Annotated in this window: 48 protein-coding genes and 2 pseudogenes; 20 read left to right on the forward strand and 30 right to left on the reverse strand. The window is 60.9% G+C overall.

Annotated features, from left to right (window positions below; all coding sequences use genetic code 11):
* Positions 1 to 50: 50 nt before the first annotated feature.
* Both ACM6IK_RS06900 and ACM6IK_RS06905 read right to left on the reverse strand, forming a co-directional pair.
* Positions 51 to 527, reverse strand: coding sequence for a DUF1348 family protein (locus ACM6IK_RS06900; RefSeq protein ID WP_414873695.1), 477 nt, complete (start codon positions 525 to 527; stop codon positions 51 to 53).
* Between the two features lie 56 nt (positions 528 to 583).
* Positions 584 to 1,147, reverse strand: coding sequence for a TetR/AcrR family transcriptional regulator (locus ACM6IK_RS06905; protein WP_414873799.1), 564 nt, complete (start codon positions 1,145 to 1,147; stop codon positions 584 to 586).
* 216 nt (positions 1,148 to 1,363) lie between these two features.
* Here ACM6IK_RS06905 and pssA point away from each other — a divergent pair, with 216 nt between their 5' ends.
* Positions 1,364 to 2,707, forward strand: coding sequence for a CDP-diacylglycerol--serine O-phosphatidyltransferase (pssA, locus tag ACM6IK_RS06910; RefSeq protein WP_414873696.1), 1,344 nt, complete (start codon positions 1,364 to 1,366; stop codon positions 2,705 to 2,707).
* Positions 2,708 to 2,990: 283 nt separating this feature from the next.
* Positions 2,991 to 4,007 carry an AraC family transcriptional regulator gene (locus tag ACM6IK_RS06915; RefSeq protein WP_414873800.1) on the forward strand — a complete coding sequence of 339 codons (1,017 nt, stop codon included), beginning with the start codon at positions 2,991 to 2,993 and terminating at the stop codon, positions 4,005 to 4,007.
* A gap of 17 nt (positions 4,008 to 4,024) precedes the next feature.
* On the opposite strand, the gene ACM6IK_RS06920 is transcribed toward ACM6IK_RS06915, so the two are convergent.
* The 13 genes and pseudogenes from ACM6IK_RS06920 to arnB all read right to left on the reverse strand — a co-directional run bounded on the left by ACM6IK_RS06920 (position 4,025) and on the right by arnB (position 17,420).
* The gene (locus tag ACM6IK_RS06920) at positions 4,025 to 4,513 is read right to left on the reverse strand and encodes an LEA type 2 family protein (protein WP_414873697.1); all 489 of its coding nucleotides are present in this window, start codon (positions 4,511 to 4,513) and stop codon (positions 4,025 to 4,027) included.
* A gap of 25 nt (positions 4,514 to 4,538) precedes the next feature.
* Positions 4,539 to 4,883, reverse strand: a pseudogene (locus ACM6IK_RS06925) (xanthine permease XanP); the annotation flags it as partial.
* Positions 4,884 to 4,897: 14 nt separating this feature from the next.
* Complete coding sequence (locus ACM6IK_RS06930) at positions 4,898 to 5,605, reverse strand: HPP family protein (protein WP_414873698.1); 708 nt, start codon at positions 5,603 to 5,605, stop codon at positions 4,898 to 4,900.
* Between the two features lie 160 nt (positions 5,606 to 5,765).
* Positions 5,766 to 6,944 (reverse strand): MFS transporter, encoded by a 1,179-nt coding sequence (locus ACM6IK_RS06935; protein ID WP_414873801.1) that lies wholly within the window; start codon positions 6,942 to 6,944, stop codon positions 5,766 to 5,768.
* Positions 6,945 to 7,033: 89 nt separating this feature from the next.
* Positions 7,034 to 8,617, reverse strand: coding sequence for an ArnT family glycosyltransferase (locus tag ACM6IK_RS06940; RefSeq protein WP_414873699.1), 1,584 nt, complete (start codon positions 8,615 to 8,617; stop codon positions 7,034 to 7,036).
* Positions 8,618 to 8,622: 5 nt separating this feature from the next.
* On the reverse strand, positions 8,623 to 10,002 hold the full coding sequence (locus ACM6IK_RS06945; protein ID WP_414873700.1) for a UDP-glucose dehydrogenase family protein: 1,380 nt from the start codon (positions 10,000 to 10,002) through the stop codon (positions 8,623 to 8,625).
* Positions 9,999 to 10,400: a 4-amino-4-deoxy-L-arabinose-phosphoundecaprenol flippase subunit ArnF gene (gene arnF, locus ACM6IK_RS06950; RefSeq protein ID WP_414873701.1), complete on the reverse strand. Its 402-nt coding sequence runs from the start codon at positions 10,398 to 10,400 to the stop codon at positions 9,999 to 10,001. Before arnF ends, ACM6IK_RS06945 begins: the two co-directional genes overlap by 4 nt.
* Positions 10,397 to 10,741 carry a 4-amino-4-deoxy-L-arabinose-phosphoundecaprenol flippase subunit ArnE gene (gene arnE / locus ACM6IK_RS06955; protein ID WP_414873702.1) on the reverse strand — a complete coding sequence of 115 codons (345 nt, stop codon included), beginning with the start codon at positions 10,739 to 10,741 and terminating at the stop codon, positions 10,397 to 10,399. Before arnE ends, arnF begins: the two co-directional genes overlap by 4 nt.
* Complete coding sequence (arnT, locus tag ACM6IK_RS06960; RefSeq protein WP_414873703.1) at positions 10,738 to 12,387, reverse strand: lipid IV(A) 4-amino-4-deoxy-L-arabinosyltransferase; 1,650 nt, start codon at positions 12,385 to 12,387, stop codon at positions 10,738 to 10,740. Before arnT (ACM6IK_RS06960) ends, arnE begins: the two co-directional genes overlap by 4 nt.
* Entirely contained in the window at positions 12,384 to 13,268 is an 885-nt protein-coding gene (arnD, locus tag ACM6IK_RS06965) for a 4-deoxy-4-formamido-L-arabinose-phosphoundecaprenol deformylase (protein WP_414873704.1), read from the reverse strand. The genes arnT (ACM6IK_RS06960) and arnD overlap by 4 nt, the downstream gene beginning before the upstream one ends.
* Positions 13,268 to 15,259 (reverse strand): bifunctional UDP-4-amino-4-deoxy-L-arabinose formyltransferase/UDP-glucuronic acid oxidase ArnA, encoded by a 1,992-nt coding sequence (gene arnA, locus ACM6IK_RS06970; protein ID WP_414873705.1) that lies wholly within the window; start codon positions 15,257 to 15,259, stop codon positions 13,268 to 13,270. Before arnA ends, arnD begins: the two co-directional genes overlap by 1 nt.
* Positions 15,256 to 16,275: an undecaprenyl-phosphate 4-deoxy-4-formamido-L-arabinose transferase gene (gene arnC / locus ACM6IK_RS06975; RefSeq protein ID WP_414873706.1), complete on the reverse strand. Its 1,020-nt coding sequence runs from the start codon at positions 16,273 to 16,275 to the stop codon at positions 15,256 to 15,258. The genes arnA and arnC overlap by 4 nt, the downstream gene beginning before the upstream one ends.
* A complete protein-coding gene (gene arnB / locus ACM6IK_RS06980) occupies positions 16,272 to 17,420 on the reverse strand; it encodes a UDP-4-amino-4-deoxy-L-arabinose aminotransferase (protein WP_414873707.1) in 1,149 nt (382 codons plus the stop codon). The genes arnC and arnB overlap by 4 nt, the downstream gene beginning before the upstream one ends.
* Positions 17,421 to 17,811: 391 nt before the next feature.
* On the opposite strand from arnB, the gene xerC reads away from it, so the two are divergent.
* Positions 17,812 to 18,750 carry a tyrosine recombinase XerC gene (gene xerC, locus ACM6IK_RS06985; protein ID WP_108215794.1) on the forward strand — a complete coding sequence of 313 codons (939 nt, stop codon included), beginning with the start codon at positions 17,812 to 17,814 and terminating at the stop codon, positions 18,748 to 18,750.
* A gap of 4 nt (positions 18,751 to 18,754) precedes the next feature.
* Here xerC and ACM6IK_RS06990 read toward each other — a convergent pair whose 3' ends face one another.
* The 9 genes from ACM6IK_RS06990 to ACM6IK_RS07030 form a co-directional block, all read right to left on the reverse strand.
* Positions 18,755 to 19,825: an ABC transporter ATP-binding protein gene (locus ACM6IK_RS06990; RefSeq protein WP_414873708.1), complete on the reverse strand. Its 1,071-nt coding sequence runs from the start codon at positions 19,823 to 19,825 to the stop codon at positions 18,755 to 18,757.
* Positions 19,822 to 21,372 carry an ABC transporter permease gene (locus tag ACM6IK_RS06995; protein ID WP_414873709.1) on the reverse strand — a complete coding sequence of 517 codons (1,551 nt, stop codon included), beginning with the start codon at positions 21,370 to 21,372 and terminating at the stop codon, positions 19,822 to 19,824. The genes ACM6IK_RS06990 and ACM6IK_RS06995 overlap by 4 nt, the downstream gene beginning before the upstream one ends.
* Before the next feature lie 51 nt (positions 21,373 to 21,423).
* Positions 21,424 to 22,437: an iron ABC transporter substrate-binding protein gene (locus tag ACM6IK_RS07000; RefSeq protein WP_414873710.1), complete on the reverse strand. Its 1,014-nt coding sequence runs from the start codon at positions 22,435 to 22,437 to the stop codon at positions 21,424 to 21,426.
* Between the two features lie 321 nt (positions 22,438 to 22,758).
* A complete protein-coding gene (gene arnT / locus ACM6IK_RS07005; protein WP_414873711.1) occupies positions 22,759 to 24,489 on the reverse strand; it encodes a lipid IV(A) 4-amino-4-deoxy-L-arabinosyltransferase in 1,731 nt (576 codons plus the stop codon).
* A 164-nt stretch (positions 24,490 to 24,653) separates the two neighbouring features.
* Positions 24,654 to 25,310 carry a histidine phosphatase family protein gene (locus ACM6IK_RS07010; RefSeq protein WP_414873712.1) on the reverse strand — a complete coding sequence of 219 codons (657 nt, stop codon included), beginning with the start codon at positions 25,308 to 25,310 and terminating at the stop codon, positions 24,654 to 24,656.
* A gap of 299 nt (positions 25,311 to 25,609) precedes the next feature.
* Positions 25,610 to 26,167 (reverse strand): membrane integrity-associated transporter subunit PqiC, encoded by a 558-nt coding sequence (locus ACM6IK_RS07015; protein WP_414873713.1) that lies wholly within the window; start codon positions 26,165 to 26,167, stop codon positions 25,610 to 25,612.
* 17 nt (positions 26,168 to 26,184) lie between these two features.
* A complete protein-coding gene (locus ACM6IK_RS07020) occupies positions 26,185 to 27,861 on the reverse strand; it encodes an intermembrane transport protein PqiB (RefSeq protein ID WP_414873714.1) in 1,677 nt (558 codons plus the stop codon).
* On the reverse strand, positions 27,842 to 28,498 hold the full coding sequence (locus ACM6IK_RS07025) for a paraquat-inducible protein A (RefSeq protein ID WP_414873715.1): 657 nt from the start codon (positions 28,496 to 28,498) through the stop codon (positions 27,842 to 27,844). The genes ACM6IK_RS07020 and ACM6IK_RS07025 overlap by 20 nt, the downstream gene beginning before the upstream one ends.
* Positions 28,495 to 29,091, reverse strand: coding sequence for a paraquat-inducible protein A (locus ACM6IK_RS07030; protein ID WP_108215786.1), 597 nt, complete (start codon positions 29,089 to 29,091; stop codon positions 28,495 to 28,497). The genes ACM6IK_RS07025 and ACM6IK_RS07030 overlap by 4 nt, the downstream gene beginning before the upstream one ends.
* A 373-nt stretch (positions 29,092 to 29,464) precedes the next feature.
* Here ACM6IK_RS07030 and ACM6IK_RS07035 point away from each other — a divergent pair, with 373 nt between their 5' ends.
* Entirely contained in the window at positions 29,465 to 31,117 is a 1,653-nt protein-coding gene (locus tag ACM6IK_RS07035) for an arylsulfatase (protein WP_414873716.1), read from the forward strand.
* Positions 31,118 to 31,238: 121 nt separating this feature from the next.
* On the opposite strand, the gene ACM6IK_RS07040 is transcribed toward ACM6IK_RS07035, so the two are convergent.
* The 3 genes from ACM6IK_RS07040 to ACM6IK_RS07050 form a co-directional block, all read right to left on the reverse strand.
* Positions 31,239 to 32,540: an NAD(P)/FAD-dependent oxidoreductase gene (locus ACM6IK_RS07040; protein ID WP_414873717.1), complete on the reverse strand. Its 1,302-nt coding sequence runs from the start codon at positions 32,538 to 32,540 to the stop codon at positions 31,239 to 31,241.
* Entirely contained in the window at positions 32,537 to 33,625 is a 1,089-nt protein-coding gene (locus ACM6IK_RS07045) for a polyamine ABC transporter substrate-binding protein (RefSeq protein WP_414873718.1), read from the reverse strand. Before ACM6IK_RS07045 ends, ACM6IK_RS07040 begins: the two co-directional genes overlap by 4 nt.
* A 152-nt stretch (positions 33,626 to 33,777) precedes the next feature.
* Complete coding sequence (locus ACM6IK_RS07050; RefSeq protein WP_150813217.1) at positions 33,778 to 35,136, reverse strand: glutamine synthetase family protein; 1,359 nt, start codon at positions 35,134 to 35,136, stop codon at positions 33,778 to 33,780.
* Between the two features lie 162 nt (positions 35,137 to 35,298).
* Between ACM6IK_RS07050 and ACM6IK_RS07055 the strand changes: the two genes are divergently transcribed.
* The gene (locus ACM6IK_RS07055) at positions 35,299 to 36,231 is read left to right on the forward strand and encodes a helix-turn-helix domain-containing protein (RefSeq protein WP_414873719.1); all 933 of its coding nucleotides are present in this window, start codon (positions 35,299 to 35,301) and stop codon (positions 36,229 to 36,231) included.
* Here ACM6IK_RS07055 and ACM6IK_RS07060 read toward each other — a convergent pair.
* The 3 genes from ACM6IK_RS07060 to ACM6IK_RS07070 all read right to left on the reverse strand — a co-directional run bounded on the left by ACM6IK_RS07060 (position 36,228) and on the right by ACM6IK_RS07070 (position 39,941).
* The gene (locus ACM6IK_RS07060; RefSeq protein WP_414873720.1) at positions 36,228 to 36,824 is read right to left on the reverse strand and encodes a cupin domain-containing protein; all 597 of its coding nucleotides are present in this window, start codon (positions 36,822 to 36,824) and stop codon (positions 36,228 to 36,230) included. The two genes, ACM6IK_RS07055 and ACM6IK_RS07060, sit on opposite strands and share 4 nt — an antisense overlap.
* A 177-nt stretch (positions 36,825 to 37,001) precedes the next feature.
* On the reverse strand, positions 37,002 to 38,963 hold the full coding sequence (locus ACM6IK_RS07065) for an FAD-dependent oxidoreductase (RefSeq protein WP_414873721.1): 1,962 nt from the start codon (positions 38,961 to 38,963) through the stop codon (positions 37,002 to 37,004).
* Between the two features lie 312 nt (positions 38,964 to 39,275).
* The gene (locus ACM6IK_RS07070) at positions 39,276 to 39,941 is read right to left on the reverse strand and encodes a hypothetical protein (RefSeq protein WP_414873722.1); all 666 of its coding nucleotides are present in this window, start codon (positions 39,939 to 39,941) and stop codon (positions 39,276 to 39,278) included.
* 49 nt (positions 39,942 to 39,990) lie between these two features.
* On the opposite strand from ACM6IK_RS07070, the pseudogene ACM6IK_RS07075 reads away from it, so the two are divergent.
* The 15 genes and pseudogenes from ACM6IK_RS07075 to ACM6IK_RS07145 all read left to right on the forward strand — a co-directional run.
* Positions 39,991 to 40,083, forward strand: a pseudogene (locus ACM6IK_RS07075) (class II aldolase/adducin family protein); the annotation flags it as partial.
* 242 nt (positions 40,084 to 40,325) lie between these two features.
* On the forward strand, positions 40,326 to 40,973 hold the full coding sequence (locus ACM6IK_RS07080) for a TetR family transcriptional regulator C-terminal domain-containing protein (protein ID WP_414873723.1): 648 nt from the start codon (positions 40,326 to 40,328) through the stop codon (positions 40,971 to 40,973).
* 92 nt (positions 40,974 to 41,065) lie between these two features.
* On the forward strand, positions 41,066 to 41,782 hold the full coding sequence (locus ACM6IK_RS07085) for a response regulator (RefSeq protein ID WP_414873724.1): 717 nt from the start codon (positions 41,066 to 41,068) through the stop codon (positions 41,780 to 41,782).
* 5 nt (positions 41,783 to 41,787) lie between these two features.
* Positions 41,788 to 42,561, forward strand: coding sequence for a substrate-binding periplasmic protein (locus ACM6IK_RS07090; RefSeq protein WP_414873725.1), 774 nt, complete (start codon positions 41,788 to 41,790; stop codon positions 42,559 to 42,561).
* Positions 42,558 to 44,813: an ATP-binding protein gene (locus tag ACM6IK_RS07095; protein ID WP_414873726.1), complete on the forward strand. Its 2,256-nt coding sequence runs from the start codon at positions 42,558 to 42,560 to the stop codon at positions 44,811 to 44,813. Before ACM6IK_RS07090 ends, ACM6IK_RS07095 begins: the two co-directional genes overlap by 4 nt.
* A 208-nt stretch (positions 44,814 to 45,021) precedes the next feature.
* Positions 45,022 to 46,434: an amino acid permease gene (locus tag ACM6IK_RS07100; RefSeq protein WP_414873727.1), complete on the forward strand. Its 1,413-nt coding sequence runs from the start codon at positions 45,022 to 45,024 to the stop codon at positions 46,432 to 46,434.
* A gap of 354 nt (positions 46,435 to 46,788) precedes the next feature.
* Positions 46,789 to 47,580, forward strand: coding sequence for an enoyl-CoA hydratase/isomerase family protein (locus ACM6IK_RS07105; RefSeq protein ID WP_414873728.1), 792 nt, complete (start codon positions 46,789 to 46,791; stop codon positions 47,578 to 47,580).
* A 104-nt stretch (positions 47,581 to 47,684) separates the two neighbouring features.
* Positions 47,685 to 48,845, forward strand: a complete 1,161-nt coding sequence (locus ACM6IK_RS07110; RefSeq protein ID WP_108215771.1) for an acyl-CoA dehydrogenase family protein — start codon at positions 47,685 to 47,687, stop codon at positions 48,843 to 48,845.
* A gap of 18 nt (positions 48,846 to 48,863) precedes the next feature.
* On the forward strand, positions 48,864 to 50,963 hold the full coding sequence (locus tag ACM6IK_RS07115; RefSeq protein ID WP_414873729.1) for an acetate--CoA ligase family protein: 2,100 nt from the start codon (positions 48,864 to 48,866) through the stop codon (positions 50,961 to 50,963).
* Positions 50,964 to 50,973: 10 nt separating this feature from the next.
* Positions 50,974 to 52,581 carry a 5-guanidino-2-oxopentanoate decarboxylase gene (locus tag ACM6IK_RS07120; protein ID WP_414873802.1) on the forward strand — a complete coding sequence of 536 codons (1,608 nt, stop codon included), beginning with the start codon at positions 50,974 to 50,976 and terminating at the stop codon, positions 52,579 to 52,581.
* A gap of 24 nt (positions 52,582 to 52,605) precedes the next feature.
* Positions 52,606 to 53,796 (forward strand): pyridoxal phosphate-dependent aminotransferase, encoded by a 1,191-nt coding sequence (locus tag ACM6IK_RS07125; protein WP_414873730.1) that lies wholly within the window; start codon positions 52,606 to 52,608, stop codon positions 53,794 to 53,796.
* The gene (locus tag ACM6IK_RS07130; RefSeq protein WP_414873731.1) at positions 53,789 to 55,195 is read left to right on the forward strand and encodes an aldehyde dehydrogenase family protein; all 1,407 of its coding nucleotides are present in this window, start codon (positions 53,789 to 53,791) and stop codon (positions 55,193 to 55,195) included. Before ACM6IK_RS07125 ends, ACM6IK_RS07130 begins: the two co-directional genes overlap by 8 nt.
* Before the next feature lie 79 nt (positions 55,196 to 55,274).
* Entirely contained in the window at positions 55,275 to 55,985 is a 711-nt protein-coding gene (locus tag ACM6IK_RS07135) for an NAD(P)H-dependent oxidoreductase (RefSeq protein WP_414873732.1), read from the forward strand.
* A 493-nt stretch (positions 55,986 to 56,478) separates the two neighbouring features.
* The gene (locus ACM6IK_RS07140; RefSeq protein WP_414873733.1) at positions 56,479 to 56,841 is read left to right on the forward strand and encodes a DUF6124 family protein; all 363 of its coding nucleotides are present in this window, start codon (positions 56,479 to 56,481) and stop codon (positions 56,839 to 56,841) included.
* 289 nt (positions 56,842 to 57,130) lie between these two features.
* A complete protein-coding gene (locus ACM6IK_RS07145; protein ID WP_414873734.1) occupies positions 57,131 to 57,586 on the forward strand; it encodes a hypothetical protein in 456 nt (151 codons plus the stop codon).
* Positions 57,587 to 57,671 lie beyond the last annotated feature (85 nt).

The raw sequence follows: 57,671 nt of genomic DNA on the forward strand, positions 1-57,671 counted from the left end.
CTGGCTCGGCGCCCCCCCCACAAGCCAGCTCCTACAGGGATTGGTACGGTTTACAGGCCAAGATCCGACAGCCCCGGATGATCATCAGGACGACGCCCCAGCGGCCAGTGGTACTTGCGCTCGCTTTCCTTGATCGGCATGTCATTGATGCAGGCGAAGCGGCGGGCCATCAGGCCGTCCTCGTTGAACTCCCAATTCTCGTTGCCGTAGGAGCGGAACCAGTTGCCCGAGTCGTCATGCCATTCATAGGCATAACGCACGGCGATGCGGTTGTCGGTAAAGGCCCAGAGTTCCTTGATCAGTCGATAATCCAGCTCCTTGGCCCATTTGCGGGTCAGGAAAGCCTTGGCTTCTTCGCGGTTGTGGGCGAACTCGGCGCGATTGCGCCATTGAGTGTCCAGGGTGTAGGCCAGGGACACGCGCTCGGGGTCGCGGGAGTTCCAGCCGTCTTCAGCCAGGCGAATTTTTTCAATGGCCGATTCACGGGTGAAAGGGGGTAATGGCGGACGAACTTCGGCATTAGACATTTCAAGTCTCCGTATCAAGTTAAAGTTCAAACATCGGGTCGAGCTTGGTCAAGTTGCTACAGGTCCAACAACTTTCGCGCCATGCATTGCGCATTATCGGCGGCACTGTGATCACCCATTACAAGCGCCACGGTAATGGCACCATCGATCAGGATCAGCAGTTGTCTGGCCAGCATCTGCGGATCCTCGGCGCCATATTCGGTACACAGCTCGCACACGTAGTCGAGCAGCTTCTGTTTATGCTCTTTGGCGACCAGGCGCACCGGGTCTTGCGGGTCGCCGGTTTCGCCACTGGTGTTGATGAAGGCGCAGCCGCGGAAGCCGTCGGAAGCGAACCACGATTTGAGTACGGTAAACAGGTTGAGCAGTCGCTCGGCCGGGGTTTGTGCCTGGCCGACTTCGCCTCTGTACCAGCGCATCCAGCGCTGGTCGCGGCGTTGCAGGGCGGCCACAACCAGATCGTCCTTGTTGGCGAAGTAGCGGTAAATGCTCTTTCTGGAGACGCCGGCGGTTTTCACCAGAAGATCCATGCCAGTGGCGGCAATGCCACTTTTGTAGATCAGCTTTTCGGTGACATCCAGAATGATGTCGCGTGTGTCATTGGTAGTGATTTCGTTCATGCCGCTGACAGTAGAACGATCGTTCTCCATGGTCAATCATTATTTTGCTCGACCTTGAAATTGCCATCACTGGCAAGCCAGCTCCTACAGGGGAACGCGGTTGATCTGTAGGAGCTGGCTTGCCAGCGAAGAGGGCATTACAGACAGTAACAAGACCCAAAGCTATCGATGGTGTAAGCTCTGGGGCTCTTCGGATTCGACCCATTTGCGAGCCCTATGCCGTTGCTTTTCAAACGTTCCCTGCTGCCCAAACTGCGCAGTTTTCCGCTGACGGCCGACGCCGTCGGCATCCTCTCTGGTGCTGCCGAATTCCGTCGTTGCCTGCTGGAGAAAATCGCCAGCGCGACCCGGCGCATCTACATCGTTGCGCTGTACCTGCAACAGGATGAAGCCGGCCAGGAAATTCTCGATGCCTTGCACGCGGCCAAGCTGGCGCGTCCGGAACTGGACGTGGTGGTCGTCGTCGACTGGCTGCGCGCGCAGCGCGGCCTGATCGGTGCCGGCAAGCAACCGGGCAACTGCGCCTGGTATCAGGAAATGACCCGCACCCATGCCAGCGAAGTGCCGATCTACGGTGTCCCGGTGCAGACCCGCGAACTGTTCGGCGTGTTGCACCTCAAAGGTTTCGTGATCGATGACTGCGTGATCTACAGCGGCGCGAGCCTGAACAACGTCTATCTGCACAAGTTCGACAAGTACCGCTACGACCGCTATCACCTGCTGCACAATCGTGATCTGGCCGATTCGATGCAGCACCTGGTGCAGCATGGCCTGGTGGCCTCCAAGGCGGTGCACCGCCTTGACCTGCCGAACCTGCCAACCACCCGCAGCCTGCGCCATGACATCGGCGACCTGCGCAGCCGTCTCAAGCACGCGGCGTATGACACTTCGCGGGGCACCACCGACAGGAGCGGTTTGTCGGTCAGCCCGTTGCTTGGCGTCGGCAAGAACAATCCGCTGAACCGGGTGATCTGCGAACTGATCGCCAGCGCCCAGCAGCAACTGATCATTTGCACACCGTACTTCAACCTGCCGCTGGCGATCATCCGCGAGATCAACCGTGCGCTGGCCCGTGGGGTGAAGATCGACATTGTGGTCGGCGACAAGACGGCCAACGACTTCTACATTCCGCCGAGCGAACCGTTCCGGGTTATTTCGGCGCTGCCATACCTGTACGAAATCAGCTTGCGCCGGTTTGCCAAGCGCCATCAGCGCAACATCGACAGCGGCCAGTTGAACCTGCACCTGTGGCGTGATGCCGACAACACCTATCACCTCAAGGGCATGTGGATCGACCGGCGCTATACCTTGCTGACCGGCAACAACCTCAACCCGCGGGCGTTTCGACTCGATCTGGAAAACGCCTTGTTGATCGATGATCCCCATGGCGAACTGCTGGAGCCGCGTCGCCATGAGCTGACAGCGATCTTCCAGCACACCTCGCGTATCGAGCATTTCCAGAACCTGGAAACCCTCGCCGAGTACCCGACGGGCGTGGCCAAGTTCCTCAAACGCGTGAGTCGTGTGCGGATCGAGCGCTTGCTCTACCGCATCTTGTAGACCCGGTGAGCTTCTGAAAAGCAATCGTCGGATCGCCGCCCGGAGCAGGCTCGCTCCCACAAAAACAGCGTCGAAACACAGTGCTGTGATCGACGCCAAACCCTTGTAGGAGCTGGCTTGTCGGAACGCCGCATCGCAGCGAAGGCGGATGTGCAGGCGACATCGCTGTTGAATGTGCCGGCCACTTCGCTGGCAAGCCAGCTCCTACAAGGGACACTCGCCGGACGGGTGGTTTCGGCTAATATGCCCCCCACTCGAACAAGAACAGGGCTTGCCGCGATCCATGTCGGAAAAAGACACCATCTCCATCCAACTGGTGCGTGAAGCACTGTTGCAAAGCTGCGCGCCGGGAATCGCCACGGACGAGGTGTTGATCAAGGTTGGCATCGACCCGCTGCTATTGGGCAACACCGGCGCCCGCGTTCCGGCCACGGCTTATGCGCGCCTGTGGCGGCTGCTGGCACGGCGCGGGGACGATGAGTTTTTTGGCATGGACCCTCGCAAACTGAAATCCGGCAGCCTTGCCTTTCTGTGTCGCAGCGCCATGCTCCAGCCCAACGTGGCGGCGGGACTGTCCAGTGGCCTGGCGTTTCTGTCGTTGATTCTCGAACACCTGCCGGCGCAGTTGGTGCGCCAACAAAGCCTGGCGGAAATCGTCCTGCTGGAGGACGACAAGGAACCGCACCGGGCCTTCACCTATTTCACCTACTGGATGATCGTGCACGGCGTGGCCTGCTGGCTGGCAGGGCGGCGGATTCCAATCCTGGCCATCGAACTGCGCTGTGCGAAACCGGATTTCTGCGATGACTACCAGGTGATGTTCTCCGAGAACCTGCGTTTCGACCGTCCGCGCACGCGGATGATTTTCTCCGCCGATTGCCTGGATTTGCCGATCAAGCGCAGCCCCGAAGAACTCACGCGATTCCTGGCCCATGCGCCGGCGAACATTCTGGTCAAGTACCGCGATCCGCAGAGCCTGGCCAGTCGCATCAAACACGATCTACGCCATCTGCCGGCCGAACACTGGCCGGAAACCGAAGTCCTGGCGCAGCGTCTGTGCATGTCGGCATCCACCCTGCGCCGCCGATTGGCCGAAGAAGGGCAAACCTATCAACGCCTCAAGGACGGCGTGCGCAAGGAACTGGCGATTGTCTGGCTGGCCGAGCCCGCGATCAGCTTCAGCGAGATCGCCACGCGGCTGGGGTTCGCGGATGTCAGTTCGTTCTACAAGGCGTTTCGCAAGTGGTCGGGGTCCAATCCAGGGCATTACCGTAGCCTGATTCTCAATGACACCGAGTGAACTCAGCGGCGTAACGGTCAATTCTTCGCAGGCTTATAACGGCTGCCAGTAGTCGACCCCGGTAGATTGAGCGTGCCACTGTCCACGAAGCGCATGGTGTTGAACAGGCCACCCGAAAGCTTGCCGTGCAGGACGTAGGGCATATTGTTGAGCGTTTTCATCTGGCTGATGCCATAGGTCTGGCGGATCACCGAAAAGGCCGAAACGCTGACCGGTACGCTCACGACAGTGTCGGAAAAACGCTCGATCGAGCCCCTCTCATCGGTGACGCCAGAGGCGAAGGGCTGGCCGTTGATGTCCAGGTCCAGCGCAACGCCGTTGTAGACGAGGGTGGTGTCATTAGGGTTCTGCACGCGGATTTTCACGGCAAAGCGCACTTCCATGCCCTCGCCTTGCAGGGGCTCGATGCCCACGACGTTGACTTTCAACGGGTCTCGATTGGGCAGTGAGGAGCAGGCGCTCAGGCAGAGCATGAGGGAAATCAGGACCGCGTGAACGCTGCGCATGGTCGTGCTCTCATCTGAAAAAGGGCTAGCGGATTGACTGTGCGACCACCGTAGCCTTTGCAGGTTCATCCCTGGCGGTCACATCGGGGTTCTGCATCACTTGAAGCACTGAGGCCTGCGGATCGAATTCGTCCTCTTCCAGTTCGATGAATTCCCCGGGCAGGAAGATATTAAGAACGATAGCGCACAGCGCGCCGACGGTGATGGGCGATTCGAAAATGTTGTGCTGGGCCTCGGGCAGTTCACGCAAGACTTCCGGCACCGCGGCCACCCCCAGGCCCATGCCGAGGGAAATTGCCGCGATCGGCATGTTGCGCCGATGCAGGCCGGCCTCGGCGAGAATCTTGATTCCGGCCACGGCAGAAGAACCTCCAAACCAGTGGTTTACAGTCGTGGAGCGAACACCTCGGCCACACTGCGGCGTTTGGCGTGCAGCTCACTGGCCTGGATCAACTGTTCGAGGTCTTCGGGCGTGACGTCATAGAACGCTTCCATGTCGGCCAGCGCCAGTTTCAGGTCTTCGGCGGTGATGGCCTGACTGTCGACTGGCGGGTGATCGGCTGGAATCGCGGCTACCGGTTCGCTGGTCCCCTTGGGGTAACGTATGCGGGTCAGGTTGTTGTAGGCCAGGGCGCAGAGCAGCATCGTCGCTGCGCTGAGCATCACCGGTCCAATGGCTCGCCAGTCCATGGCAATGGTCGCCGGGTCGGCCAGCACCAGGATCAGGGCCAATCCACCGGCCGGTGGATGCAGGCAGCGCAGCCAGCACATCAGGACCAACGCCATGCCCGCGGCCAGGCAAGCGCTACCCAGGGTTCGGCCCAACACATGGGCGACCAGCAAGGCCGTCACTGCGGCGCTCAGGTAGCCGCCGAGAATCGACCAGGGTTGGGCGAGCGCGCCCGAAGACACGGCAAACAACAGCACCGCCGAGGCCCCCAGCGCGCCGATCAGGTGCTGGGCCACCTCAATGCCGAACACCTGGCTACAGAGCCACACGCTCATCAGTGTCCCCAAGGCCATGCCGATGGCGGCGCGGCTCCATTCGGTGGGGCGGGTGTTGATGGCGGCGGGAAACCAGCGAGCAAGCATTTCGGGAAAAACTCCGGCAGAAAAATCGAGGCAAAAAAAAGGGCTTGGCTGGGAAGCCCAGAAAGCCCTTGAAGGTGTTCCAACTGTTGGGGGAGGAACGCGCACAGTGTGCCGTTCAATCCAGCTACTGACAAATTCATATTAATGAGCTTTCAGTGCATTAATTTTGCTGCAAAGGCGCTCGACGGCCGCTCATGAAACACAGTAGCCCGCCCAATGCTGCGAGAGCGCTCAAGGCATAGAACATCGTTGGTGCGGGCGTGTGCATCAGCAGAATGCCGCTGATCACCGGACTCAGGGCACCACCGAGAGCGGCCAGGTTTTGCGCGCCGTAATAACTGCCGCGCAGTTCTTCCGGGGCCAGGGTGTCGACGAACAGGAACTCGGCCGGGTAAATGATCATTTCGCCGAGGGTGAAAATGAACATCGCCACGCACCAGCTCACCAGGCTATCGGCCAGGCTGAAACCGATCAGGCCGAGGATGAACAGGCCCGTGCCGGCAACAATCCACTGACGCAGTTGCTCGCGCTTGAGAAAGCGCCCGATCTGATATTGCAGGAGGATCACGCTGAGGGCATTGCAGGCCAGCAGGGCGGCCATGACGTCCATGGTGTTTTTCGAATCGCTGGTCGCCAGCAAGTACTGCGACAGATAAAACGTGAAGCGCCCGTGCACCACGGTGCTGAGCAGGCAACCGGCGGTGAACATGATCAGCGTGCGGTCGTTTTTCAGGGTGATCAGGGTTTTGAGGAAGCTCTGCGCCTGACCGGTGACAGACGAACGCACCGGGTCCTTCGCGATCCCGGCCATCAGGAAAATACTGAAAAAGGCGATGGCCGCTGCTATCAGGAACGGCGCACTGGTATACAGGCCGGCAATCACCACGCCGAGCATCGGGCCGATGGCGTAGCCAATGTTGGTCAGGGTATAGCTCAAGGAGAACGCCTTGGCGCGCTGACCCACAGGCAGGTTTTCACTGAGAATCGCTTTCGAGCCGATCAGAAACAGCGCCGACGCGGTTTCGGTGACGATCAGGGTCATCGTGGTCAGGTAAAGGTTTTCGGCGAATGTCAGCAGCACCAGGCCGATGGCGCTGGAAAGCATGGCGAGGATCAGCAGCCGGCGTTTTTCGAAGCGATCGATGATGTAGCCGCCGTACAGGGAGAGCAGGGTGGCGACGAACACCGCAATGCCGAGCAGCAAGCCAACGTCCTGTTGGTTGAGGCCAAGTTTGTCGCTGACGAACAGTGTGAGCAGCGGACTGGTGATGGCGCGGCTGACGACGATGGTCAAAGAGCAGATCAACAGGCGGCGGATGAGGGGGGAGTAGGTGGTCACGGCGTGAATGTCCTTATTCAATCGGGCCGGCATCAGCCCGGTCGTGGGCGCTACTCTAGCAGTCGGACACTCGGTCGTTGCTACGGGATTTACTGGAGGTGCAGCAGCACGAAATCATTCTTGTCGAACCGCCCGCTCAGCACTGGCGGCAATGCACCAACAGCCGTGCCTTGCAATGTTTGGTAGGCGTTGAGGTCCATCATCAGCCACGCCGGGCCGCTTAGGGTTTCAAGTTCCAGGGGCGACTCGGTGAAAACCGGGTGCAGGTCCTGTTTGATGTTGACCATGAACTTGATGGCCTTGGCGTCTTTGCCCATCCCGTGCATGACCAGCGGTGCCGGGTCGTTTTGCACGAGTTCAAACGCCTCGCGGCTGAAGGCCTGGGTGTCGTAAAGCTGTCGTTGGACGGGCTCGAACTGCAAGATGTAAAACGACCAGAGTGCCAGGACCGCACAAAAAGCCAGTGCCTGTGCTCGCCAGCGGGATTGCTTGAGCGCTGCCAGGGCGACCACTTGCAGCACACCGAGAAGGATGAACAGGGAAGTGAGGTGAGCAACGTCCTCGGGGAATTTTCGCCGTACCACCAGCAATGCCACGATCAGCAGGCCCGGGATCAGCAGCCACAGCCCCTGCATCACCCCCCTCAGCCAGGCAAACAATCGACCCCGCGTGACGTAGAACGGATACGCTGCGACGATTGCCGCCATGGGCAACATCGGCAGCAGGTAACGGGCCTTTTTCGCCTGCGGGACGGAAAGGCCGATCATCACGATCAGTCCGGCCGCTACGCAGTACTGCATCAGGCGCAGTGTCGGCCCGGCTTCCTTTGGGCCTGTCAGCGCAACAGCCCCAAGCGCCAGCACCGCCAACGGCCACGCCAGTGCATAGTTGCCCATCGAACTGGTGAAGTAATACAACACACCGTTGCTGCCTTCACTGCCGTCCATGCGTCCCATGAACTGCATGCGAATCACGTCCTGCAGGAAGGCCCGGCCGCCGCTGACGTCCGCCAGCCACAACAACAGACCGACGCACACCGCCAGCAGCGCCGTTGCCAGCAAACCGAAGACCAGCAATCGTCGCCATTGGTGACTGACCATGAAATAGCTGCAAAGCATCCCCGTAGGAATCACGAGGCCGATTGGCCCGCGAATCCAGAAGCCCAGCATCAGCAAGGCAAAGATCAGAACCCGGCGGCGCGGCGCCGCAAAGTGATCGGCGGCGTAGCCCAGGTAGAACACGCTGAACGCGACAGCCGCCAGCATCAGGTCGAGGGAAACCGCGCGGGTTTCCGTGATGAAGGTGTTGGTCAACAGCATCAGGGCGATGCTCAGCAGTGCCCAACGCGTGGAATAGGGTGCCAACAGGCGGTACATCAAGGTGACGATGACCGCTGCGGCGATGGCGCTCGGCAGCCATGCGGTCAGGCTGGTGACCTGGCCGAACGGCAGTGAAAGCAGCCAGATGAATAGCGTTGAAAGTCCCGAATAGTCTGCGTAGGGCTGGCCATAGGTCGTCGGAAAAAACGACGGCCCATTGCGCAGCATCTCCTGGGCGAACAGCACGAAGCGCGAATCGAAACCGATGGCCGCTTGCTGATACATCCCGGCGCAGAACAACAACAGCGCCAACAGACCCAGCGCGAGGGACTGTTGGCGGATGTGAGGGATCATGAGGTTCAGGCGACCACTGAGTCGGTTAACCATTGCTGGTGAGGCATCGGCAATTTGCGCGATTCGCCACGGCCGATCGGGAAATAGGTGAAACCGATGCGTGCCAGACGGTCTGCGTCGTACAGGTTGCGGCCGTCGAAGATCACCGGTGCGTTGAGCCGCTGCTGGATCAGTTCGAAGTCCGGCGCCTTGAACTGTTGCCATTCGGTGCAGATGATCAGTGCATCGGCACCGGACAAGACCGACTCAGGCGTACCCATGAGCATCAGTTTCGACTCATCGGGATACAGCTTCTGGGTTTCCTGCATGGCCTCCGGATCGAACGCACGGACATTCGCCCCGGCGGCCCACAACGATTCCAGCAATACCCGGCTCGGTGCATCGCGCATGTCGTCGGTGTTAGGCTTGAACGCCAGGCCCCACAAGGCAAAGGTCCTGCCACGCAAGTCGCCCTTGTAGAACGCGTTGATGCGTTCGAACAGTTTGTGTTTCTGCCGCTCGTTGATGGCTTCCACCGCTTGCAGCAGGTCGCTGGAGCAATGGGCCTCTTCGGCGCTGTGGATCAGGGCACGCATGTCCTTGGGGAAACATGAGCCACCGTAGCCGCAACCGGGGTAGATGAAGTGGTAGCCGATGCGCGAGTCGGCGCCGATGCCCAGGCGTACCGATTCGATGTCGGCACCCAGGTGTTCGGCCAGCTCGGCGATCTGGTTGATGAAACTGATCTTGGTCGCCAGCATGCAGTTGGCGGCGTACTTGGTCAGCTCGGCGCTACGCAGGTCCATGAACATGATGCGTTCATGATTGCGGTTGAAGGGCGAGTACAGGTCACGCATCACTTCGCGTACCTCGTCACGCTCACAACCGACGATGATACGGTCCGGGCGGCGGCAGTCGGCCACAGCCGAACCTTCTTTCAAAAACTCCGGGTTGGAGACGATATCGAACTGTAAAACGCGCCCGGCGTTGAGCAGGCACTTGTCGATGTGTGCACGCAAGGCGTCGCCGGTGCCGACCGGAACGGTGGATTTCTCCACCAGGATCGCCGGTTGCTCGCGATGCCGTGCTACCGCTTCGCCCACCGACATCACGTAGCGCAAGTCCGCCGAGCCATCGTCCCGGGACGGTGTGCCGACCGCAATGAACAGCACCTCCCCGTGCTGTACCGCGAATTTTTCGTCGGTAGTGAACTGCAGCCGATTGGCGTCAAGGCCTTCGCGTACCAGGCTGGCCAGCCCGGGTTCGAAAATACTCACGTGGCCCTGTTTGAGCAGTTCGACCTTTTTCTCGTCAACGTCCATGCAGACCACGTCGTGGCCGACTTCCGCCAGAACCGCTGCCTGCACCAGGCCAACATAACCGCTACCAAACACACTGATTTTCATGGGGCACTCCTTAATTCGGGCGCGCGAGCAGGTCGAGAATTGATGGTAATGACGCCGAGGATGACCAATGCCACGCCAAGGCTTTTTGTAAGGCTGAACGATTCGTTGAACAGCGGCAGGCTGGCGGCCAGCAGGTACACCAGCGCGTAGCTGATGCTCAGCAACGAGTAGGCCCGCCCCAGGGGCAGGTCCCGCAGGGCGGCGAGCCAGCAGAGCATCGACAAGACGTAGGCGAAGATGGCCACGAGCACCACGGCAACGGCGGTCAGGTCGATGTGAGCGCTGAGCCATTGTTCGGGTTGTGGCAGGTGACTCATGCTCCAGCGCATGCCCAATTGGGCAGCGCTGACCAGCAACACACTGCCCAGTGCGAAGGCAATACCGCGACTCAGGTTCATGCGTGTTGCCCCAGCAGAGCCACGCCGCCGATCACCAGCGCCACACCCAGCCAGTGGCGGCGGTCGATGGTTTCGTGGAACACGAAACGCGCGACCAGGGTGACCAGCACAAAGTTCAGGCTCAGCATCGGGTAGGCAATCCCGACTTCCAGGCGTTGCAGCACCAGCAACCAGACCAGCAGGCCCAGTCCCAAAGAGGCCAGTGCCAGCCAAAGCCAGGGCGAACGCAGTTTTGTCATCCACCCGGAAGGTTTGCCGCGCCAGCTTTCCACGGCATATTTCTGGGCGATCTGGCCCAGGCAGGTCAACAAGCAGGCGACCAATAGCAATAGCAGGCTCATAGCGTCGCCTGAGGGATAATCAGAATCACCAGGTTGCCTTGTTCATACCGCTTGCCCTCCTTGGGCAACTGTTCGAGTTCGCGCAGCTCTTCCTCGCCCTTGACCCGCATGACCACACCGACCGAACCTAGCTGGCGGGCGTCGTGCATCCACTGTTGCACCTGGTTGGGGTCGACGCGTTGGTTGAGCGAGTCAGGATAGGCAAGGCCATATTTCAACTCGCCTATCGTGTTGAAAAAAGCCACTTCCGGGCGTTTCACCCGCCAGGACAACGCCGATGCGGCACCCAGATCGTTGCTCAACAATTTTGCAGTCTGGCCAAGTTCCTGGGCGTGATCGAGGATGAACTGGTCAGGGGTTTTATTGGCGACTACGGAATTGGGCAGTCCGGCAGGCAATAAACCGATGAGCAACAGGCTGCCAAAGGCCGGGGCTGCCCAGCACTGCAATGGACGGAAGGCCTGCAGCAGGTTGGCCATGATCCAACCGATCAAGCCAATGAACACCAACACCAGGTTGTGCAGTTCATGATTGTAAATCGGCTTTTTCAGTTGCAGATAAACCAGCGCCAGCAGGGTGACCACACCCACCACCAGGTTCAGCAGGCCGTTGATGCCCAGGACGCGACCTTGCTCCTGCTTCAATCGGTCAGCCAGTGCATGGCCGAGCAACAATGCCAGAGGCAACAGGCACGGCAGGATGTAGGCTGGCAGTTTGCCTTTGCTCAGACTGAAGAAGAACAACGGCATCCATAGCCACAGCAGCAGGAACCCGATATTGGACTGGCGTCGGGTCTGCCAGGCTTGCTTCAGCGCTGGCGGCAGCAAGGCAACCCACGGCATGCTGAAAGCCACCAGCAACGGCAGGTAATACCACCATGGCGCATTGTGCTGGGCATCGTCCCCGGCAAAACGGCGAATGTGTTCGTGCCAGAAGAAAAACCGCCAGTAGTCAGGCTCCTGGGCGTGCACTGCCAGCGCCCATGGCAGGCTGACGGCAACGGCTACCACGACCGCCACCGGGCCGTAGACCAGCAGTTCACGCCAGCGTTTTTGCCAGATCATCCAGGGCAGGGCGATCAACACCGGCAACAACCAGGCCAGGAAGCCCTTGGTCATGAAGCCCATGCCGCAGGCCAGGCCCAGCACCGCCCACGCGATCAGGCGGTGTCCGCGGCTCGTGCTGTCGAGCGCGAACCATAACGCCACCAGGCTCAGGTTGACCCAGAAGGTGAATTGCGGGTCGAGGTTTGCATACCCCGCCGAAGCGGCAATGACCGTGAAACTCATGTACAGCAGCGCGCAGGCGAAACTCTTGCGCGGTTCGTTCCACATCCGGCGGGCGACCAGGTAGCACAGCAGCACGCTCAAGCCGGTGCTCAGTGCCGAAGCGAAGCGCACTCCGAAAAGGTTTTGACCGAACAGCGCCTGACCGATGGCAATCATCCAGTAGCCGGCCGCAGGTTTTTCGAAATAACGCACGTCCATGAAATGCGGCGACACCCAGTTGCCGCTCAGGAGCATGCCCTGGCTGATCTGGGCGTAGCGGCTTTCGTCAGGAATCCATAAGCCATGACTGCCCAGTGGCAGCAGGTACGCCAGCGCCACCATGGCCAGCAATAACGGCAAAGCCCAGCGCTTGCTCATGCGCCTTGCACTCCCAGCCAGCCTTCGCGACCTTCGAGCGCACCGCGTACCACGCGGCCGATCGGCAAACTGTCAGGGGCTTGGGGCAATAAGTCACCCAAAGGTTGAAAACGGATGTCACGCTGATGTGCATCGTTCAGCAGTTGACGGAAATCGTTGGCCATCAGAATCCCTTCTACTTCGGCATGGATCGTGTAGACATTGAGTTTTTCCGGCGTGAACCGGTCCAGGATGAACCTGTTGAAATCCTTGGCGGCGACGGTCGGCCCGACCACTTCGTCGAAGGTCGGCAGGTCCACCGGGATTTGCGGTGCACCCAGGCGACCATCGGCCAATCGCGGCTGGAACAGGCTCAGGCCGCGGCAATCGCTGTTATAGCGAAAGCCGAAACCCTGCTTGGCTTCGATCACACGCTCGTCGGCACGCCAGCCGGCAGACGCCGAGCAGGTGATCTTCTCCCCGAGAATGTCGCCGAGGGTGTCCACGCCACGGCGTATCTGTTCAACCAGTCGTGCGTCGCTCCAGCGCCCGGCGTTGGCTTGCCAGCCGTGGTGATCCCAGGCGTGCAGGCCAACCTCATGCCCGGCATCCCGGGCCTGGCGCATCAGATGCCCCAGGTCGCGCCCGATCGGTTTTCCAGGCCATGCGGTGCCGGCCAGCAGAATGTCCCAGCCATACAGGCCGGCTGCGTTGGAGCGGAGCATTTTCCAGAGAAACTGTGGACGGATGAGGCGCCACAAGTGGCGCCCCATGTTGTCCGGCCCGACACTGAAGAAGAACGTCGCCTTGACCTGCGCTTCATCAAGGATCTCCAGCAACCGGGGCACCCCTTCACGGGTGCCCCGGTAGGTGTCGACATCAATCCGCAGTCCCGCCTGCATCAGCGCTTGTCCGCGATTTCGAGCATGGCCTCGCGCAGGAAGAAGTCCAGGGTGTTGCCGATGGTTTCGCTCATCTCGACGGTTGGCGTCCAGTCCAGCAGACGCTTGGCGTTGGCGATGCTTGGCTTGCGGTGGGACACGTCCTGATAACCTGTGCCGTAGAACGCCTTGCTCTCGATGTCGCGGAAACCGGCGAACGGAGGGAAGTTGGCGCGCAGTGGGTGCGCTTCGAACTGACGCAGCAGCTCTTCGCCCAACTGACGGATGCTGGCCTCGTTTTCCGGGTTGCCGATGTTGATGATCTGGCCATTGCAGACATCGTTGTCGTTATCGATGATCCGCGCCAGGGCTTCCACACCGTCGGCGATGTCGGTGAAGCAGCGTTTTTGCTCGCCGCCGTCGAACAGGCGAATCGGCGTACCTTCCACCAGATTCAGGATCAGCTGGGTAATGGCGCGGGAACTGCCGATACGGGCCGAATCCAGACGGTCCAGGCGTGGACCCATCCAGTTGAACGGACGGAACAGGGTGAAGTTCAGGCCCTTCTGGCCATAAGCCCAGATCACGCGGTCCAGCAGTTGCTTGGAGACCGAGTAGATCCAGCGCTGTTTGTTGATCGGACCGACCACCAGGTTGGAGTTGTCTTCGTCGAAGTTGTTGTCCTGGCACATGCCATAGACTTCCGAGGTCGACGGGAAGATCACGCGCTTGTTGTACTTGACGCAGTAGCGAACCAGCTTCAGGTTTTCTTCGAAGTCCAGTTCGAACACGCGCAACGGGTTACGGGTGTATTCGATTGGCGTGGCGATCGCCACCAGCGGCAGTACCACGTCGCACTTCTTGATGTGGTACTCGATCCACTCGGAGTGGATGCTGATGTCGCCTTCGACGAAGTGGAAGTTCGGGTGGCTGCGCAGGCGCTCGATGGCGTCCGAACCGATGTCCAGGCCGTAGACCTCGTAGCGGTCGTCACGCAGCAGGCGCTCGGACAAGTGGTTGCCGATGAAGCCGTTGACGCCAAGGATCAGCACGCGGGTGCGACGCGGGGCACGGCCGGATTCGGCACCGCGCAGCACGGAACCGTCCACCAGGCCCAGTTCATTGGCCAGTTGCGGACCGCTCAGGTACAGACCGTTGTCGTTGCGCTGGCCGGCGTTGATGATCAGCGAGTCTTGACCGCAGGCGATGCGCAGCGGGTCGACGCTGATGACGCGGCCCGGCGCCAGGCCTTCGTTGCCCTTGGCGAGTTCAGCGCTCCAGACAATCAGCTTGTGCTCGCCTACCGCACAGAAGGCACCCGGGTACGGCTGGGTCACGGCACGGACGAGGTTGAACAGTTCTTCGGCCGGTTTGGCCCAGACCAGTTTGCCGTCAGCCGGAGTGCGACGGCCGAACACCGTCGCACTGGATTCGTCTTGCGGTGTTTCGCTGATCTTGCCTTGCAGCAGTGCCGGCAGAGTGTCGCGTAACAGTTCAGCGGCGGCGGTGCGCAATTTGCCGTGCAGGCTCAGCGCGGTGTCGCTGCGCTCGATTGCGACCTTTCGCTGGGCGACGATGGCGCCCGCATCGGCACGCTTGACCATGCGGTGCAGGGTCACGCCGGTTTCCGTTTCGCCGTTGACCAGCACCCAGTTGGCCGGTGCGCGGCCGCGGTAGCGTGGCAGCAGGGAACCGTGCAGGTTGAACGCGCCTTTGCGCGCCGTCGCCAGCAGCGCTTCGCTCAGCAGGTTGCGGTAGTAGAAGGAGAAAATGTAGTCGGGATCGAGCTTGGCGATACGCTCGATCCACAACGGATGGTTGGCGTCTTCCGGTGCATGCACGGCAATGCCGTGGCGGGCGCACAGCTGTGCGACGGAACCGTAGAACGCGTTCTCCTTCGGATCGTCGGCGTGAGTGAACACCGCAGCGATCTCAAACCCTGTGGAGAGCAGGGATTCGATGCCGGCGCAGCCAATATCGTGATAGGCGAAGACAACAGCTTTTGCACTCATGAAGGAACCTGATCTGAAGAAGTGGAAGTAAGGCCGTCGACGGTAACAACGGAAGCAGGGGATTCGGGCTCGCTACGCAGCACCTTTTCAATGAAGAAGCGCGGACGTGCGCGCACGTCGCTGTACATGCGGCCCAGGTATTCACCCAACAGGCCCATGCCGATGAATTGACCACCGGTGAAGACGAACAGCACGGCGAACAGTACGAAGGTACCGCCACCAGCCCAGCCGGCACCGAACACCAGGCGCAACAGGATCAGCGTGATGGCGAACAGCACGCCCAGGGCCGCCATGCCGACGCCGACGATGCTCAGCAGTCGCAGCGGCGTGGTGGTCATGCAGGTGACCAGGTCGAACATCAGGTTGATCAGGCGCATGGGGCTGTACTTGGAATCGCCGTGTTCACGCTCGGCGTGGGTCACGGGGATTTCCGTGGTGTGGCGGGCAAAGCTGTTGGCCAGGATCGGAATGAAGGTGCTGCGTTCACGGCAGGCGAGCATGGCGTCGACGATGGTGCGTCGGTAGGCGCGGAGCATGCAGCCGTAGTCGCTCATGGCTACGCCGGTGGAACGCTTCACGGCCAGGTTGATCAGCTTCGATGGCCAGCGGCGCAAGGCCGAATCCTGACGGTTGTTGCGTACCGTCGCGACGACGTCATAGCCAAGTTCGGCCTGGGCCACCAGCCGCGGGATTTCTTCGGGCGGGTTTTGCAGGTCGGCATCGAGGGTGATGACGACATCGCCCTTGCACTGCTCGAAACCGGCCATGATCGCCGCGTGCTGGCCGTAGTTGCGGTTGAGGATCACCGCCACCACCGGGCTGCCTTCGCGGGAGGCGGCGTCTTCAAGGATCTGTGCGGAGTCGTCGCGACTGCCGTCGTCGACCAGCACGATTTCATAGGCCTGGTGCAACTGCTGGCAGGCCGCTTCGGTGCGCCGAAGCAACTCAGGCAGGCTTTCCTGTTCGTTGTAGACCGGAATGACGATCGAAACGAAATTGATTGGGTAAGGTCTCAAAGGCTTCTGTCCATGCAGTTTTCGATGGCAGCGACGACGCGCTCGACATCATCGGTGGTCATGTCGGGGAATAACGGGATCGAACACAGCCGCGCCGAATTCCATTCGGTGTTGGGCAGGTACAGGTTAGGGTAACGCTGGCGGTAGTAGGTGTGCAGGTGTGTGGCGATGAAGTGAATGCCGGTGCCGACATTCTGTTCCTGGAGCGCTTTCATGAACGCTTCGCGATCCAGCCCGCACCGCTCGGCGTCGATGCGCAGGATGAACAGGTGCCAGGCGTGCTTTTGCGAGTAAGCGGGGACAGCCAGCGGTTGCACCGGCAAGCCTTCCAGGCGCTGCAAGTAGGTCTGGGCCAGTTGAGTGCGCCTGGCGTTGATCTCGTCCAGGCGTTCCAGTTGCACCAGTGCGATGGCCGCGTTGATGTCAGCCAGGTTGTACTTGAAGCCGGGTTCGACCACTTGGGCCTGGGGCTTGCGGCCGTGGGTCAGGCGGTCGTAGGCATCAACCCCCAGCCCGTGAAACTTGAGCATGCGTACCCGCGAGGCCAGGGCTTCATCGTCGCTGACGAACATGGCGCCTTCGGCGCAGGTCATGTTCTTGATCGCGTGGAACGAGAAAATCGCCGTGCCTTTGGAACCGACGTGACGACCTTTATAGAAAGTGCCTGCCGCGTGGGCGGCGTCTTCGATCACGACAATGCCGTGTTTGTCGGCCAGGGCGTAGAGCGGATCGAGGTCGAATGCCGCGCCGGCGTAATGCACCGGGATAATGGCTTTGGTGCGCGAAGTGATCGCCGCTTCGATAGCGGTCACGTCGGTCATCAGCGTGTCGCGGTCGATGTCGACGAACACCGGCGTGGCACCCAGCAGGGTGATCATGTTGGCGGTGGAAACCCAGGTCTGCGAAGGTGTAATGACTTCATCGCCGGGACCGACACCCAATGCCAGCAGGGTGATATGCATCCCGCCGGTGGCCGAGGAAAGTGCCACGGCATGCCGGCAACCGACGTAGTTGGCGAAGTGTTCTTCCAGTGCCTGGTTCTTCGGTCCGGTAGTGATCCACCCGGAGCGCAATACTTGTTCTACGGCCGCGATTTCTTCGTCGCCGATGCTGGGACGGGAGAAAGGGAGAAACGCCTGACTCATGGGCACCTCTGGGGCTGAAAACGTAAATAGCCTTTGAGGCTAAAAGGGATCCAAAAATCAGCCTAGACGCTAAATCAGAACCTGCATCAAATCAACCAGTTACTGGATGGAGGTAAAAAATTGCATCAGTTGACTTTTTTCGCCATGGCCGGCAGGTTGGACGTCCATCTGGGCTGCGCCGATTCTATAGAAGGTTATGCCCGATTTTGTGAAAGGAACATGAAAAAACGGTTGGGGAATCGTTTATCTGAAAGCTATTAAGCCGCTGTTCAGACTTCCCGCATGTATGGCGGTTCTTGGGAAAAGTCCTACAGCTGTAATGTCTTTTACATCATCGTTATTTCACTTCTTAGTTGCTTCATTGAACTGTTTACATTCAAGGCCGTTTCGTTTGATTGACTTACCTGTTACTGACTCAAGTTTACCCCTCACCAATCCGCTGACCCTGTATCTGGCGCGACTGGCGCCGTCCAGCCAACTGACCATGCGTTATGTGCTGCAGGATGCCGCCGACCGCCTGGGTTTCGAAGATCACGATATCGAGGAGATACCCTGGCACAACTTGCAGCCCGAAGACGTGATCGCGCTGGTGGCCACTTTGCGTTCGGATGGTTATGCGCCGAATACCTCCTCGCTGTATGTCAACGCGGTGCGCGGGGTGATGAATGAAGCGTGGCGCATGAGCCTGATCTCTCAGGACCATCTGTTGAAGATGCGTACGGTGAAGGGCATGGCCGGTACACGGCTGTCCCAGGGGCGCAACCTCAGGCGCACGCTGATTCAGGAATTGATGGCGGTCTGCGCCGCCGATCCGCGGCCGCAAGGCCTGCGGGATGCAGCAATCATCGGGATTCTGTACGGTTCGGGAATGCGCAAATCCGAATCGGTGAACCTGGAACTGGACCAGGTCGATTTCACCGAGCGCAGCCTGCGAGTGACGGCCAAGGGCAACAAGCAGTTGATCAAGTACGCCCCGGCCTGGGCCTTCGCCAAGCTTGAAGCCTGGCTCGAGCTGCGTCGTTCGTTGCTCAAGGAAGGAGAGGCGGACGACCCGTTTCTGTTCAATCGCATCCGCCGGGGCAGCCATATCACCCGTGAGCGCATCACCAAACACGCGATTTACTACATCGCCCGGCAACGGGGCGCGCAGGTTGGGGTGAAAATCATGCCCCACGATTTCCGGCGTTCATTCATAACCCGGGTGATCGAAGAGCATGACTTGTCGATTGCGCAAAAACTGGCACATCACAGCAACATCCAGACCACGGCCAACTACGATGTGCGCGATGACAACGAGCGGCGTCGGGCGGTGGATCGATTCGATCTGTGAACGATCACACCTCGCTCAGCACATGGGCATGGCCGATGGTCGAGACCTGAACCGAGCTGCCGGCGGGTGGTGCATACATGCCCGAACTGCGCACCAGCAGTGATCGGCCCGGTTGCTCGCGGCTGGTCAATGGCTGGAGTTCCACCGTCAGCGTGCAGGTGTTGCCGCTGAAGTCCCGGTCGGTGACCACGGCCCGGCAACCGCTGTCTTGCGGGTCGCTGGGCAGGATGCTGGCCAGTTGCAGCTGTTCGGGGCGCAGCATGATCTGCGCCGAGCAGTTGTTGCGGTGGTTGTTGACCGGTATCCGCCCCAGGTCGCAATGGGCCCAACCGGCCTCGATGCGCGCGGGCATGACCACGGCATCCCCCAGAAACAGCGCGGTCTGTTCGTCTTCGGGATAGCGATAAAGGTCCAGCGGGTGCCCTGACTGGACCAATCGGCCATGGCGCATCACTGCCAACTGGTCGGCGAACGACAGGGCTTCACTCTGGTCATGGGTGACCAGAATGGTGGTGACGCCCGCGTCTTCCAGCAGTCGCGCAACCATCTTGCGCATTGCCGCGCGCAATCCGGTATCGAGCGCCGAGAACGGCTCGTCCAGCAACATCAGCCGTGGTTGTTGCGCCAACGCCCGGGCCAGGGCCACGCGCTGCTGCTGGCCGCCGGACAATTCGTGAGGCCAGCGCTCGGCCATCTTCGCGTCCAGCGCCACGCTGTCCATCAGTTCGGCGATTCGCTGTAGTTTTTCAGTGCCCTTGGTCGCCAGGCCGAAGCCGATGTTCGCGGCCACGGTCATGTGTGGAAAGAGTGCGCCATCCTGTGGCACATAGCCAATCAGACGTTGATGGGCCGGCACTTCGTGGGTGCCGTCGACCAGGGTCTGACCATTGAACGAAAGACGTCCGGCGTCGGGGAATTCGAAGCCGGCAATCATCCGCAGTAACGTGGTTTTACCGGAGCCGGAAGGACCGACGATCACCGTGCGACTGCCGCTGGGCACCGACAGGCTGACGTTGTCCAGGGCGCAATGGGCGCCATAGGACTTGTAGAGGGCATTCAATTCAAGAGTGTTCATCGGCCAGCCGTTTTTTTCGATTGGTGATAAAGAAGTCCGGTCAACGGAAGCGACAGCACAACCATCAATAAGGCGTAAGGCGCAGCGGCCGCGTAATCGATTTCGCTGGTCATGGCCCAGAATCCGGTCGCCAGGGTGCGCGTGCCATTCGGGGACAGCAGCAGGGTGGCGGTCAATTCGTTGGTGATCGCCAGGAACACCAGCGCCGCGCCGGCGGCAGCCCCCGGCGCGGCCAGGCGCAAGGTGATCAGCCACAGGGCCCGGGCCGGCGAGCGGCCCAGGCTGCGGGCAATGTTTTCCAGTTCCACCGGGGCCTGGGCAATGCCTGCGCGCAGGCTCACCAGGGCGCGAGGCAAGAACATCAGCAGGTACGCCAGCAGCACGGTGAAGGTGGTCTGGTAAATCGGCCGGGCAAAATGGATCGTGATGGTCACCAGTGCCAGCGCCACGATAATTCCCGGCAGGGAACTGGTGATGTAGTTGCAGCTTTCCAGCACTCGTTGCAGTCGGCCGGGGTAGCGGATCGACAGCCAGGCGATCGGGATCGCTGCGCAAGTGGTCAGCGCCGCGCCAGCGACGCCAAGCAGCAGGGTTTGCTCCAGCGCGGGAAGCAATTCGGCCATGTCCCAGACTTCCATGCCCCCGGCGATCAGCCATTTACCCAAGGTGATCAAGGGCACGCCCAGGGCCAGGGCGCAGGTCACGATTTGCAGCGACAGGGAGAGCAGGGTGGATACCGGTTTCAGGCACACGACCCGTTGCTCCCGGGCGCTTCCCGAACCGACGCGGGCGTAACGGGCGGACCCCCGGGCGGCGGATTCGGCCGTCAACATCGCCAGGCAACACAACGCCAGCACGCTGGCCAGCATGTGCGCCGCTGCGCCGTTGAAGGTCGACTTGAACTGATCGAAGATCGCGGTGGTAAAAGTGTCGAAGCGGATCATCGCGTACAGGCCGTATTCGGCCAGAAGGTGCAGGCCGACCAGCAAGGCGCCACCGCAGATCGCCAGACGCAATTGCGGCAGTACCACGCGGAAAAACACTTTCCAGGGTTTTAGCCCCATGGATTCGGCGACGTCTTCAATGGCCGGGTCGAGCCGGCGCAAGGTGGCCGCCACCGGCAAATACAGGAACGGGAAGTAGGCGATGACCGAGACCAGGACACCGGCAAACAAGCCGTGAATCGGTGGTACCAGGCTGACCCAGGCGTAGCTGTGAACGAACGCGGGCACCGCCAGCGGTGCCGTGGCCAACAACGACCACCAGCGCCGTCCGGGCAAATTTGTACGTTCTGTGAGCCACGCCAGTGTCACCCCCAGTGCCACGCACAACGGAATCGTCAGCAGCACCAGCAATACGGTATTGATCAGCAGTTCGCCAACCCGGGGGCGGAACACCAGGGTCACGACGGTTGACCAGCCTGTCTGCAGGGACACGCCAACAACGTAAGCGATCGGTAGCAGCGCCAGTAATGAAACGAGCACCGACAGACCGATCACCCATACACCGCCACGTCCCGCAAAGACTCCGCGGGATCGTCGGCGCAAATGTGCGGGTGTCGCCTCAACGACGCCCGCAGGCAGGGTTTCAGGTATCAATTAGAGCAGTCCGGCCTGTGTCATCAGCTCCACGGCTTTTTTGCTGTCGAGTTTCGAAGCATCGACAGTCGGCGCGTCGAGTTGCTGCAGAGGCACCAGTTTAGGGTTGGATTCAGCGTTCTTGCCCACGGCGTACTCAAACGACTTGCCGTTCTTCAGGACGGCCTGGCCATCCTTGCCGGTAATGTATTTGAGAAACGCTTGGGCTTGTTCTTTGTGTTGGCTGGAAGCGAGGACGCCGCCGCCGGAGATGCTAACAAAAGCGCCCGGATCTTTGTGCTTGAAATAGTGCAGGGCGGTGTTTTTGCTGTTTTCGCCGGTCTTTGACTGATCCACCAGGCTGTAATAGTGGTAGATCACGCCGCTGTCGATCTGCCCGGCATTCACCGCCTTGAGTACCGAGCTGTTGCCACGGTAGTTGGCGTAGTTGGTTTTCATGGCCTTGAGCCACTCAAGCGTGGCGGCTTCACCCTTTTGTTCCAGGATGGCCGCGACGATGGCCTGGAAGTCAGCTCCGCCTGGCGAGGCAGCCCAGCGACCCTTCCAGCTTGGCGAAGCCAGGTCCATGATCGATTTCGGCAGGTCGGCTTCCGACAGTTTGCTCGGGTTATAGACGAACACCGTAGAGCGCGCGGCGATCCCGACCCATTTGCCGTGGGCCGGGCGGTAGGCGGAATCAACCTGCTCCAGCGTGGCTTTATCGACCGGCGCAAACAGCCCGGCGTTGTCGACCAGCACCATGGCCGGGGAGTTTTCGGTCAGGAATACGTCCGCCGGAGAAGCTGCGCCTTCCTGCACGATCTGGTTGCCCATCTCGGTGTCATCGCCGTTACGCAGGGTGACGGGAATACCGGTTTCCTGAGTGAAGCCCTCGACCCAGGCCTTGGTCAGGCCTTCGTGTTGCGCGTTGTACACCACGATACCGACGGAGTCGGCGGCATAGACCTGGCCAGCGCTCAGCAAAGCAGTGGCCAGCAGGGCCTTTTTCAAGAACGAAGGGATGTTGGGAATCATTCTGCGGGCTGCTCCTGGTGCATTTTTTTGAAAGTCATACGCATTGAAACGCTTGTAAATCAATGCGAATCATTTGCATGATTTGAATTGCAGGGAATGTAGAGATCCAAATGAGAAAATAACGTAAAAAAAACCGTAAATACATGTAATTTTCATTCAGATTAGCAGCGTTGTGCCCACTGTGGTTCGACTCGTCGATCAAACGATGTCTTCGATCAGAATATGGCGCTGCCCTCGACTGCCTTTTGTCGTGCCTTTGGCACTCACCTGCAAAAAAATGAAAAGCCGGTTCGACGTCTCGGTTTTTTTGCGTCTTGCTTGTCAGGGCTGGATTTGCGGGAAGATCAGGACTTGCAGGTTGCCGCGCTGATAGCGTTTTCCGTCGGTGGGCAGCGCCTCGACTTCCTGAATTTCATCGACGCTGTTGACCCTCATCACCACCCCGACCGAGCCCTTTTTACGCGCCTCGGTCATCCAGTGTCCGACCTCTTGCAGGGTCACTTTGCGCGAGACGGCGGCGGGATCCCGCAGGCCGTATTTCATTTCACCCACGACATTGTAGAGCGCTACTTCCGGTCGTCTGGTCAGCCACGACAAGGCCGAGGCCGCGCCCAGGTCGTTGCTCAGCAGCGAGGTAGTCTGGTTCAAGCTGTCCAGGTGTTCGGCGATAAACCGGTCGGGCATCTTGCTGTCGACGATCTGGCCCGGCATGGCGGCGGGCAGCAGCGCCACCAGCAGCCAGATGCCGAGGGCCGGCATCGCCCATAACGTCAATGGCCGCAGGATTTGCAGTACGTTAACGATGATCCAGCCCAGCAGCACGATGAACGCCAGGGACAGGCTGAACATCTCGGTATTCTCGAAAATCTCTTTGCTCAGTTGCAGGTACAGCAAAGCGATCAAGGCCACCGTGGCAATGACCACGTTGAGCCAGCCGTTGACGCGAATCGTCCGTTCCCGTGCCTGTTCCAGCAGGCCGGTCAGCGCATGGCCCATCAGCAGCGCCAGCGGTAACAGGCACGGCATGATGTAGGTCGGCAGCTTGCCGCTGCTCATGCTGAAAATCGCCAATGGCAACAACAACCAGAGCAGGAGAAATCCGCCGACGGGCTGACGCTTGTTGTTCCAGGCCTGGATGAACGTTGTCGGCAACAACACAGTCCAGGGCAGGGCGGAAACGACCAGCATCGGCAGGTAGAACCACCACGGACGGGCGTGTTGCGCATTGTCGGCGGCGAAGCGGCGTACGTGCTCGTTCCAGAAGAAGAAATTCCAGAAGTCCGGTTCCTGATGATGAATGGCCAATGCCCAGGGCAGGCAGACGGCCGCGGCGACCACAATAGCCAGTGGCCCGTAGCGCAACAGTTCGCCCATGCGACGCTGCCAGAGCATGTAGGGTAGGGCGATCACCGCCGGCAGCAGCCAGGCCAGAAAGCCCTTGGTCATGAAGCCCATGCCGCAGGCGATGCCCAGCACCGCCCAGAATCCGAGGCGGGTGCGAGTGCTGCGACTGTCGATGGCAAACCACAGGGAAACCAGGCTCAGGTTGACCCACAGGGTGAACTGCGGATCGAGGTTGGCGTACCCGGCCTGACCGGCAATCAGCCCGAAGCTCATGTAGAGCAGCGCGCAGGCGCAGCTTTTGCGCGGATCGCGCCAGAACCGGCGGGCAATCAGGTAGGTCAGCCACACGCTCAGCCCGGTACTCAACGCTGACGCGATGCGCACCCCGAACAGATTGTCACCAAACACCGCCTGGCCGATGGCAATCATCCAGTACCCGGCAATCGGTTTTTCGAAATAACGCAGGCCCATGAAATGCGGCGAGACCCAGTTCCCGCCTTGCAGCATTTCCTGGCTGATCTGGGCATAACGGGTTTCATCGGGAATCCACAGGCCGTGGCTCATCAGCGGCAGCAAGTAGAACACGATGAACGCCAGTAACAACGCCAATAGCATCCAGCGCTCGCTACGCTCGTTGGTCGGTGCGGGGGGGACGTACAGGCGGGAAGAGTGGCCAGCAAAATCCGGCAGTGGCTGAATTGACGTCATGTCTCGACCTTGGCGCTGAGGTGGCAGTTTGAAGCTAATGAGAGATACAACCGGAATGATATCGAACAGCGAGAAGTTCAATCACACCTCTCGCTGTTGTGTTCAGGTTCCATTCAGTCCGGCTTGAAACAACTTTGTGCCAAAGTTTTCGGTCGGTAATGATTTCAGTTCTTTTCTTGTAATAGGGTGTTCCAGTCTTCGGCATTCACAATGCCGAGCACTTGCAGTTGCCCATGACCATCGATGTGGACAAACAGCGCGCTGGTGTACTCGGCGTCCTTCGCCGAATGCTTGAAGCCTGTCTGCTTTTCAAAATCAGCGATGCAACCGCTGTGGGTCATCAGCACCAGGTTACGGTGTGCCACCTTGTGCGCCACGACATCGTTACGCAGGGTCGTGCCGCAGGTCGCCAGCCACTCCTGGGTCCGCGGGTCGCTGTTGAACATGTAATGTGCGGTCTGCACGGTGCGCGTCACCGGGCTGGTGAGGATGTCGGTTTGCGTCAAGCCCAGGCGTGCCAGGCCTTGCCCGACACCGGCGGCCGCTTCACTGCCGACACGGGTGATACCGTCGGCCGGGCCCAGGCAAGGATTGCTGGAACGGTCGCACCGCTCGGCATGACGAACCAGCACCGCGATCTCGCCGGCACCCCATAGTTGCAGCAATTGGGTCCGGGCTTGCGCGCCCTCATGCGCCAGGTTGGCCGGTGATTTCGGCCACAGGACAAAACAGGTGGCAAGCACGGCAAGGGTCAATGCACCAATGGCCGCGACCGATTTAGACAGACGCGAAGACGGTTTACGCGAGACGGAGTTGACCAAGTTTGTCCACCGATTGGAGCGCCAGGGAAGTGCTGTTAAACAACACTTGAAACAGCGCGAAAAATGACCGCCGAGACTAAGTCAGCGAATTAATTGCGGCCCACGTTAAATCAGAGCAGGTGTCGGAGCGGTGAAAGGAATGTGAAAAAATTGCAGAGGGGGTTGCGGTGGGTAATTAATCTGTTACCGGATTTTTTCTCTTGTACTCCAGCGGGGAATGACAGCGGGAAACAGAAGGGACATAAGGAATGGGATTAACGACGAACTTGCCACCGTTAATCCCCAGAGAGGAAACCCGTTCAGGGCGAAGGGCAGTTCGCCTGTGGTCTGGCGGCAGCCTGGCTGATCAGCGCGGCCAGCCGTTTGACGTTGTTTTGCTGGGCAAGCACTAGGTCATCGATGTTCGCGCCTGACGGCGTTTGCAAGGTGCTGCGGCAAATCACCCGTGCCGTGTCACCGATGCCGACACTGCGCAGGCGCCATTCCACGTCCATCAACGCGTATTGACCGGGGACCGAGTCAAAACGCTGCACATCGACCCGCACCGAATATTTGCCTTTTGCAGGACTGTTACTCAATTGATCGGCCAGCGCACTGCGCAATTCGTCCACGAGAGTCGCGGCCCACCATTGGGATTCCAGGATCGCCAGGCCACTGTTGCCCTCGCGAATGACGATCTGCGCACGATCGACCTGGGGCGGCACGCTGATCGTCTCGATCTGAATCGCCCCGACGCTGGTCCTTGAGTGATCGCCCGCCTGGGCCGGGGTCAGGGTGTGGAAGTGAATCGGGTCACTGCGGCAAGCGGCGAGCAGCAACATCGCGGTGACCAGTGTGAGCTTCAGCGGAAAAGCCATGGGTGTTGCTCCTGTGTTCAATTGCGCGGTGGCCCTTGCAGATCCACGGGCGCGGCATTGTTCGGACGGCCGCGAAGCAGCGATTCCGGATGCCGTCCCAGGTAATCCGAAAGATCACGCAAGGATCTCGACGTGCGTCCCAGTTCATCCAGGGTTTGCCCCAATTTTTCCCGTTGCGGTGAATCCTCGGCCAAGGTCGAACTCGCGGATTGCAAGGTCGAATTGGCCGTTACCAGGGTCTTGCTGACGTCCGCCAAGGTGGTCTGCACGCCAGGCAGGATCTTGCCGTTGAATTGCATCATGCCTTTGCGCAGTTCGACGAGATTGCCGTCGAGATTGCCGGCAATACGCTCGATCGGCAGTTTGTTGATCTTGTCGACCATGGATTCGAGTTTTTCCTGCAACTGCTCGAGGCTGCCGGGAAGGGTCGGAATCATGACCGGGCGAGCCTTTGTATCGAAGGCGACTTTGTCAGCCTTGGGGTAGAAGTCCAGGGAGATGTACAACTGACCGGTCAGGAAGTTGCCAGTGCGGGCCTGGGCACGCAGGCCGTTTTCGATAAAGGTGCCGATCAGACGCACACTGCCGGCTTCGTCATTGGGGTCATGATTGAGCGCCTTGAGCATTTTGAGGTGGGCCTGGCCCAGGCGTTGCGGGTAAATCACGATGCCGACGTTGACCGGAAAGGAGCGTGTTTTCTCGTCGTAATCGAGATTGACCGCCACCACCTTGCCGATATCCACGCCGAGGAATTCCACCGGTGCATCGACCTTGAGCCCGCGCATTGCCTGGTCGAAACGCATGGCCAGGTACTGCGGTTTGCCGTTAGGCGGGGCGAGGGCGGTTTGCTGGTCTTCGAACAGTTCGTAGGCGTACTCGGCAGCCGCAGGTTTATCGTCAGGGCTGTAGTCGGGTGCGCGGAAGGCAATACCGCCCACCAGCAAGGAAGACAACGATTCGGTCTTGACCGCAAAACCGTTGGCGCCGACGTTCACGTCAATGCCGCTGGCGTTCCAGAAACGGGTGTTTTCGGTGACGTACTTGTCGTTGGGTGCATGGATGAACAGCTCGATGTTCACGCCTTTGCCATCCGGGTCCAGCGCGTAGGCCACCACCTGACCCACCGGGATCTTGCGGTAGTAGACCGGAGAGCCGATATCCAGCGACCCCAGATCCTGTGTGAACAGGGTGAAACGCTTGCCCGGCTCGCCGTAGGTGATAGGCGGCGGATTCTCCAGCCCCTTGAAGTGTTTTGCCCGGCCGTTGGCCTGGCCGATATCGGCACCGATGTAATCGCCCGACAGCAGCGTATCGATGCCCGACACACCGCCAGCGCCAATGCGCGGCCGCACGACCCAGAACTGCGAGTCTTCGCGGGTAAAGCTTTCGGCCTGTTTTTCCAGTTTGATGGTGGCGTTGACGCTCTTCTGGTCAGCGCTCAGCTCCACATCGGAGACATGACCGATCACGACATTGCGGTATTTGACCTCGGTTTTATTCGCGGTCAGGCCGTCCCCGGTCTTGAACGTGACAACGATGGTCGGGCCTTGTTGCAGAATGCTGTGAACCACCAGCGAAATACCCACCAGCACCGCGACGATCGGTACGATCCAGACCAGCGAAACGCTGAAACGGCTGGTCTTGATCGGTGCCGGCCCGAGGGCTTGCGGCCCGTCAGTGGCTTGTGACTTCATCCGTGACCTCCTCATTGTGTGGGTTTTCCCGTTCTTTATCCCAGATCATGCGTGGATCGAAACTCATGGCCGACAGCATGGTGAACACCACCACCAGACCAAAAAACAGAATGCCCGGGCGCGGTTCGATGTCGGCCAGGGCCTGGAATTTCACCAGCGAGGCCACCAGGGCGACCACGATCACATCGAGCATCGACCAGTAACCGATGACCTCGACGAAGCGGTACAGCGTCGACCGCTCTTTGCGTGCCCACTCGCTGTCGCGTTGCACGGTGACCAGCAGCAGCGTGATGGCGACGAACTTGATGCCCGGCACCGCGATACTGGCAATGAAAATGATCAGGGCGATGTCCCAGGCTCCGGCTTCCCAGAACTCCAGCACGCCGCTCATGATCGTGCTGTCGGCGCCATGGCCGACCATTTTAGTGTTCATTACCGGCAGCAAATTGGCGGGGATGTAAAACACCAGGGCGGCGATCATGTAGGCCCAGGTCCGGTTCAAGGCATTGGTTTTGCGTCGATGCAAAGGCGCGCCACAGCGTTCACATTCGTGAGGTTCGCCCGTCATGTCGCAGGCGAATCCGCAGGTATGACACAGGCACAGGTTGAGCTCGTCGGCGTACGGAGGCGTGCTCATAGGATGTCCCATAGTTCGCGGATATCGCGCCCGGCGATACGGATCATCATCAGGCTCAGCGCCGCCAGGGCGAACAGCCCTATGCCGGGTAGCACATCGAGCAGACCGGCGAGCTTGATCACCGCGACCATGGCGCCCAACAGGCAGACCTCGAGCATGCTCCAGGGCCTCAGGGTTTCCAGCCAGCGCATGCAGAATTTGAATCCGGGCGAGCGTTGCCGGGCGAGGGCGAAGCCCAGCACCCAGATCAGCAGCAACAGCTGGAAAACCGGCGCGATGACCATGGCGATTGCCGCCACCATGGCGATGAACGTGATAGGTCCCAGGCTCAGGGCAAGCACCGAGTCCCAGAGCGTTGCACTGTTCTTCACGCCCTTGAGACTGATGCTCATCACCGGATAGAAATTGGCGAATATCCAGAGCATCAACGCTGTGAAGGTCAAGGCGAGACGCTGTTCCACCGTGAGGCCGTTATAGCGTTGAAGTACGCCGCCGCAGCGCGTACACAGGGTTTTCTGATGTTTGGCGAGCGTGACTTTCTGGTAAACGCTGTCGCAGTGCTCGCAGATGATCAGTTGATCAGTAGATGCCATGGGGCAAGCTCGACAGAAGGCAGGAAGTTCAGAGCACCCCCTCAATATAGAGGTGACTTGCGATTGAGCAAATCGAATGTCGCAACCTTAACACTATCCGCCGCCCGGGAATGCCTCGACCCAAGGTATTTCATGGGGAAACCAGCGACGAACGATTTTGAATTCTTTTGCTTGCAATGCGCGTTTTGATAATAACCGTACTAGGCTGACTCGGGTGCCTTGAGTAGCAACAGGCTTTTCATTTTTTTGGCAGTTGAATGCTTGGAACTAACCAGAGGGCATGGTTTTGGGGTAACTCACCAGGGTCCGGTCTCGGATTACTTGAAAACACGTAGCCGGCCACAAGGATCCGTCCCGATAAAGGAAGGTCGCCATGAATAGACTCTCGCATCGCTCAAGGTTCTACATAGCAGGTTCATTACTGATAGCGCTTAACGGCATGGCCCAGGCAGCACAAACAGAAAAACCCAATATCCTGTTCATCGTGTCCGACGACACCGGTTACGGGGATCTGGGGCCCTATGGCGGCGGTGTCGGCCGCGGCATGCCGACACCCAGCATCGACGAACTGGCCGCTGAAGGCACAACCTTTTACTCGTTCTACGCACAACCGAGTTGCACGCCAGGGCGAGCCGCCATGCAGACCGGGCGCATCCCCAATCGCAGCGGCATGACCACCGTGGCCTTCCAGGGTCAGGGCGGTGGTTTGCCCGCCGCGGAGTGGACGCTGGCCTCGGTGCTCAAGACCGGTGGTTACGAGACCTACTTCACCGGCAAGTGGCACCTGGGTGAAGCCGACTATGCGATGCCCAATGCCCAGGGCTATGACGTGATGAAGTACGTCGGCCTCTATCACCTCAATGCCTACACCTACGCCGACCCGACCTGGTTCCCCGACATGGACCCGGAAACCCGGGCGATGTTTGCCCAGGTGACCAAGGGTGCACTCTCGGGCAAGGCCGGAGAGAAGCCGGTCGAAGAGTTCAAGATCAACGGCCAGTATGTTGATACGCCGGTCATCGACGGCAAACCCGGTGTAGTCGGAATTCCCTACTTCGACGGTTATGTGGAAAAGGCTGCACTGGAATTCCTCGACACTGCCGCCAAATCGGACAAGCCGTTTTTCATCAACGTCAACTTCATGAAAGTGCACCAGCCGAACCTGCCGGCACCGGAGTTCGTCCACAAGTCGATTTCCAAGTCCAAGTACGCCGACTCGGTGGTCGAACTGGATACGCGCATCGGCCATATCATGGACAAGCTCAAGGCGCTGGGCCTGGATAAGAACACGCTGGTGGTTTACACCACCGACAACGGCGCCTGGCAGGACGTTTACCCGGATGCGGGCTACACGCCTTTCCGGGGCACCAAGGGCACCGTGCGCGAGGGCGGTAACCGGGTGCCTGCGATCATGGCCTGGCCCGGAAAAATCAAACCGAACGCCAAGAACCACGACATTCTCGGCGGCCTCGATTTGATGGCGACCTTCGCCTCGGTGGCCGGTATCAAGTTGCCGGAAAAGGACCGCGAAGGTCAGCCGATCTTTTTCGACAGCTATGACATGACCCCGGTGATTACCGGCACTGGCCCCAACCCACGTAAAGAGTGGTTCTACTTCACCGAAAACGAGTTGTCGCCAGGGGCCGCCCGTGTGGGCAACTACAAAGCCGTGTTCAACCTGCGCGGCGACGATGGCGCCCAAACCGGTGGCTTGGCGGTGGACACCAACCTGGGCTGGAAAGGTGCCACCAAGTACGTGGCGACGGTGCCTCAGGTCTTCGATTTGTATCAAGACCCACAGGAGCGCTATGACATCTTCATGAGTAACGTCACCGAGCGTACCTGGACCATGGTGCCGATCAGTCAGGCGATCAACAAACTCATGCAGACCTACATCAAGTATCCGCCTCGCAAGATGCAAAGCATGACCTATGACGGGCCGATCGAATTGTCCAAGTATCAGAAGTTCCAGTCGGTTAGGGACGATTTGAAGAAGGAAGGCATTAGCATTCCGATGCCAAACTAGCCCTGCAGCGGCGCAATGCTGTTCAGTCAAGGAAATTGAAGGAGCGAGCTTGCTCCTACAGAGGACCACATTCGCTTAACTGAACAGCATTGCCTGCAGCAGCGGTCAGTGCTTTACCCGATCAACCCAGCACTTCCCGCATCCGATACCAGAACATGCCAAGGGCCAGCAACGGTGAACGCAGGGCGCGTCCGCCGGGGAAGGTCATGTGCGGCACGGCACTGAACACGTCGAAGCCTTTACTGTGGCCGGCATGGATCGCTTCGCCCAACAACTTCGCGCACCAGTGGGTCACGTTCAGGCCATGGCCAGAGTAGCCCTGGGCGTAGAACACGTTCGGGTGCTGGCTCAAGCGCCCGACCTGCGGGAAGCGGTTGGCCGAGATGCCGATCTTGCCGCCCCACTGAAAGTCGATGCGCACATTGGCCAGTTGCGGGAACACCTTGAGCATTTGCGGGCGCATGTAGGCGCTGATGTCCGAAGGATCACGCCCGGAATAATGGCACGCGCCACCGAACAGCAAGCGCCGGTCAGCCGAGAGCCGGTAGTAATCCAGCCCGACTTTCTGATCGCACAACGCGAGGTTGTGCGGGATCAGTTTTGCCGCGGCCTCTTCCGACAACGGCTCGGTGGCGATGATGTAGCTGCCCGCCGGGAGCACCTTGCCGCTGAGCTTCGGTTCCAGCTCTTCGAGATGCGCGTTGCACGCCAGCACCAGCGTGCCGGCGCGCACCGTGCCGCCGGCGCAACGGACCTGCACCGTGCTGCCGTGGAGCAACTCCAGCACCGGACTCTGCTCGAAGATCTGCACACCAAGGGACTCGGCGACCTTCGCTTCACCGAGCGCCAGGTTCAGTGGATGCAAATGCCCCGAGCCCATGTCCACCAGGCCACCGGCATACACACCGGAGTTAACCACCTGCTCACGAATTTGCTCCGACGCGACCAGCCGGGTTTCAAAGGCATAGCCAGACTCGATCAGCTCTGCCTGCTCGGCCTTCAACGCGTTGAACTGGGCCGGCGTATTGGCCAGTTCACAGAAGCCCCAGCGCAGGTCGCAATCGATGCCGTGTTCGCGGATGCGATTGGCCACGACTCGCACTGATTCGGTCCCGGCATGTTCCAGGTATTGCACGCCATCGGTGCCGATGTGCCTGGCGAAACCGCTGACGTCATGACCGATGCCACGAATCAACTGGCCGCCGTTGCGCCCGCTGGCGCCCCAGCCAATCCGCCGGGCCTCCAGCAGGACCACCGAGAGCCCTCGCTGGGCCAGTTCGATGGCGGTGTTGATGCCGGTGAAACCCGCGCCGACCACGCAGACATCGGCCTCAAGATCCGAGGCCAGCGCGGGACGCTGCCGCATGCCCCTGGCGGACGCCGCGTAATAGGAGAGGGTGTGTTCCTTGGTGTACTGATTCATTGGTTGGACTTCACTTTGCTCCACGAGCGGGTCATCAGGCGCATGATCGACTGCGGCGGCGTGGTGGAGATGTAGAGTTTGTCGAGGACTTCCTGGGACGGATAAACCTCGGGATTGCTGACCAGTTCAGGGTCCATGTACTGCTTGGCGGCCGGATTCGGGTTGGCATAACCGACCGATCCGCTGACCTTGGCAATCACTTGCGGGTCCAGCAGGTAGTTGATAAAGGCGTGGGCTTCTTTCGGATTGCTGGCGTCGGCGGGGGTGGCCAGCAAGTCGAACCACAGATTGGCGCCTTCCTTGGGAATGGCGTAGGCGATGTTCACGCCGTTCTTGGCTTCCTTGGCGCGGTTGGCGGCCTGGAACACGTCACCCGAGTAACCGAAGGCCACGCAGATATCGCCGTTGGCCAGGTCCGAGACGTACTTGGAGGAGTGGAAGTAGGTGATGTAGGGGCGGATCTGCAGCAGCTTGGCTTCGGCCTTTTTGAAGTCCTCGGGGTTTTCGCTGCGCGGGTCCATGCCCATGTAGTTGAGCATCGCGGGGAACACTTCGTCCGCCGAGTCCATCATCGACACGCCGCAGGCGCTCAGCTTCTTGATGTTTTCCGGTTCGAACAGCACGGCCCAGGAGTCGATCTTGTCGATGCCCAACACAGCCTTGACCTTGTCGACGTTATAGCCGATGCCGTTGGTGCCCCACAGGTACGGTACCGAGTGCGCGTTACCCGGATCGTTTTTCTCCAGCAGCGCCAGCAGTTTCGGGTCAAGGTTCTTGAAGTTCGGCAGCTGCTCGCGATCGAGCTTGAGGAACGCGCCGGCCTTTACCTGGCGGGCGAGGAAGTGGTTGGACGGCACTACTACGTCATACCCGGTGCGACCGGCAAGCAGCTTGCCTTCCAGGGTTTCGTTGGAATCGAATACGTCGTAGATCACCTTGATTCCGGTTTTCGCCTGGAAGTCGGCGAGGGTGGTTTCGCCGATGTAGTCGGTCCAGTTGTAGACGCTGACCTGGGGTTGGGCCTGGGCAACGGCGCTGAACAGAACCGCCAGCGCGGCCGGGACCATGGATTTCAAAAGACGCATGTCGATACCTTCTTGGAATTATTGGATTGTTCAGGTGGTTCTTTGGTGGTCTGTCGGCCCTCATCGCGAGCAAGCTCGCTCCCACATTTGAAATGCGTTCCCCTGTGGGAGCGAGCTTGCTCGCGATGAGGCCGTTACGGACAGCGAAGATCTCAGACGCTGAGCATCAGGAACTCACGCTCCCACGAACTGATCACCCGTTTGAAGTTTTCATGCTCGGCGCGTTTGACCGCGACATAGCCGCGCACGAACTTGCTGCCCAGGTAGCGGCCGATGGTGTCGCACTCTTCCATTTGGGTCAGGGCGTCCTCGATGGTGATCGGCAGGCGCAGGTTGCGACGCTCATAGGCGCGGCCCTGTACCGCAGCGCTCGGCTCGATACGCTCGACCATGCCCAGGTAACCGCACAGCAGGCTGGCGGCGATGGCCAGGTAAGGGTTGGCGTCAGCGCCCGGCAGACGGTTCTCGACGCGCATCGCGTCCGGGCTTGAGGTCGGCACGCGCAGGCCGACGGTGCGGTTTTCTTCGCCCCATTCGACGTTGACCGGTGCCGAGGTGTCCGGCAGGAAGCGGCGGAACGAGTTGACGTTCGGCGCGAACATCGGCAGCACTTTCGGGATGTACTTCTGCAAGCCACCGATGTGGTGCAGGAACAGCTCGCTCATGTTGCCATCGGCATCGGCAAAGATCGGCTGGCCGGTGGCAATGTCCACCACGCTCTGGTGAAGGTGCATGGCGCTGCCCGGCTCATCGCCGACCGGCTTGGCCATGAAGGTTGCCGCCACGTTGTGCTTGAGCGCCGCCTCACGCATGGTGCGCTTGAACACGGTGATCTGGTCGGCCAGGTCCAGGGCGTTGCCATGACGGAAGTTGATTTCCATCTGCGCCGGGCCGTCTTCGTGGATCAGCGTGTCGAGGTCCAGACCTTGCAGCTCACACCAGTCGTAGACGTCTTCGAACAGCGGGTCGAATTCGTTGGCCGCATCGATGGAGAACGACTGCCGACCGCTTTCGGCACGGCCCGAACGGCCCATCGGCGCCTTGAGCGGCAAGTCCGGGTCTTCGCAGCGCTGGGTCAGGTAGAACTCCATTTCCGGCGCCACGATCGGCCGCCAGCCTTTGTCGGTGTACAACTGCAGGACTTTCTTCAGCACGTTGCGCGGCGACAGTTCGATCGGGTTGCCGAACTTGTCGAAGGTGTCGTGGATCACGATGGCGGTCGGCTCGATGGCCCACGGCACCACGTAAACGGCGTCGGCATCCGGCTTGCAGACCATGTCGATGTCGGCCGGGTCGAGCAGGTCGTAGTAGATGTCGTCGTCGACAAAGTCCCCGGTTACCGTTTGCAACAGCACACTTTCCGGCAGGCGCATGCCTCGCTCATGCAGGAATTTGTTGGTGGGTGCGATTTTGCCGCGTGCAATGCCGGTCAAGTCGCTGACGACGCACTCGACTTCGGTAATCTTGTGATCTTTCAGCCAAGTGAACAGCTGATCGAAAGGGACATTCATAAAGACCTCGTTATTGGTTTTATTAACGCCAGGGGAGGCCGGTTTCATCCGCCGGACACTTCCCCTGTAGCGCGTTGACGTCTATCTTGTGCGAGCCTTGCGGTTCCATCTATCCACTTTAAGCAGCACGAAGCGCACCAAAAGAGTGCGTAAGGTCGCCCCATGACAGGTTCCAATTCACTCCAGGTCCAAGCCTTCAACACCGCAGATGTCGCCGAGCAAATCCGCGCCACGCCGGGCTGGGTCCAGCATTACCAACAGATGTCGCCGGGGCATTTCGCGGGCAGGGTGCGCTATCTGGATCTGCAGGGCGTGGAGATTTACGAGGAGTCGATGAACACCCGGGTCGAGCAGAATTTCAGCGCGCCCCAGGGTTCGTTGTCGTTCTGTTTCGATCGCGGCGACAACGCGCTGTACGTGTTGAATGGCGAAAGTCGCAACATCTGGATCACCCCGGAGAACTACCAGGAAATCGCCGTGGTGTTCGGGCCGGAGTTCGTAAAACGTCATAGCCTGGACATCGCCCGACTCGAAGGGCTGTTCATGGCGCCGCTCAACTCCCGGCAGAACGCGCTGTTCTGCCGCTGGCTCAGCGGGACCTTGACGCGGCTGTCGCAGACCTTCGATCCACCGAGCCGCGAAGCGCTGACCCAGCAACTGCTGGAAGACTGTCTGTTCATTCTCGACAACGCCTGTGTCGGCCTCGACCAGGGTGCCTTGCAGCGTCGTGCGGGAGAGCGGGCGATCATGAAACGGGTAGGGGAATGGGCGGCGGACACCCCGGAAGAACACCTCAACCTGCTGGAACTGTCCCAGGTGGCCGGGGTTTCACTGCGCCAGTTGCAGCATGCGTTCAAGACCTACACCGGCATGGCGCCGACCCAATGGCTGCGCCTGCGCCGCCTCAACAGCGCCCGCCGCGAATTGCTCAGCCGCACGCCCACGCAAACCACCGTGGCTGAAGTGGCCATGCATTGGTCGTTCTGGCACCTGGGGCGGTTTTCCAGTAGCTATCGCGCGCTGTTCAACGAGCTGCCGAGTGACACCCTCAAGCGTGCGAGTACCACTCAGTCAAGTGGCCGCGGCCGACGTTAGAACGTCGGCGGCGTAATCACCCAGATCACCACTGCATCGACATCGCCAGGGTTGCCATAGCGGTGTGGTTCCTGGCTGGAAAAGCTGAAACTGTCGCCTTCGTTGAGCTGGAAATGGCGCTCACCGACCCACAGCTCAAAACTGCCGGACAGCAGATAACCGGCTTCTTCACCGTCGTGACTGTAGCTTTGCTGACTGTAGGTGCCGGGCGGGAAACGCGAGTGGAGCATTTCCAGTTGGCGGTTGGCTTGCGGTGTCAGCAACTGGTCGACGATGCCGTCTTCGTAATGCACGTTCAGGCGGCTGTGCTTGCGCACCACGACGCCATCGTCCTCGGGGGCGGTAACCGCTTCACTGGCGAAGAACCACTGGATGGTGACGCCGAGGCTGCGGGCAATGTTGAACAGCGCCGGAATCGACGGATACGCGAGGTTGCGCTCCAGCTGGCTGATGTAGCCGGCGGTGAGCTCGCTCTGTTGCGCCAGTTCCGCCAGGGTCATGCCCCGGCGTTTACGCAGGCCGCGAATGCGCGTGCCGAGGAAATGCGGTTCGGCGCTGCCGGTTGCGGGCTGTGATTTGCTGTTGTTGCTCATGGAAAGTTCCGAACCGGGATGGGGACCACAATCCCCTGTAGGAGCGAGCTTGCTCGCGATGGTCGCTAACGATAACGCTGGAAGCCTGACACCCAGTGGTGTTCTCGGGTTCATCGCGAGCAGGCTCGCTCCTACAGGGTTGGTGTTAGCCGTTAAAGCCCCGGAGTATAAACAGCCTTAAAGCTCCCACGCGACTTTCAGGCCTTCATAAATCGCTTCCTCGGCGGTGCGCGGCGCCAGGCAGTCGCCGATGCGGCGCAACTCCACCAACCCTTGCAGTTCAGCACCCAGGGTATCGACCGGTTGATGGCCCTGGCACAGCACCAGCGTATCGATGTTTTCCATCAGCATCGGCTCGCCGCTGGCGGTGTGTTGCAGGTACACCGTGTTGTCATCGCAGCCATACAACCGCGCGTACGGCGTGATCGGCACGCCCAACTTATGCAGCTCGCCGGCCAGTTGATCGCGCACGTACAGCGGCAGGTTTTCCCCGCAATGGGTGCCGTTGACCGCCAGTTGCACCTGGTGCCCGGCGCGCACCAGGCGTTCGGCGATGCCGGGGCCGATCCAGTCGCAGCGCCAGTCGACCACCACCACCGAACGGCCGATCTGCACCTCGTCACGCAGCACCTGCCAGGCGTCCACCACCTGTAATTCGCCGCCGCGCTCAAAGTGCGGCCAGTACGGCTCGGCGCCGGTGGCGATGATCACCATGTCCGGTTTTTCCTGCTCCACCAGTGCCCGGTCGACTCGTGTATTGCGCACCACACGCACGCCGGCCAGCTCCATTTCCCGTTGCAGGTTGGTGCTCGCTCCACCGAACTCGCTGCGTCGTGGCAGCAGCTGCGCGAGCAACACCTGACCGCCCAATTGTGAGCTGGCTTCGTACAGCGTCACCTCATGCCCGCGCCGGGCCGCGACGGCGGCAGCTTTCATCCCGGCCGGACCACCTCCGGCGATCATGATGCGTTTGCGCTGCGGCGCTTGTCGGCGTTCGCCGAAGATCAGCTCGCGCCCGGTTTCCGGGTGCTGGATGCAGGAAATCGGCAAGCCTTTGTGAAAGTGGCCGATGCACGCCTGGTTGCAGGCAATGCACGCCCGCACGTCTTCGACGCGGCCGCTGTCGGTCTTGTTGGGCATTTGCGGATCGCAGATCAGCGCCCGGGTCATGCCGCACACATCGGCCTGGCCGCGAGCCAGAATCAGCTCGGCTTCCTGGGGCTGGTTGATGCGCCCGGTGACGAACAACGGAATGTTCAGACCGGCCTTGAACGTCCCGGCTTCTTTAGCCAGATACGCCGCTTCGATCGCCATGGGCGGCACGATATGCACCGCACCGCCCAGGGAGGCGGATGTGCCGGCGACGATATGCACGTAATCGAGCTGCGTTTGCAGTGACTGCACGGCGGCCAGGGATTCGTCTTCGGTCAGGCCTTGCGGATCGCGTTCGTCGGCGCAAATGCGCAGGCCGATGATGAATTGTTCATCGGTGGCCGCGCGCACGGCTTTGATGACTTCGCGCAGGAAACGCAAACGCTGTTCCAGCTCGCCGTTGTAGCCATCGGTACGCCGGTTGACCCGCGGATTGATGAACTGCGCCGGCAGGTAACCATGACTGGCCACGACCTCGACGCCATCGATGCCGGCCTGATGCAGGCGGCGGGCGGCAGCGGCATAACCGGCGACGATCTCGTCGATCATGGCCTGGTCCAGCGCCCGGGGCATCACCCGGAACCGTTCGTTGGGCACCGACGAGGCGGAGTAGGCCACCGCCAGCAGGCCATCGCTGGACTCCATGATCTCCCGCCCCGGATGGAACACCTGGGACAACACCACGGTGCCATGGGCATGGCAGGTTTGCGCCAGTTGGCGGTAGCCCTCGATGCACGCATCGTCGGTGGCCATCAGCACATGGGAGGTGTAGCGCGCACTGTCATGCACGCCGGCCACTTGCAGCACGATCAGCCCGGCACCGCCTTCGGCACGCGCCCGGTGATAGGCGATCAATTGCTCATTGACCAGGTTGTCGGTGGGCATCGAGGTGTCGTGACCGCTGGACATGATGCGGTTCTTCAGACGCTTGCCACGGATCTCCAGGGGTTCGAACAGGTGCGCGAAGGCGGGTGTCGAGGTCGGCATGGTGCGGGTACTCCAGGCAGGCTGACCTGTGTAGGAGCGAGCTTGCTCGCGATGCACTTGAAAGCGACGCGTTCATCCAGACAACACGCGTTATCGTTAACGTCCATCGCGAGCAAGCTCGCTCCTACAGAGGCATTCAGGTTTTCGGCGTTGTTATTATTGCGCTATAGAAATTTACCCTTAGTAAAAAATCAATCTATTTATTTACTTGCTGAGGCGTGGGAAAGGTATTCACAACAGGAGAGCAGGCAGTCGGGGTAGCCCAAACGGGAGGGTAATGTGGGAGATGTCCATGGCCAGGGGCGCTGGCTTCTAATCGCGCTTCGGTTTCTGCGGCGCGACCTTTGCTGCCCCAAGACAACGCTGAATGACTTGCTTCAACCCGTCATTGTTTTCTGGCAACGAGAATGCTGCAGTCAGTCGTTTGTCACCTGCTTTGGCCGGGGCTAAAGAAAGGTTCAGTGATTGACCACGTGAAGCATCGCTCGCCCAATAGGCCAACTCAGCGCGCGGAATGCGGGTGCTGATCGCGAAGATGGCACCGACCTGGAAAAAACCGCCGTAGTTCCAGCTACCGGATACCTGATGATCGACGGTGGTGAGTTTTCCAATGGTGATGCGTAAGGGGCCATCTGCAGTGGCATCCGGACCTTCAAAAGGATCGCTGTCAAAGCCCAGTGCGGCGGGTGCGATCTGCAGCGCAAGACCGGCGCCTTGAGTTTGCGGGTGGCAACTGACCAGCAGGGTGGCATTGACGTGATAATCGCCGTAAGCGCTGTCGCCATAGGTGCGGGCGGTCAGCATGGGGTTATCGGCATAAGGTTGCTCCAGCAACCATACGGGGTGCGCTGAGCGGATCGGCTGAATTGCGTCGGCTGACTTTTCACTTGCCTGCGCATAAGCATCGAATGGTGGAACACAGATGGCAGTCAGCAACGTAACGCAAAGGGCCAGGATAAAGTGAAGTGGGCGAAACATAAGGGCGATCTTCCGCAAGCTGGATTTTCCAGAGTAATGGGAAATCAAACACGGCGCCCGCGAAGATGCCCAATGCGTGCTGCACACCCACACCCGATCCGGGTGCGCGATGGCGGACCTGGGCGACAAATCGGGACTGATCTGAGACCTCGGCTGTCAGGGCTGACGTCATCGCGAGCAGGCTCACTCCTACAGGAGAAGAGTGTGTACGCAAAATCTGTGAACTACCCAAATACTGTAGGAGTGAGCCTGCTCGCGATGGGCGCGCCACGGTCTACCAGACTGGCAACTGACTGGAGACTTGGCCCGCTCTTGCTGTACATTCGTTCAGCCCGCCGCTAACCCGTGCGGGCCTGAACGATTGAACCAAGGAGCGTGTCGCCGATGAATCAGGAAACCCGTTTTTCCCGCATGGAACCGGAGTTGCGCAAAGCCAACCTGATCGAAGCGACGCTGGTGTGCCTCAAGCGCCATGGTTTCCAGGGCGCGTCGATCCGCAAGATTTCCGCTGAGGCCGGGGTCTCGGTGGGGCTGATCAGTCATCACTATTCCGGCAAGGACGAACTGGTGGCCGAGGCCTACATGGCGATCACCGGGCGGGTCATGACCCTGCTGCGCGACGCCATGGAGCAAGCCGCGCCGAATGCCCGGGAGCGCTTGTCGGCGTTTTTCCGCGGATCGTTTTCCGCCGAACTGCTCGATCCGCAACTGATCGATGCCTGGCTGGCGTTCTGGGGCGCGGTGAAAACCGCCGAGGCCATCAACCAGGCCCACGATCATTCCTATGGCGAGTATCGCGGCATCCTGCGCAAGGTGCTGGCGGAACTGGCCCGGGAGGAAGGCTGGGAAAACTTCGACGCCGACCTCTCCGCCATCAGCCTCAGCGCCTTGCTCGACGGCTTGTGGCTGGAGTACGGGCTGAACCCAGGTACCTTCACCCCGGAGCAGGGTATCCAGATTTGCGAGGCCTGGGTCGACGGGTTGCAGGCCGGCGGACGCCAGCGCTTCTGCGTGCAGACGAGCGACTGTTGATCAGTCGTTCAGCAATCGATACTCTCTGGCGCCGATGCAGGAAAACACTCTAATAAGAAACTGGCCTTCGGGCCTGAGCCGGACACCAAGCGATGACTCCTCGGGTATTGATCGTCGATGACGATCCGCTGATTCGCGATCTGCTGCACGCCTACCTGTCCCAGGAAGGCTACGACGTCCATTGCGCCGCCACGGCGGAACTGGCGGAAACCTTCCTCGCCAGCCAGAACGTCGACCTGGTGATGCTCGACATCCGCCTGCCGGGCAAGGACGGCCTGACCCTGACCCGTGAACTGCGGGTGCGTTCGGAAGTCGGGATTATCCTGATCACCGGGCGCAATGATGAAATCGACCGCATCGTCGGCCTCGAATGCGGTGCCGATGACTACGTGATCAAACCCCTCAACCCAAGGGAGCTGGTGTCCCGGGCGAAAAACCTGATTCGCCGGGTACGTCATGCGCAAACGCCACAGCCTGCCGTCGCGATGGCCAAGCCGGTCAAGCAGTTCGCCGACTGGTCGCTGGACACCGACCGCCGCCGCCTGATCGATGCGTCCGGCAGCGAAACCCTGCTGACCCACGGCGAATACCAGTTGCTCAGCGTGTTCCTGCGCAACAGCGGCCACACCCTCAGCCGCGACCAGTTGATGGACCAGATCCGCAACCGCGAATGGGTGCCCAACGACCGCTCCATCGACGTGCTGGTCGGGCGCTTGCGCCGCAAGTTGCACGACGACCCCGCCGAACCGCAGTTGATCATCACCATCCATGGCGCCGGTTACCTGTTCACCGCTGGCGTGGCAGCCTGAACCTGATGGCGCGATGGCTCTGCCTGCTGGCGATGCTGGTGGCTGGCCATGCCGTCGCGGCGGACAAGGTTCGCTATTGCGATTACCCGGTGTACCCGCCGATCTCCTGGAGCGACGGCAAGCAGGTGCGCGGCCTGGCGCCGAGCGTGGTGAAAAACCTGTTCGGCCAGTTGGGGTATGAGGTCGAGATTATCGTGCTGGGCAACTGGAAACGCTGCCTGCTGGACGCCGCCGAAGGCCGGGTCGATGTGGTGCTGGCCTACAGCACCGCGCAACGCGAACAGAGCATGCTGTTCTCGACGGTGCCGGTATTGCGTGAAGAAGTGGCGCTGTTCGTCAACCGCCAGCATCCGGTGAAATTCGAACAACTGGACGACCTGGCCCATTATCGTGGCGGCCTGCTATTCGGCGAGAGCTACGGTGTGGCGTTCGATCGCATGGTCGCGCGCAACAACAATATCGAATGGGTTTCCGACAGCCACCAGAACTTCGGCAAGCTGATTCGCGGGCGCATCGACTTCATCACCCAGGAGCGGCGCACCGGCCAGCTGTACGTGGAAAACCTGCCCGGCGGCCAGGACATCGTTGCCTTGCCCAAGGCATTGAGCGTGGACTATCTGCGGGTCGCCGTGTCGCGGCGCTCGCCCTTGGCCACTCGCATGCCCGAGATCAATGCGCAGTTGCAGCGCATGGTCGATGCCGGTGACATCGAGCGCTGGCTCAACGAAAGCGAAGTGACCTACCGCGACATGATCAACCTGCCGGCGGATGCGCAATGATTCGCGCCCGTCCCGGTGGACTGTTGCGGCGCCTGTTGCTGTTCATTCTGTTGTTCAGCCTGTGCTTCACCGTGCTGGCCAGCAGCGTGCAACTGTACATCGAGTATCGGCGGGAAATGCGCGACATCGATTCGCGCATGGAACTGATCCGCGCCGGGTACCTGGCCAGCCTGGAACGCAGCCTCTGGGATTTGAACCAGGAGCAATTGAACGTTCAGTTGCGCGGGCTGGTGGACTTCTCCGACGTGGCGCGGGTGCACTTGACCAGCGCCGATTTCGACCTGGTACAAGGCAATCCGACCCCGGCGGGACCGCTGCGTATCGAGCGCTTTGCCCTGGACTATCAGCCGCCGTCCGGCCCGTTGCGCAGCCTTGGCGAACTGGAAGTGAGCACGGATCTGGGGGCGGTGTACCAGCGTCTCTACGCCACCGGTTTGACCAGCCTGTTGTGGATGGCGGTGTTCCTCTGCGGTCTGGCCGTTGCCTTGTCGGGCCTGTTTTATCGACTGGTGACCCGGCACCTGAAAGTCATGGCCGAGTTTGCCCGGCGCATCGCCGCCGGTGAATGGCAGGAACCCCTGCACCTGGACAAGCGCCGCGGCAGCGACGAAATCGACACCGTGGCCCATGCGCTGGATGACATGCGCCGGTCGATCCTGCGGGACATCGAGCGCCGGGAAACCGATCGCCTGGCCTTGCAGGACAACCGCGATGAATTGCTGAAAATGGTCGAGCGCCGTACCGCCAGCCTGATGCGCGCCAAGGACGAGGCGGAAGCGGCCAACCTCGCCAAGTCGCGGTTTCTGGCGACCATGAGTCACGAACTGCGCACACCGCTCAACGGCATCCTCGGTATGGCCGAACTGTTGCGCGGCGCGCGTCTGGATGCCCGGGACGGTAAGCGTCTGGACGCTTTGCACAAAGCCGGTGAAGGCTTGCTGACGATCCTCAATGAAGTGCTGTATTTCGCCAAGCTGGAGGAGGGCGTCAGCCATCCCGAACCGGTGGATTTCTCGCTGCGCCAGTTACTCGATGAGGTACTGACACTATTGGAACCGCGCGCGCTGAACAACGACACGATCCTCAGTTACCGGGTCGATCAGCGCATTGCCGAGTATCACCACGGCGCCGAGCAGTTCCTGCGCCAGGTGCTGAGCAACCTGCTGGCCAACGCGATCAAGTTCACCGAAGGCGGCGAAGTCAGCGTCGAGGTGGCGCTTTTCAGCGAAACCGGCGAACAGACCGGGCAGCGCCTGCGGGTCAGTGTCACGGACGACGGCATCGGCATTGCCCCTTTGATGCAGGCGAAGATTTTCGAGCGTTTCACCCAGGCCAGCGAAGAAGTCGCCCAGCGTTTTGGCGGCACCGGGTTGGGGTTGGCGATCTGCAAACATCTGGTGGAGCAGATGGGCGGCTGCATCGGCGTGGACAGTGAAGTGGGGCGTGGCAGTTGTTTCTGGTTCGAGCTTTGCCTGCAGCCGGCCAGTGCCGTGGTTGAAGTCGCGCCGGTTCGCGTGGCGGGGCCGGCACTGAACATTCTGGTGGTCGAAGACGTGGCGCTCAACCGCGAAGTGGTCAAGGGCTTGCTGCAACGGGACGGCCACCGGGTATGGCTGGCCGAAGAAGCGGATCAGGCGCTGGAACACTGCGCGGCGCGGGTTTTCGATCTGCTGCTGCTGGACGTGCATCTGCCGGGCATCAGCGGTGTCGAGCTCTGCCGGCAGATCCGCAACAGCGACGGGCCGAACCGCCATGCGCGCATTTTCGCCCTGACCGCCAGCGTGCAACCGGCGCTGGTGCGCGGTTATCTGGAGTCCGGCATGGACGGTGTCCTGGCCAAACCCTTGAAGCTGGAAAACCTGCGCCAGGTGCTGGAAGGGCATGCGCCTGTGGCCGAGTCGCTGCTGAGCGATGAGGCAATGGACTGGCCGTTGTTGCAGACCCATCGCAACCTGCTCGGCGAGCAAAAGGTCCAGAGTCTGCTGGCAGTGCTGCGCGACTCGATTCTCCAGCACCGCGATGGGTTGAATGAAGCCATGTCCGCCGATGACTGCACAGAGGTCGCGCAACTGGCTCACCGCCTGGCCGGCAGCTGCGATTCACTGGGCTTTCGGGCCTTGGCCGCCACCTTGAGGGCGTTGGAGACCTTGGCGCTGGCAAACGATGAATCGGCGATCGAGCGCCTGAGCCCCACGCTCGATGAGCAATTGCAGCACTCGCTCGATACCCTCGAAGGCCTGTTGCAGCGCTGACGTACAAATTTGTTACGACTTTGTACAACTTCGATCTTTACGGTCAACGCGAACTTACATGGCTTTCCAATAATCGACGCAACCGCCGCAGCGCGGTCTTCGAAGCTTATTGGAGATAATAATAATGAATTGCCGTAAAGCTGATCCCTCCCTGCGCCGCGACGTCCTGTCGCGCGCTGCACACCTCATTGACTGCTGAGGTGCCGACATGAACGAAAATACTGATCGTAAAGGCATACAGCTGACCCGCGCCCTGAAGAGCCGGCACATTTTCATGCTGTCGTTGGGCGGCGTCATCGGCACCGGGTTGTTCATGGGTTCCGGCGTGACTATCAACCAGGGCGGCCCGGTGGGGGCGATCCTGGCTTACCTGGTCGCGGGTTTCCTGATGTACCTGGTGATGGTCTGCCTGGGCGAACTGTCGGTACAGATGCCGGTGTCCGGTTCGTTCCAGACCCACGCCACCCAATACATCGGCCCGGCCACCGGGTTCATGATCGGTTGGGTGTACTGGATGAGTTGGGCCACCACCGTGGGCCTGGAGTTCACCGCCGCCGGCATGCTGATGACCCGCTGGTTCCCGGCGGTGCCGATCTGGTACTGGTCGGCGCTGTTCGTGGTGGTGCTGTTCGGCATCAATGCCATGGCCACCCGCGCTTTCGGTGAGGCCGAATACTGGTTTTCGGGGATCAAGGTCGCGGCGATTCTCGGTTTCATCGTGGTCGGCGTGCTGGTGATCTTCGGCGTGATGCCCCTGAGCAGCGGCGCACCGGCACCGATGGCGAGCAACCTGATCGGCGATTCGCTGTTCCCCAACGGTCTATCCGCCGTGTTCGCGGTGATGATGACCGTGGTCTACGCGTTCCAGGGGTGCGAGATCATGGGCGTGGCCGCCGGTGAAACCGATCAACCGGAAAAAAGCATCCCGCGGGCCGTGCGCAACGTGGTATTCCGCGTGTTGATCTTCTACGTGCTGGCGATCATCGTGCTGTCGGCCATCGTGCCGTGGCAGCAGGCCGGCCTGATGGAAAGCCCGTTCGTGCAGGTGTTCGACATGGTCGGCATTCCCTACGCCGCCGACCTGATGAACTTCGTGATCCTCACGGCGATCCTGTCGGTGGGCAACTCCGGCCTGTATGCCTCGACGCGCATCCTGTGGGCGATGTCGAAAACCGGCATGGCGCCGAAAAGCCTGTCGCCATTGAGCAAGCGTGGCGTGCCGCTGCGCGCCTTGAGCATCACCCTGTGCTTCGCGTTGGTGTCGCTGATGACCAGCTTCGTCGCCGCCGACACCTTGTTCATGGTGTTGATGGCGGTGAGCGGCATGGCCGGCACCGTGACCTGGATTGTCATCGCGTTGGCGCAGTACAAGTTCCGCAAGGCGTACTTGCGTGACGGCGGCAAACTCAGCGACCTGAAATACCGCGCACCGTGGTTCCCGATATTGCCGCTGATGTGCATCACGCTGTGCTGCTCGCTGTTCGTGTTCCTGGCCCTGGATGAAACCCAGCGTCCGTCGCTGTATTGGGGCTTTGGCTTCATTGCGCTGTGCTATGGCGCGTACTTCCTGATCCAGCGCAAGCGTCAGGGCGTGCTGACGCCGAGCTTGCCGACGGCGTAATCCCTTCAGATAACCACTTCCCCCTGTGGGAGCGAGCTTGCTCGCGATAGCGGTAGACCAGTCAACAGTGATGTTGAACCTGGTACCGCCATCGCGAGCAAGCTCGCTCCCACAGGGGGTTGCGGCGTTCGGTAAATTTGCGACTGGCCTCCTGTCACCAGTTGTTCGAAGTTGTAACAGCGCCAACGGCTTACGCTCGCGCATCTATAAAAAATTCAATAAAACCAAAACCTTATAGAGTTATAGAGCTTGTTACAGCTCATTTCCCCGCCGATTGCCGCCTTACTGAACACTCGTTTAGTATGGCCTCAAGTCGCATCACCTCAGACTCATCACAATAATTCGAGGACTCCCATGACCACTCAATCGTCGCTGCTCAGCCAGGTCGAAGCAGGCGTTGCCTGGATCACCCTCAATCGCACTGCCCAGCGCAATGCGCTGGACATTCCGACGCTGAAAAACCTGCATGGCTTGCTCGACGGTTTCAACGCCGATCCGGCAGTGCGCGTGGTGGTGCTCACCGGTAGCGGCCGCAGCTTCTGCGCCGGCGCCGACCTCGATGAATGGGCCGATGCCGAAGCCCGGGGCGCCCTGGAAACCTACGGCTGGACCGAAACCGCCCACGCCTTGATGACCCGCCTGCACAGCCTGGAAAAACCCACCATCGCCGCCATCAACGGCACCGCCGTCGGCGCCGGGATGGACCTGACCCTGTGCTGCGACCTGCGCATCGCCGGGCAATCGGCACGCTTCAAGGCCGGCTACACCAGCATGGCCTACTCGCCGGACGCCGGCGCCAGTTGGCACCTGCCGCGCCTGATCGGCAGCGAACAGGCCAAGCGCCTGTTGTTCCTCGACGATATGTGGGGCGCCGACCGTGCCTTGGCCGCCGGTCTGGTCGGCGAAGTCTGCGCCGACGATCAATTGCTGACCGTTACCGGTGAACTCGCTGCACGCCTGGCCAGCGGCCCGACCTTCGCCTTCGCCCAGACCAAAAAACTCATGCGTGAAGGCGCCGACCGCAGCCTGCCGGAACAACTGCAAGCCGAACTCGCCGCCGGCCTGCTCTGCGGTCGCAGCGCAGACGGCAACGAAGCCCTGCGCGCCGCCATGGAAAAACGCCCGGCAGCCTTCGTCGGCCGCTAACCCCGACTTTCTTTGGCCGTGCACACCCATCTGTAGGAGCTGGCTTGCCAGCGAAGGCTTTTAGCTTCGCCCCCATTCGCAGTTAACGAACAACAGGTAGCAGCATGAATTTCCAACTGACCCAAGAACAAGAAATGTTGGTGGACTCGGTACGCAGCTTCGTCGAGAAGGAACTGCTGCCCTATGAAGAACAAGTCGACCGCGCCGACGAGGTCTCCCCGGAGCTGGCGGCGCAGATTCGCGGCAAGGCGATCGCCGCCGGTTTCTACGCCTTCAACATGCCTGAAGAAGTGGGCGGTGGCGGCCTGGACTATCTGTCCCAGGCGCTGATCGAACGTGAGCTGTCCAAGGTGTCCTGGGCGCTGCACGTGTTTGTCGCGCGGCCGTCGAAAATCCTCATGGCCTGTACCGGCGACCAGATCAACGACTACCTGTTGCCGTGCATCCAGGGCGAGAAGATCGACTGCTTCGCCCTGACCGAACCGGGTGCCGGCTCCGACGCCAATGCGATCAAGACGCGTGCCGTGCGTGAAGGCGACGACTTCATTCTCAACGGCAGCAAGCATTTCATCAGCCACGCCGGCCACGCCGATTTCGCCATCGTCTTCGCCGTGACCGACACCTACGAACACAACGGCAAAAAGCGTAACGCCGTGACCTCGTTCCTGGTCGACCGCAACACCCCGGGCATGACCATTCGCCGCGGGCCCAAGTGCGTGAGCAACCGCGGTTACCACACCTTCGAAATGTTCTTCGACGACTGCCGGGTGCCGGCCAGCAAAGTGCTGGGCGAAGTCGGCAAGGGTTGGGAGGTGGCCAACGCCTGGCTGACCGCCGGGCGGGTGATGGTCGCGGCCAACTGCGTCGGTCAGGCCCAGCGCGCACTGGATGTGTCGCTGCAATGGGCGGCGGACCGCAAGCAATTCGGCCAGCCGATCGGCACTTACCAGGGCGTGTCGTTCAAGCTCGCGGACATGGCCACGCAAATCCGCGCCGCCGAACTGCTGACCCTGCACACCGCCTGGAAAATGGACCAGGGCACCATGACCGATGGCGAGGCCGGCATGGCCAAGCTGTTCGCCAGTGAAGTGCTCGGTCGTGCCGCCGATGAAGCGGTGCAGATTTTCGGCGGCATGGGCCTGATGGACGAAGGTCCGGTGGAGCGCATCTGGCGCAACGCGCGGATCGAGCGGATCTGGGAAGGCACCTCGGAAATCCAGCGCCACATCATTTCCCGCGAGCTGCTGCGGCCGCTGTTGCGCTGATCGGCCCGGAGAATTCCCATGTCCCAAACCATTCGTGACAACCTCAAACGCATGCTCGCGCCGCAACACGTGGCGTTCGTCGGCGGCCGCAGCATGGCTCGCGCCCTCAAACGCTGCGCCGAGGGCGGCTACCAAGGGCAAATGTGGCTGGTCAACCCGCAACACGACAGCCTTGAAGGTGTGCCGTGTGTGCGTAGCGTTGCCGAGTTGCCTTGCGGCCCGGATGCAGTCTTCATCGCCACCAACCGCGAACTGACCCTGACCTGCGTGGCCGAACTGGCCGCCATCGGCGCCGGCGGCGCGATCTGCTACGCCTCCGGCTTCGCCGAAACCGGCGCCGAAGGCCAGGCCCTTCAACAGCGACTGCTCAAGGCCGCTGGCGACATGGCCTTGCTCGGTCCCAACTGCTATGGCCTGCTTGACTACCTGCACAGCTGCGCGCTGTGGCCGGTGGCCCATGGCGGCAAAGCGGTGGAGAAGGGCGTGGCGGTGCTCACCCAGAGCGGCAACTTCGCCTACAACCTGTCCATGAGCGACCGTTCGCTGCCGGTGGCCTACATGGCCTCGGTCGGCAATCAGGCGCAACTGGGAATCGCTGAACTGATGGACGTGTTGCTCGACGAGGCGCGCGTCACCGCCATCGGCCTGCATCTGGAAGGCCTGAAGAACGTGCCGGGTTTTGCCCGCGCCGCGCACAAGGCACTGGAGAAGGGAGTCCCGATCATTGCCCTGAAAACCGGCGTGTCGCAGATCGGCGCCGAACTGGCCTTGAGTCACACCAGTTCGCTGTCCGGCTCCGATGCGCTGTATGACGCGTTGTTCGACCGTCTCGGGGTGATCCGTGTCAGCGGCCCGGTGAGTTTTGTCGAAACCCTCAAGGCTGCCGCCTGCGGCAACCTGCCAGCGGGCAACAGCCTGATCGCGCTGGCCTGCTCCGGTGGCGACGCCGGGTTGATTGCCGACTACGCCGAACGCAACGACCTGGGTCTGCCGAAACTCGATCAAGGGCAGGTCGGCGAACTCGCGCAAGTGCTGCCGACCTACGCCAACCTGGTCAACCCGCTGGATTTCACCACGGCGATCTGGGGCGACGGCGAAGCCTTGAACCGCATGCTCGACAGTGCGCTGCGTACCGAAGCCGACGCGGCGATGCTGGTGCTCGACTACCCCTCGGAGTTCACCGGCGAGCGCAAGGAATGCGACCTGCTGCTGGAGTTGTACTGCGCGGCACTGCAACGCCACGGCAAGACCGGCTTCGTCACCTCGGCATTCCCCGAGCTGCTGCCGGCCCATGCCCGCGAGCGTCTGCATGCGCAAGGTGTTGCGGCATTGCAGGGGGTTGAAGATGGTCTGGCCGCGTGGGGCCGCATTGCCGGTTATCAGCGCAACCGGCAGGCCTTGTTGGCTTTGGGCGAATCGGCACTGGTTCCGCTGTGCCCGCGCGCATTGAAAGGTGAGGGGCGTTTACTCAATGAGTGGAACTCCAAACAGGCGTTGAAAGCCTTTGGCCTGCCGACGCCCAACGGCGTATTGAGCACCCCGGACATGGCCCTGAAGGACGCCGAAGCATTGGGCTATCCGCTGGTACTCAAAGCGGTCAGCGCTCAACTGCCACACAAGACCGAGGCCGGTGCCGTGGCGCTGAACCTCTTGGACAGCGCGGCATTGAGTGCTGCACTGGAGAAGATGCGCGCCAGCATCGCCGCATACGCGCCGGGCGTGCCGTTCGATCACGTGTTGCTGGAGCCGATGGCCAAGCCGCCACTGGCCGAACTGATCGTCGGCATCAAACGCGAAAACGATTTTTGCCTGGCCTTGGTGATTGGCGCAGGCGGCATTCTGGTGGAGTTGCTCAAGGACAGTCGCAGCCTGTTGCTGCCGACCACAGACGGCGCGATCCGCAATGCCTTGCTCAGCCTGCGCAGTGCGCCGTTGCTGCAAGGTTTCCGTGGTCGCGAGTTTGCTGACCTGGACGCCTTGGTGAGGGCGATCCGCGCGGTGGCCGATTACGCCTGCGAGAACGCCGCACACCTGCTGGAACTCGATGTGAACCCATTGTTGGTCGGTGCCCAGGGCACAACTGCGGTCGATGCGTTGATTCGTCTCGGCCAGGAGTGAGGACATGAATATGCAAAGCAAAACCTTGACCGGTGGCCAGGCCCTGGTGCGTCTGTTGGCCAACTACGGCGTCGATACCGTGTTCGGCATCCCCGGCGTACACACCCTGGAGCTGTATCGCGGCTTGCCCGGCAGCGGTATTCGCCACGTGCTGACCCGCCATGAGCAGGGCGCCAGTTTCATGGCCGACGGCTATGCCCGGGTCAGCGGCAAACCCGGCGTGTGTTTCGTGATTACCGGCCCCGGCGTGACCAACGCCGCCACCGGCATTGGCCAGGCCTACGCCGACTCGATTCCGATGCTGGTGATTTCCAGCGTCAACCACAGCGCCAGCCTCGGCAAGGGCTGGGGCAGCCTGCACGAGTGCCAGGATCAGCGGGCGATGACCGCGCCGATCACCGCGTTCTCGGCCGTGGCGCTGACCGCCGAAGACCTGCCGGAACTGATCGCCCGGGCCTACGCGGTGTTCGACAGCGAGCGCTCGCGCCCGGTGCACATCTCGGTGCCGCTGGACGTGCTGTCGGCGCCGATTGCCCGTGACTGGAGCAATGAGGTGGTGCGCCGCCCGGGTCGCGGCCCGGCATCCGCCAGCGCAATCGATCAAGCCGTGGCCAAACTCAACGCTGCCAAACGCCCAATGATCATTGCCGGTGGCGGTGCGTTGAACGCCACTTTGCAGCTACAGGAAATCAGCACCCGGCTCGCTGCGCCGCTGTTCACCAGCGTCGCTGGCAAAGGCTTGCTGCCGCCGGATGCGCCGCTCAATGCCGGTTCGTCCCTGTGTGTGGAACCGGGCTGGAAGCTGATCGCCGAGGCCGACGTGGTGCTGGCGGTCGGCACCGAAATGGCCGATACCGACTACTGGCGTGAACGCCTGCCGCTGACCGCCGAACTGCTGCGTGTCGACATCGATCCGCGCAAGTTCAACGACTTCTATCCGTGCGCGGTGGCATTGCATGGCGATGCACAACAAACCCTCAGTGGGTTGCTTGAGCGCCTGCCATCCGACGTACGCGACGCCGGCGCAGCCACTGCCTCGGTCGCCACACTGCGTGAAGCGGTCAAGGCCAGCCATGGCCCGCTGCAGTCGATCCATCAATCGATTCTCGACCGTATCGCCGCGGAGCTGCCGGACAACGCGTTCATCAGCACCGACATGACCCAACTGGCCTACACCGGCAACTACGCCTTCGACAGCCTGGCCATCCGCAGCTGGCTGCACCCGACCGGCTACGGCACCCTGGGCTATGGCCTGCCGGCCGGCATCGGCGCCAAGTTCGGCGCGCCGCAACGGCCGGGCCTGGTGCTGGTGGGCGACGGTGGTTTCCTCTACACCGCCCAGGAACTGGCCACCGCCGTGGAAGAACTGGACAGCCCGCTGGTGGTGCTGCTGTGGAACAACGACGCCCTGGGGCAGATTCGCGACGATATGCTCGGCCTGGATATCGAACCCATCGGCGTGCTGCCGCGCAACCCGGATTTCGCCGCCCTCGCGCGTGCGTTCGGCTGCACCGTGACCCAGCCGCAAAGCCTGACCGAGTTGCAGACCGACCTGCGCCACGGCTTCAAGCGCAACGGCGTGACCCTGATCGAACTCAAGCATGCCTGTGCGCAGTGATTTGCATTTTAAGGGGATGAAGCCATGCGCTTTTCCGATCTGACTCAACGAATCGCCGGTGACGGCGCCGCCGCGTGGGACATTCACTACCGCGCCCTGGCACTGCGCGAGCAGGGCGAAGACATTCTGCTGTTGTCCGTGGGCGATCCGGATTTCGACACGCCACAGCCTATCGTGCAGGGCGCCATCGACAGCCTGCGCAGCGGCAACACTCACTACGCCGAGGTGCGCGGCAAGCGTGCCCTGCGTGAAGCCATTGCCAGGCGTCATCAACAGCGCAGCGGCCAATCCGTTTCGGCGGATCAGGTCACCGTGCTGGCCGGGGCGCAATGTGCGCTGTTCAGCGTGGCCCAATGCGTGCTCAATCCGGGTGACGAAGTGATCGTCGCCGAACCGATGTACGTCACTTACGAAGCGGTGTTCGGTGCTTGCGGTGCCGTGGTGGTGCCAGTGCCGGTGCGTTCGGAAAACGGTTTCCGTGTGCTGCCCGAAGATGTCGCCGCGCGCATCACCCCGCGCACCCGGGCGCTGGCACTGAACAGCCCGCACAACCCGTCCGGCGCGAGTCTGCCGCGCAGCACCTGGGCCGCGTTGGCTGAGTTGTGCATCGGTCACGACCTGTGGCTTATTTCCGATGAGGTCTACAGCGAACTGCTGTTTGAAGGTGAGCACGTCAGCCCGGCGAGCCTGCCGGGCATGGCCGAACGCACCGCGACCCTCAACAGCCTGTCGAAATCCCACGCCATGACCGGCTGGCGCGTCGGCTGGGTGGTGGCGCCGCCATCCCTGGCCGCGCACCTGGAAAATCTTGCGTTGTGCATGCTCTATGGCTCGCCGGATTTCATTCAGGACGCCGCCGTGGTGGCCCTGGAAAGCAACCTGCCGGAACTCGATGCCATGCGCGAAGCCTATCGCCAGCGTCGCGACCTGGTGTGCGACAGCCTGGCCGATTGCCCCGGCGTGCGGGCGTTGAAACCCGATGGCGGGATGTTCGTGATGCTCGATATCCGCCAGACCGGGCTCAGCGCCCAGGCGTTTGCCGACCGTCTGCTGGATCGCCATGGCGTGTCGGTACTGGCTGGCGAGGCCTTTGGTCCGAGCGCGGCGGGGCACATTCGACTCGGTCTGGTGGTCGGTGCCGAACCGCTACGTGATGCCTGCCAGCGCATTGCTCGTTGTGCTCAAGAATTGATGGAGGCTCGGGTTAATGCTTAACCACAAGACACTGTTTATTGATGGCCGCTGGCAGAAACCTTCGGGGCAGGGCATCGCCGAGGTGATCAACCCGGCCACCGAGCACGTGTGCGGCTGCGTGCCGCTGGGTGATGAACTCGATGTCGAAAACGCCGTGGCGGCTGCACGCCGGGCCTTCGCTTCATGGTCGCGCACGCCCTCCAGTGTGCGTGCCGGCTACATCCGTGCACTGGCCGATCAACTGCGCAATCGTGCCGACGAGATGGCCGCGGTCATCACCACGGAACTGGGCATGCCGGTGCAATGGTGCCGCGCGGTGCAGGTCGATGGGCCGATCAGCGGCCTTGAGCAGTACGTCGAACTCGCTCATCTCATGGACGAAGTGCGCGAAGTCGGCAATTCGCTGGTGATTCGCGAAGCGGTGGGCGTATGCGCGTTTATCAACCCGTGGAATTACCCGCTGCATCAATTGATCGGCAAACTGGCCCCGGCACTGGCCGCCGGTTGCACCGTGGTGGTCAAACCGAGCCAGGAAACCCCGCTGCATGCCTTCCTGCTGGCGCAGATGATCGAGGACATCGGCCTGCCGGCCGGGGTGTTCAACCTGGTCAGCGGCCCGGGCTCGAAAGTCGGCGAAGCGCTGGCCAAGCACCCGGACGTGGACATGGTGTCGTTCACCGGTTCCACCGGCGCCGGGGTACGGGTCGCGCAAGCGGCGGCTCCTTCGGTAAAGCGAGTGTGCCTGGAGCTGGGCGGCAAGTCGCCGCTGTTGATCGCCGAGGATGCGGATCTGGCAGCGGCCGTGCGCTACGGCGTGCAGGACGTGATGATCAACTCCGGTCAGACTTGTACCGCGTTGACCCGCATGCTACTGCCGGCCAGCCGCTACGCCGAGGCCTTGGAACTGGCGCTCGCCGAAACCCTGAGCCTGCGCATGGGCGATCCCCTCGACCCGCAAAGCTTCCTCGGCCCGATGTGTTCGGCCGGGCAAAAACGCACCGTGCTCGACTACATCAAGGTTGGCCAACAGGAAGGCGCTCGCCTGCTGTGCGGCGGTGACATGCCAGGGCGCGGCTTCTATGTCAGCCCGACGCTGTTCGCCGATGTCGACAACCGCATGCGCATTGCCCAGGAAGAAATCTTCGGCCCGGTGCTGTGCCTGATTCCCTACACCGATGAGGCGCAAGCGATCCAGATCGCCAACGACTCGCCGTTCGGCCTGTCCAGCGGCGTCTGGGCCGGCAGTGCCGAGCGTGCCTTGCAACTGGGCCGGCAGATGCGCGCCGGTCAGTGCTTCCTCAATGGCGCGGCGTTCAATTATCAGGCGCCGTTCGGTGGCTACAAACAGTCGGGTAACGGTCGCGAATGGGGTGAGGAGGGGTTGAACGAATTCGTCGAAGTGAAGGCGATCCAGGTGTGACGGTTGGCGACTCGAACTGTTCATCTCCCACTGCTCCACACCTTCAATCGATACGCTGGAAAAAGTCTAAGGAATTACCATGAAAGTACTGATCGTCCACGCCCACCCGGAGCCGCAATCCTTCACCGCCGCCCTGCGGGACCAGGCTGTCGCCACCCTCGAAGCCCAGGGTCACGAAGTGCAGGTCAGCGACCTGTACAAAATGAACTGGAACCCGGTGGCCAGCGACGCGGACTTCTCGAACCGGGAAAACCCGGAGTACCTGGTCTATGCCCTGGAGCAACGTCTTGGCGTGAAAAGCCAGTCGCTGGCGGCGGACATCCAGGCGGAACTGGACAAACTGCTGTGGGCCGACCTGCTGATCCTCAACTTCCCGATCTTCTGGTTCTCCGCCCCGGCGATGCTCAAGGGCTGGATCGACCGGGTGCTGGTGTCGGGCATCTGCTACGGCGGCAAGCGCTTCTACGATCAGGGCGGTCTGGCCGGCAAGAAGGCACTGGTGACCGTGACCCTTGGCGGGCGCGAACACATGTTTGGCGAAGGCGCGATTCATGGCCCGCTGGAGGACATGCTGCGGCCGATTTTGCGTGGCACCCTGGCTTATGTTGGTTTTGATGTGCTGGAGCCGTTCGTGGCCTGGCACGTGCCGTACATCAGTGAAGAGGCGCGCCAGCAATTTCTGGTTGATTACAGCCAGCGCCTGCAACACCTGAGTGACGATCAGCCACTGGTGTTTCCGAAGCTGGCGCAGTTCGATGACAAGCTCTATCCGCTGACCACCAATGCCTGACTGACACCTCATACCCTGTAGGAGCGAGCCTGCTCGCGATAGCGGTGGGTCAGTAAGCAAGATGTTGACTGACACGCCCTCATCGCGAGCAGGCTCGCTCCTACAGTTCTTTGTGTTGGCTGTCCTATTTGGGGGTGTTTAAGAGGTTGTTTAGCGGGTGTCAGCGTTACGTCTGGCAAGCTACAACGGCTTGCGTCATTGCCTACAGCTACGCCAGAATCCGCCGGCTTGTGCGTCTCGGAGCCGGGTTCTATCGTTTGCCGGTCGCTGCAAAACAGTAGCGATCGGGTTTGGTAGCCCGTCTTCCACATACGCGTAGCATCACCTATGGACAGGCGCCTTTTTGGCAATTGTTTTAATGGTGGCCATGCGTAGGGCGCTCTCGGGCGCGCCGGTTTTTCCATGTGGGCCGGTCTACCAACCTTCGTATGGCCACCACCCATCGTTTGGTAGCGAGAGTGATGGCTCCATTTATCACATATGGAGTTTCACTATGTTCAAAGTCACACCCAATCCCCCGGACACCGATCCGACATCCCCGTACGAAAACCTCGACTCCCAAAAACTCCACGAAGCCGCCGAGCGCGCCCTCGATCATTACCTCACCCCCGGCCTCGGCATCATGGCCACGCCGCGTAAACCCAGCTCCATGTTCATCGTCAATCCCGAGCTCAATGTCGAAACCTTACTGGTGCATGCCTGTGAGTCACTGGCGTCGGCCAATGTCATGGCCAACGATCTGGTGGATCACCTGCAAGGAACAAATCGCAATGCGCTGCTGGGCATTGCGCAGGTGATCATGCTCGGCGAGCTGGCGGTGAACCGGGCGCTGGATCAACTCGATCCGCCTGAATAATCACAAATCTCCAGATCACCGATAGACCTGTAGGAGCTGCGATGCGGCGACCCGACTTGCCAGCGAAAGCGGTGTGTCAGTCGACGTCTATTTTGTCTGACACGCCGCTATCGCGAGCAAGCTCGCTCCCCCACAACACCCATCGCTTGTTCGGAAGTCCTTCTCAGCGGAGCCGTTGAACTACACTTTTCAGTTGCTCCACCCGATCGGCAAGCGACGCATGGCGTCGCTTGCCGCCGCCAGTCGACCCAAAGGCTTGCCCGTTGTGGCAAGCCTGTCGGAGATCATCATGAAAAGGTTTTCACCGGTCAGCCTGTGTATCGCATTGTCGATTTTGAGTAGCCCGGGATGGGCCCAATCGGTGGTGCCGATGAAAGGGCAGAGTTCGCAACAAACCCAGGCAGATATGTCCGAATGCCAGAGCATCGCCAACAGTCAGGCTGCATCGACGTCTTCGACGCCATCGGGCGGGCGGGTCAAAGGGGCGGCCGCGGGGGCTGCTGCCGGCGCCGTGGCGTCTGGTGTGCGCAGTAATCAGCACGATGCGTTTGATGATCGTGTCGACAGTGACGTGAAACAGAACGTCCGCCAGGACCGCGCCAAGGAAACCGCCGCGGCCGGTATGGTTGTCGGTGGTTCGCGTCAGCGTCAGGAGCGCCGGGAGCAATCGAAAACCACGCAGGCGAACACCTCGACGGCCTACACCAGCTGTTTGCAGGGCAAGGGGTATCAGGTCAACCCTTGAGTCAGGTACGCAACACACTGTGGGAGCGAGCTTGCTCGCGATGGCGGCGGCACATTCAACGTCCCGGTGCCTGACCCACCGCTAT

Origin of the sequence: Pseudomonas sp. IT-196MI5 (genome assembly GCF_949767415.1) — a bacterium.
GTDB lineage: Bacteria > Pseudomonadota > Gammaproteobacteria > Pseudomonadales > Pseudomonadaceae > Aquipseudomonas.

Coding starts and splice junctions, on each gene's coding strand:
- ACM6IK_RS06900 (WP_414873695.1), bottom strand. CDS start 527: ATGTCTAATGCCGAAGTTCGTCCGCCATTACCCCCTTTCACCCGTGAA.
- ACM6IK_RS06905 (WP_414873799.1), bottom strand. CDS start 1,147: ATGAACGAAATCACTACCAATGACACACGCGACATCATTCTGGATGTC.
- pssA (WP_414873696.1), top strand. CDS start 1,364: ATGCCGTTGCTTTTCAAACGTTCCCTGCTGCCCAAACTGCGCAGTTTT.
- ACM6IK_RS06915 (WP_414873800.1), top strand. CDS start 2,991: ATGTCGGAAAAAGACACCATCTCCATCCAACTGGTGCGTGAAGCACTG.
- ACM6IK_RS06920 (WP_414873697.1), bottom strand. CDS start 4,513: ATGCGCAGCGTTCACGCGGTCCTGATTTCCCTCATGCTCTGCCTGAGC.
- ACM6IK_RS06930 (WP_414873698.1), bottom strand. CDS start 5,605: ATGCTTGCTCGCTGGTTTCCCGCCGCCATCAACACCCGCCCCACCGAA.
- ACM6IK_RS06940 (WP_414873699.1), bottom strand. CDS start 8,617: ATGATCCCTCACATCCGCCAACAGTCCCTCGCGCTGGGTCTGTTGGCG.
- ACM6IK_RS06945 (WP_414873700.1), bottom strand. CDS start 10,002: ATGAAAATCAGTGTGTTTGGTAGCGGTTATGTTGGCCTGGTGCAGGCA.
- arnF (WP_414873701.1), bottom strand. CDS start 10,400: ATGAACCTGAGTCGCGGTATTGCCTTCGCACTGGGCAGTGTGTTGCTG.
- arnE (WP_414873702.1), bottom strand. CDS start 10,741: ATGAGCCTGCTATTGCTATTGGTCGCCTGCTTGTTGACCTGCCTGGGC.
- arnT (WP_414873703.1), bottom strand. CDS start 12,387: ATGAGCAAGCGCTGGGCTTTGCCGTTATTGCTGGCCATGGTGGCGCTG.
- arnD (WP_414873704.1), bottom strand. CDS start 13,268: ATGCAGGCGGGACTGCGGATTGATGTCGACACCTACCGGGGCACCCGT.
- arnA (WP_414873705.1), bottom strand. CDS start 15,259: ATGAGTGCAAAAGCTGTTGTCTTCGCCTATCACGATATTGGCTGCGCC.
- arnB (WP_414873707.1), bottom strand. CDS start 17,420: ATGAGTCAGGCGTTTCTCCCTTTCTCCCGTCCCAGCATCGGCGACGAA.
- ACM6IK_RS06990 (WP_414873708.1), bottom strand. CDS start 19,825: ATGAACACTCTTGAATTGAATGCCCTCTACAAGTCCTATGGCGCCCAT.
- ACM6IK_RS07000 (WP_414873710.1), bottom strand. CDS start 22,437: ATGATTCCCAACATCCCTTCGTTCTTGAAAAAGGCCCTGCTGGCCACT.
- arnT (WP_414873711.1), bottom strand. CDS start 24,489: ATGACGTCAATTCAGCCACTGCCGGATTTTGCTGGCCACTCTTCCCGC.
- ACM6IK_RS07015 (WP_414873713.1), bottom strand. CDS start 26,167: ATGGCTTTTCCGCTGAAGCTCACACTGGTCACCGCGATGTTGCTGCTC.
- ACM6IK_RS07020 (WP_414873714.1), bottom strand. CDS start 27,861: ATGAAGTCACAAGCCACTGACGGGCCGCAAGCCCTCGGGCCGGCACCG.
- ACM6IK_RS07025 (WP_414873715.1), bottom strand. CDS start 28,498: ATGAGCACGCCTCCGTACGCCGACGAGCTCAACCTGTGCCTGTGTCAT.
- ACM6IK_RS07030 (WP_108215786.1), bottom strand. CDS start 29,091: ATGGCATCTACTGATCAACTGATCATCTGCGAGCACTGCGACAGCGTT.
- ACM6IK_RS07035 (WP_414873716.1), top strand. CDS start 29,465: ATGAATAGACTCTCGCATCGCTCAAGGTTCTACATAGCAGGTTCATTA.
- ACM6IK_RS07040 (WP_414873717.1), bottom strand. CDS start 32,540: ATGAATCAGTACACCAAGGAACACACCCTCTCCTATTACGCGGCGTCC.
- ACM6IK_RS07045 (WP_414873718.1), bottom strand. CDS start 33,625: ATGCGTCTTTTGAAATCCATGGTCCCGGCCGCGCTGGCGGTTCTGTTC.
- ACM6IK_RS07050 (WP_150813217.1), bottom strand. CDS start 35,136: ATGAATGTCCCTTTCGATCAGCTGTTCACTTGGCTGAAAGATCACAAG.
- ACM6IK_RS07055 (WP_414873719.1), top strand. CDS start 35,299: ATGACAGGTTCCAATTCACTCCAGGTCCAAGCCTTCAACACCGCAGAT.
- ACM6IK_RS07060 (WP_414873720.1), bottom strand. CDS start 36,824: ATGAGCAACAACAGCAAATCACAGCCCGCAACCGGCAGCGCCGAACCG.
- ACM6IK_RS07065 (WP_414873721.1), bottom strand. CDS start 38,963: ATGCCGACCTCGACACCCGCCTTCGCGCACCTGTTCGAACCCCTGGAG.
- ACM6IK_RS07070 (WP_414873722.1), bottom strand. CDS start 39,941: ATGTTTCGCCCACTTCACTTTATCCTGGCCCTTTGCGTTACGTTGCTG.
- ACM6IK_RS07080 (WP_414873723.1), top strand. CDS start 40,326: ATGAATCAGGAAACCCGTTTTTCCCGCATGGAACCGGAGTTGCGCAAA.
- ACM6IK_RS07085 (WP_414873724.1), top strand. CDS start 41,066: ATGACTCCTCGGGTATTGATCGTCGATGACGATCCGCTGATTCGCGAT.
- ACM6IK_RS07090 (WP_414873725.1), top strand. CDS start 41,788: ATGGCGCGATGGCTCTGCCTGCTGGCGATGCTGGTGGCTGGCCATGCC.
- ACM6IK_RS07095 (WP_414873726.1), top strand. CDS start 42,558: ATGATTCGCGCCCGTCCCGGTGGACTGTTGCGGCGCCTGTTGCTGTTC.
- ACM6IK_RS07100 (WP_414873727.1), top strand. CDS start 45,022: ATGAACGAAAATACTGATCGTAAAGGCATACAGCTGACCCGCGCCCTG.
- ACM6IK_RS07105 (WP_414873728.1), top strand. CDS start 46,789: ATGACCACTCAATCGTCGCTGCTCAGCCAGGTCGAAGCAGGCGTTGCC.
- ACM6IK_RS07110 (WP_108215771.1), top strand. CDS start 47,685: ATGAATTTCCAACTGACCCAAGAACAAGAAATGTTGGTGGACTCGGTA.
- ACM6IK_RS07115 (WP_414873729.1), top strand. CDS start 48,864: ATGTCCCAAACCATTCGTGACAACCTCAAACGCATGCTCGCGCCGCAA.
- ACM6IK_RS07120 (WP_414873802.1), top strand. CDS start 50,974: ATGCAAAGCAAAACCTTGACCGGTGGCCAGGCCCTGGTGCGTCTGTTG.
- ACM6IK_RS07125 (WP_414873730.1), top strand. CDS start 52,606: ATGCGCTTTTCCGATCTGACTCAACGAATCGCCGGTGACGGCGCCGCC.
- ACM6IK_RS07130 (WP_414873731.1), top strand. CDS start 53,789: ATGCTTAACCACAAGACACTGTTTATTGATGGCCGCTGGCAGAAACCT.
- ACM6IK_RS07135 (WP_414873732.1), top strand. CDS start 55,275: ATGAAAGTACTGATCGTCCACGCCCACCCGGAGCCGCAATCCTTCACC.
- ACM6IK_RS07140 (WP_414873733.1), top strand. CDS start 56,479: ATGTTCAAAGTCACACCCAATCCCCCGGACACCGATCCGACATCCCCG.
- ACM6IK_RS07145 (WP_414873734.1), top strand. CDS start 57,131: ATGAAAAGGTTTTCACCGGTCAGCCTGTGTATCGCATTGTCGATTTTG.